A 57,671-nucleotide genomic window follows, 5' to 3' on the forward strand; every position below is an offset into this window, starting at 1 on the left:
GCCATTAGCAACAACCGCATCCAAAGCATTGACAATCAAAACGTAACTTTTACGTACAAAGATTACCGTCAAAACGGGTTCAAGAAACAAATGACGCTCACGCACGAGGAATTTATTCGAAGGTTTGCGTTGCATATTTTGCCCAAACGCTTTGTAAAAATACGTCATTATGGTTTTTTGAGTAGCACATGGAAACGAGAAAAATTAAAAGTTTTACAGGAAAAGCTACAAGTAAAAGTATTAGAAAAAATAGAGAAAAAACCTTTTCTCCCCAAATGCCCTTGTTGCAAAACAGGCAATTTACATAGAATAGCTGTTTTTGACCAGCGCGGTCCGCCTGCTTGGTATCTTGGCGATAGCCAGAGCTCAAGTTCCTGTGAAAGTTAACTTTATGGGTAAGGGATTTTATAAGTAAATGTGAAGGAAATCACGATAAAAACCACTTTCATTATACGACAAAAAAAAGAGGACTCTAAATCCTCTTGATAATCCTTCTAATAATTTTACGATAACTCCATAGTGTTAACGGCATGTAACCGGTTCCGTTCAACCGCGGGTTCATTGTTCGTTCTTCGAACGCAACGAAACCCTAGCTGTTAGCGGTTCGTTGTTTTTTATTTGTATGTTGATTTTTATATATTTTGTCCAAAAGTCAGCAAGTTACTGTCAGGGTCAAGCAATGCAAATTCCTTTTGTCCCCAAGGTTGTGTTTTCAGTGTGCCATTCGGATGAATTTCTGTTTTATTGTCAATCAATGATTTATATAAATTGTCAATATTATCGGTCCTTATATAAACTTGACCATAATTTTTTTTTGGTTCAAGTTCTTTAAATTCAAAAAAATGAATTTCTATATTGTCTTTTTGAACCATTAAGTAGCCTTCATAATTGCCTACTTCTTGAAAACCTAATTGGTTAATGTAATAATTCCTTGTGATGGATTTATTACGCATTGGTAATTTTGGATTTATATTTGTTAGCATTTTTTTTAATTTTAAATTATTTTGTTTTGATTAAATTACTGGTATGTAAAAGTCAACGATAGATTTATTTTCTGGATGTTCGCTGAAATTATTATGGAATATTTCAAATGGATTTTTGTCGGCTTTTTTATATCCATTTTCATTCATCCAAACGAAAAGCCCATTCCAAGATTTTTCAAAATCTATGGGTTCAATTTCAAAATGACCTACAATATATTTTCCCTTTTCAATAGTAGTAAGACCAATTTCTCCTTTTACTTCAATTGGTTCTTTCAATAGAACGCAAGCACTCATTCTAACTTTTTCGGGTTCAGTAATTTTAAAACTGTCGTGATAAATTCTCGCCATTTTAAAATCAGGGTAGTCAAGTAGTCCTTTGGGTTTTGCCCACAAAATGAGTTTTTCAAAAGCATTATGTAATCCACTCACTCCAATTTGGGTAAGAAAAGCAAAGTCTAATTTTGGGATTTCTTTAATTTCAATTTTTGCATTCATTTTTATCCAATTTTTATGATTATTAATGTTGCAAATGTAGTCTTCAAATATTGGTCGGATTTGTCCATTCTTGCTTTCAACTATACCAATCTTGCTATAATTATTTGGACTTAATTTTCTGAATTCGGAAGGACAAACTCCATAAACTTTTTTAAACGTCCGTGTAAATGAAGAATTACTATTAAAACCATAATTTAACGCAAGTTCGGTTACTGTTGTTTCTTTTTGGTGAATTAATAAAGAAGCCGTTTTTTCAATTCTCTTTCGAATAATATATGAATTAAGCGTTTCGTTTGTGTATGCTTTAAAAAGTCTGTGTAAGTGAAATGGTGAGTAATAAGCAAAGTCTGATAACTTTTCTAACGATAAGTCACTGTTTAAATTATTGTCAATATATGTCAAGATTTTATTTATTCGTTTGATATATTCTTCGTTCATTTCGTTTGTTGTGAAGTGTCGTTTTACAATGACCGCTAACGTCCCCGCCGCTTGGCGATGGGGCAAAGTTCAAATCCGAGATTTTTCGGCTAAAACAAAATGTCTTATGAAAAATAAATATGATGACACCTCATAATTTGCCCTATTGCCAAACGGCTGTTATGCCTTCGGTTTTTCTTTTTAGGTTACAATTTTCGGTTTCGCTTCCGCACCGTTTAAGTCGGAAACAATTTTAAATAAAATATTATGTTTTCAAAACACACAAAATTTCAAAATGATTGTGGAACTAACAATCTTTTAAAGTCAGTAACTATTTACCGATTTCTCTGGCTTCCAATTTTTAAGTCAACCAAAGAAATGGTAGATAAACTTTAACTATTTAGCCAATTGATAAATAATGCTAAAATTATATGCAATGTGGTTAGTTACAATGTCGTATTTTTCTATTACCCATCCGTCTGCTAAGTGTTGGTTAAGTTCTGTTAGTTCAAATTCAACATTACGTTTTCCACTACTACTTCCACCTTCTGAAACTTTAGAAGATACATTTGCTACTAATACTTTTTTCATTTTATTTATTATTAAGGTTTATATTAAATTTTACCGCCTCAGTTTCGGTTCTGCCAAACTGAGGCATAACTTGTATATAGGCGATACAAACCTTCGCCAATCTACCCAAAACTGGGTGTATATGCGAAGGTTTGTATCGCATTATTCATTTCTCAAATGTATTAAAATATTCTTACAAATCTGTATCTATTTTAAAACGAAGTTATAAAAAAAAAACACGCTACCGTAGCCCCGATAGCAGCAAAAATCCTTTGCTGTGGCGCCAGGCAAAAGCAAAGATTGCAGCGCATAGCGGGACAAAACGCCTTATGAAAACCAATCGTACTGCTCCATAAAAAAAGCCCGCCAGTTTTCACTAGCAGGCTTGATATGTTTGCGGGTAAACGGTTAAACAAGGAACCGATTAACCATATAAACTGAACTATTTAATCAACTCAAAACTTCTTTTGACAAAAGCAGTCAAGGCTTCGCCTTTTAATAGGTTTTGAGATAATTTAGCCAAGTCAAGCGCTTGTTTTACTAAACTTTCCTGAGCGTCTTTGTCTTTGTTGTTCAAGATGCTGGTTGCCAATTCAGAGTTGGTGTTTACCACTAAATTGTACATTTCCGGCATGTTGCCCATTCCAAACATTCCACCACCACCGGACTGACTCATTTCTTTCATTCTACGCATGAATTCTGGTTGCGTGATGATAAATGGAGACGCATTACTGTCTAAAGCTTCCAGTTGAACTGAATACGTTTGTTTAGGAACGATCGCTTCCAGAACGGTTTTTAAGTTGGTTTGTTCTTCTTCGGATAATTTAGAAATTGTCGTTTCCTCTTTCTTGATTAAATTATCAATATGATCTGAATCGACACGTACAAAAGTCATGTTGCTGTTGTCGCCTTCAATTTTTTGAATCAAATGTGAAATTATAGGAGAGTCTAGCAATAAAACTTCGTATCCTTTGTCTTTTGCAATTTCGATATAGGAATGTTGCGCTTCCTTGTTTCCTGCGTAAAGCACCACTAATTTTCCGTCTTTGTCCGTTTGTGTAGCGGCAAGTTTTTCTTTTAACTCCTCTAGTGTGTGGAATTTTCCATCAACCGTTGGATATAAAACAAAAGCGCCTGCTTTTTCGTAGAACTTATCTTCGGATAGCATTCCGTATTCTAAAACGATTTTGATATCGTTCCATTTTTGCTCAAAATCTTCACGGTTTTCAGTGAATAACGATTTTAATTTATCAGCTACTTTACGGGTGATGTAGTTCGAGATTTTCTTCACTGCAGCATCCGCTTGCAATCCAGAGCGCGATACGTTCAATGGAATGTCTGGAGAATCCACAACACCTTTTAACATCATCAAGAATTCAGGAACAATTCCTTCTACATTATCCGTTACGTACACTTGATTTTGGTACAATTGGATTTTGTCTTTCTGAATTTGTAAATCAGATCCTAATTTTGGGAAGTACAAAATACCAGTTAAGTTGAACGGGTAATCTACATTTAAATGTATGTGGAATAACGGTTCTTCAAACTGCATTGGGTACAATTCATGGTAGAATGTTTTGTAATCCTCCGCTGATAATTCTGTTGGTTGTTTCGTCCAAGCCGGATTTGGGTTGTTGATGATGTTGTCAACTTCAACTTCTGTAAACGTTTTGTCTACATCTTCGGCAGCTACTTCCTCGCCCTTTTTTTGTTCTATTTTCTCTGTTTTGGTTCCAAATTTAATTGGAATCGGCATAAACTTATTGTACTTGTTTAATAGCCTGGTGATTTTAGATTCTTCTAAAAATTCCAACGAATCTTCGGCAATATGCAAGATAATTTCAGTTCCACGTGTAGTTTTGTCAGCTGGTTCTAAGGTAAATTCTGGGCTTCCATCACAAGTCCAGTGTGCTGCTGGTTCATCTTTAAAAGATTTAGTGATGATTTCTACTTTTTCGGCAACCATAAAAGCAGAATAAAATCCAAGACCAAAATGTCCAATAATTCCGGAATCTTTAGCCGAATCTTTGTATTTGTCTAGAAATTCTTCGGCGCCAGAAAAGGCCACTTGGTTGATGTATTTTTCTACCTCGTCAGCCGTCATTCCAAGACCTTGGTCAATGATGTGCAATTTCTTTCCTTCTTTATCGATTTTAATTTCGATAATTGGGTTTCCGTACTCTACTTTGGCTTCGCCAATGCTGGTTAAATGCTTTAATTTAAGTGTTGCATCTGTTCCGTTCGAAATCAACTCACGTAAGAAAATTTCGTGATCGCTGTATAAGAATTTCTTGATTAAGGGAAAGATGTTCTCTACCGAAACATTAATTTTACCTGTTGTCATATTATGAATTTTTTAGTTTATTTTGATGGTTATAATTCTTTCAAATGTAATACCAATTATAATGGAAGTGACAAATTGTCGCAAGCGTTAATTATGATATAAAATAATTTAATTCTGAAACAAACGTGATTGATTGCTTTGTATATTTGTGTAAGTATTAATTCATTAAATTTAAGAAAATGAAAAAAGTTATTTTATTATGCACATTAGCCGTTTTGATGTTTGCATGTAAGTCAACATCAGCTACAAGTACAAACACCGATAGAAAATCTCAGGTAGCAATGAAAGGAAATTGGGTAATTAGTTCTGTAACTTATCCAGGTTCACAATATGTAAAAGTGAATACTTTTCAAATTGCGGATTCAGAATGTTTCGTAGGAAGTAATTGGAAATTTGTTTCGAATAATAATAAAGGAACTATGGCTTTGACAAAAGCGAATTGTATGGCATTCAGCTCACCAATTACATGGTTTGTCAACAATGATGGGCAGTTTGTCCTTAAAGTTCTTAATGCTGGAGAAAAAGCTAGAAAAGTAAAAGAAGGGTATATTTTATACGTAGCCAATCAAACAGAATCCTCTTTTCAATTGATTGATAAAATCGATGTAGCAGGAAAAATGACTGATGTAGTATATCAGTTTCAAAAAGTTAATTAATTAAAAGAAAATAGATATGAAAAAGATTTCGATAGTTGCAATAGCAACAATAATGGTTATGGGTTCAATGTTTACCAGTTGTGAAGCTATAAAAAACACTAACAAAACACAAAGAGGTGCCGGAATTGGTGCTGTTGCAGGAGCTGTATTAGGTGGTGTTCTAGGAAATAACCTTGGTAAAGGCGGTAATGGTGCAATGGGAGCTGTTTTAGGTGGAGTTGTAGGTGGCGTTGCCGGAGGTGTAATTGGTAACAAAATGGACAAACAAGCAAGAGAAATTGATGCTGTTCTTCCAGGTGCTGAAGTAGTGCGTATTGGAGAAGGAATTAAATTAGTTTTGAATGAAAATGCAGTGCGTTTTGATACAAACAAATCTTCTTTGACTGCTGGTGCAAAAGCAAATTTAGATAAATTAGTTCCCGTTTTCGCAGAATATCCAGATACTGATATTACAATTTATGGTTACACAGATAGTACTGGTCCAGCAGATTATAACTTAAAACTTTCAGGAGAAAGAGCAGCAGCGGTTAAAAATTATTTAGCAAGCAAAGGTGTTTCTTCTAGTAGATTTCAAGTTACTGGTTTAGGAATTGCTGATCCAATTGCTTCAAATGAAACAGTGGATGGTAGAAGCCAAAACCGTCGTGTTGAATTTGCTATTACTGCAAATGAAAAAATGATTAAAGATGCAGAAGCTGAAGTGAAAAACTAAGCCAAAAACACTTTAAAAACAAGGGCTGTTTCGTCAAGAAGCAGCCCTTTTTTGTGCCTAAATTTGAATTAAACATCGTAAATTTGCAACTTTAAATAAAGAGGATGCTAGAGATAAAAGACATATCGTTTACTTACAGCGACAAGCCAGTCATTGAAAATATTAGTTTCACCATTGCCAAAGGGGAAAATACCGCTATTATTGGTGAAAGCGGCTGCGGTAAAAGCACGTTGCTAAAACTGATTTATGGGTTGTATAATTTAGACAGCGGTGCAATAAGCTATAATGAAAAACCCATTTTAGGTCCCAAATACAATCTGGTTCCGGGAGAAGATTACATTAAATATTTAGCGCAGGATTTCGATTTGATGCCGTACATAACTGTCGAAGAAAATGTGGGGAAGTTCTTGTCGAATATGTATCCTGAGGAGAAAAAAGCCCGTGTTCAAGAATTATTGGATATGGTCGAAATGACCGCTTTCGCAAAAGTAAAAGCGAAATTCCTAAGTGGCGGACAGCAACAACGAGTGGCTTTGGCCAGAGTTTTGGCTTTGGAACCCGAAATTATTTTGCTCGATGAGCCTTTCAGTCAAATTGATTCTTTTAGAAAGAATTCCTTACGTCGCAATCTATTTAAATACTTAAAGGACAAAGGCGTTACTTGTATTATTGCCACGCATGATAGTACCGATGCGTTGTCTTTCTCTGATGAAACCATTGTGATTCAAAACGGGAAAATAGTGGCAAAAGGAGATTCTAGATCCTTGTATGAAAACCCAGCCAACAAATACATTGCATCTCTTTTTGGAGAAGTCAATGAGTTGCAATTGTCTCAAATAATAGATATTGAAGACGATGAGGATGTAGCACTTTTATTGTATCCGCATCAATTGAAAGTAGTAGATAATGCCATTATGAGCGCCGTTGTAAAGCAATGTTATTTCAAAGGAAGTCATTATTTAGTCAAAGCCGCTTTTGAAAGAAGAGCGATTTTCTTCGACCATGATTCGGAATTAGAACACAATCAAGAAGTATTTTTGATGTTATCCTGAGAATAAGTGTTCAGTAATCAGTGAAATATTATTCAGTATTCAGTGTTGAGTGATTTTTAGTTCAAATTGCGACATAAACCTGAAGTTGTTTTTAACTTTGATACGAGTTTTTTTAGTGCAAAATAAAACCCCAAAATTTTATAGATTTTGGGGTTTTGTTTTATGTTCATTTTTCATGTTTTACTTTCTGAACACTTAGAAACTGATCACTGAACACTCTTAAGCGTTAATTCTTCAAATATTTTTCTAAGAATTGATCTTGTTCCCAAAGCAAGTGCAAAATATTCTCTTTGGTTACATATCCGTGTGCTTCTTTTGGAAGGATTACCATTCTTGCTGGAGCGCCTAAACCTTTCAAAGCCTGAAAATAACGTTCGGTTTGCAACGTGAACGTTCCTGGATTGTTATCGGCTTCACCATGTACTAAAAGCATTGGCGTTTTCATCTTGTCCGCATTCATAAATGGCGACATTGTATTGTACACTTCAGGAGTTTCCCAGTAATTGCGCTGTTCACTTTGGAAACCAAACGGAGTCAACGTTCTATTATAAGCGCCACTTCTAGCAATTCCGCACGCAAAAAGATTAGAATGTGTCAATAAATTTGCTGTCATAAAAGCACCATACGAGTGACCACCAACGGCTACTTTTTTTCTGTTGATATATCCCAAAGCATCTACGGCATTAATTGCAGCTTCTGCATTGTCGACTAATTGTGTGATGAAATTATCATTTGGTTCTGTTGTTCCTTCGCCAATAATTGGGAAAGCAGCGTCATCAAGAACGACATAGCCTTTGGTTACCCAATATACGAACGAACCATAACTTGGAAACGTGAATTCATTTTGGTTTTGTGTGCTTTGTCCTGCTGAATTTTTATCCTTGTATTCTGCTGGATACGCCCAAATCAACAACGGCATTTTCTCTTTTTTGACTTTGTCGTAACCAACAGGTAGATATAATGTTCCTGATAATTCAACGCCATCTTTACGTTTGTATTTAATCACTTCCTTGCTCACGTTTTTGATACTTTCAAAAGGATTTTTGAAGGTTGTAATTGGTGTCAGTTTGTTTTTTTGAAAAATATTTCTCAAGTAATAATTCGGATATTCATTTTTAGATTGAATTTGGACTAAAACCGTTCCTTTTTTGAAGTCTTCAATTTCCAAAATATCTTCTTTTTTATCGGTGTAATTTGAAGTGTACAAACGTTTTGCTTGTGCTGTTTTCAAATTAAATTCACTAATAAATGGGAATTGCCCGTTTTTAGTAAATCCGTCCCCAATAAGATACGCATTATCATTTTCGATGGCCAAAACATATCTGTTGTATTCGTTTTTTCTAGTTTCGAAATTTCCCGGATCAGAATACACATCCTGAGAATTTCTGTCGAAAATCACTTTTGGAGCCTGACTTGGATTCGATGGATTGATAATATAGGTTTTGGTATTACGCGTGTCGTACCATTCGTCTGAAACTATGGCAACGTTATCATTACCCCAAATCATTCGGTCATAGCGCTGTGGAGTTTTTACCAATGAAGTTGCTGCGGCATTAAATGGTGCGTTCCAAAGAAAAACTTCATCTCTGAAATCTACTTTATTGGCAGGATCTCCGCCGTCTAAAGCTTCAGCATACACTAATTTTGCCGGTTTGTCCGCTCTCCAGCTCATGTTTCTTTTTCCTTTTCGAACGGCCATAAAACCTTTAGGGATAATTTCGGTTAGTGGCACTTCATTTACTACTTTGACTTCGTTTCCGGCTTTGTCGTAAACCACAGATTTTGATGGAAAACGACTTAATGGGACGATGTAGGAAAAGGGTTTCTGGATGGTAGTCAGCATTAAATAATTTCCATCTGGCGAAAAACTTTCTCCTGCATACATCGCTGCATTTTTGAATAAAGTTGCTGTTCCATTTAGGTTTACTTTATACAATTCAGAAGTCATGATGTTCTCAAAATTGATTTCATCATTCTTGTTTTTCAACATGTCTGGATAGGTTCTGTTTTGCGATTTTACTCCGTCAGCATTCGAAATTATCGGACCAGTTGGCAAATCTTTTTTAGCATCCAAAAGTGCCGCTCTGTTTTTCGGTAACATTTTTACCAAAATAGTTTCGTTGTCATTCATCCAGCTGAACGGACTTCCAATATTCGCATTCACGGTCGCCTCCGTTAATCTGGTGGCTTTCGCCGAAGCCACATCAATAAACCAAAGTTCCACTCCGGAAGCAGTAGTGTGTGAAAATGAGATTTTTTTATCATTTGGCGACCAAGCGATTGTACTGATGCGAGGATTTTCTGGTAATCCTATTACCTGTACTTCATTCTTGTCTTTTATTTTACGTAATTTCAGGTTGTTCACGTAAGTTACAGAACTGGAAATATTTGTAATTGGATTAATTCGCAATCCGCCCAAACGCAGTTCTTCCTGATTTAAATCGTCTAATGATTTATAAGTATTTCGATACGTCAAAAGCATGTATTCTTTTTTGGTATCCATGGATACCGAAGGGGCTCTTTCGTAATCCGCTAATTCTAAAATGGATTGGGAGGGTTTCTGGTAATTTAGGTTTTCTTGTGCATAGGTGGTTAAGCTTAGCCCAAGAAAGAAAAATAATGGAATTTTTAATTTCATAATTTGAATGATTTTAAATTAGAGTTCGTAGTACGTAATATGAGTCTAAAATAATCCAATGTTGTTACATTTGAAAACAAATATCACTTTTTAACTTTTGCATTGACTCTTGCTTGATGAGTACTAATTTTATTTCACATCTATTTAGTATAATGGAAGCTATACAATATGGATGAATGTATAAAACTTGTAAATTGCTAAAAAAGTGGTAATTTGGTCCTCTTATTTTGAGGAAGTTTTAAATTTGCAGTCTGATTTTAATAAAATAATAATACTATGTATCATTCAAAAATAGCAGGATTGGGTTATTATGTACCCGAAAACGTGGTCACTAATGACGATTTATCAAAAATTATTGATACCAATGACGAATGGATTCAGGAGCGAACAGGAATTCAAGAGCGAAGACACATTGTAAAAGGAGAAGATACCACGACTTCTATGGGCGTGAAAGCGGCCAAAATAGCAATTGAGCGTTCTGGTGTTGCAAAGGAAGATATTGATTTTGTGGTTTTTGCCACGTTAAGTCCAGATTTTTATTTCCCTGGCCCAGGAGTTTTAGTACAACGTGATTTGGGACTAAGAACCGTAGGCGCATTAGATGTAAGAAATCAATGTTCTGGTTTTATTTATGCTTTATCTGTTGCAGACCAGTATATTAAGACTGGAATGTACAAGAATATATTAGTGATTGGATCTGAGGTCCATTCCACCGGATTGGATATGACCTCACGCGGTCGTGGCGTTTCGGTAATTTTTGGCGATGGAGCAGGAGCTGCTGTTTTGAGTAGAGAAGAAGATTTGTCCAAAGGAATTCTATCTACACATTTGCATTCTGAAGGACAACATGCAGAGGAATTAATTGTGAAAGCTCCAGGAATGGGAGGCCGTTGGATTACGGATATTTTGGCTGACAACGATCCGGATGATGAAAGTTATTTTCCATATATGAACGGGCAGTTTGTATTTAAAAATGCAGTAGTTCGTTTCAGTGAAGTAATTAATGAAGGATTGCAAGCGAATAATTTACAGGTTTCCGATATTGATATGTTGATTCCGCATCAGGCAAATTTGAGAATTTCTCAGTTTATCCAAAAGAAATTCAATTTAACAGACGATCAGGTGTATAATAATATTCAAAAATACGGAAATACTACCGCAGCTTCTATTCCAATTGCTTTAACTGAAGCTTGGGAACAAGGCAGAATAAAATCTGGAGATACGGTTGTTTTGGCCGCATTTGGAAGTGGTTTTACTTGGGGAAGTGCTATTATTAAATGGTAAAAGTAGTTTAAGGAATCGGATGCCGATTCCAGTTGTTACTCGATAAAAGGCTAAGCCTGCGCAAATTATTGCGTAGGTTTTTTTATTTAAAGTGGAACCTATATATTTATAGTTCAAAAATGATGCGTCCAATACTAATCCAATCAACATGACAAACCGTAGAAATTTTATAAGAACAGCAGCAATCGCCTCTGCAGCTGTGGCGCTAAACGCATTCAAAGGGAAACCGGAAGAAGAAAATGATTTCAACTCTAAAAAAGGAACTAAGCCCATTGTACTTTCTACATGGAATTTTGGATTACAAGCGAATGCCGCTGCTTGGGAAATTTTAAAAAATAATGGAAGAGCCTTAGATGCCGTTGAAGCCGGAGTAAAAGTTCCTGAGGGAGATCCAAACGAACGTAGTGTAGGCTATGGCGGAAGACCGGATCGAGATGGGCGCGTTACACTTGATGCTTGTATTATGGATGAAAACGCAAATATTGGATCTGTAGCCTGTTTAGAATTTATAAAACATCCAATTACTGTGGCTCGTGCTGTGATGGAAAAAACGCCGCATGTCATGTTGGTTGGTGATGGCGCTTTACAGTTTGCCTTATCTCAAGGTTTTGTAAAAGAAAATTTGTTATTGGAAGAATCTGAAAAAGAATGGAAAGAATGGTTGAAAACGAGTCAATACAAGCCTATTGCTAATATAGAGAATCACGACACTATTGGAATGATTGCTTTGGATGCTGATGGAAATCTTTCCGGTGCGTGTACGACAAGCGGTATGGCTTTCAAAATGCACGGGCGTTTGGGCGATTCGCCTATAATTGGCGCCGGTTTGTATGTTGATAACGAAATTGGCGCCGCCACAGCCACAGGTCATGGGGAAGAAGTGATTCGGATTTCAGGTTGTCATTTGGTTGTCGAATTAATGCGCCAAGGCAAATCGCCGCAAAAAGCTTGTGAGGAAGCAGTAGCCCGAATCGTCAACTTGACTCGAAAAAGAAATAAAAATCTAAAAGATATCCAAGTTGGTTTCATTGCACTGAATAAAAAAGGGGAATTCGGATCCTATTGCATTCAAGGAGGTTTTAATTATGCGGTTCATGATGCAACGGGAAACCGATTAATTGATGCTGAATATTTTTTGCACTAGATGAAAAAATCGAAGTTAGAAATAGCGTGCTTTAATTTGGAGTCTGCTATCGTGGCACAAGCCAATGGTGCTGACCGAATTGAATTTTGTGCCAATATAAACGAAGGCGGAACAACGCCGGATTTTGAACTTGCTAAAACTGTTCGTGATACAGTCACCGTCGATTTGAATGTTATGATTCGGCCTCGTAGTGGGAATTTTGTTTACTCAGATGTAGAGTTCGAGCAAATGAAATCGGAAATAGTAGCATTCAAAAAACTAAAAGTAGATGGATTTGTTTTTGGAATTTTGAAAGAGGACTCTAACATCAATGAACTACAGAATGCTGCATTAGTAGCTTTGGCAAATCCATTGCCTTGTACTTTTCATCGAGCTTTTGATGGAATAAAAAATAAATTGGAAGCGCTTGAATCTCTAATTGAATGTGGTTTTAAAACTATTTTGACGTCTGGAACAGTAACAAATGTAGTTCACGGTATCAATGTATTGTCTGACTTGATTGAAAAAGCAAATGATCGAATTGTAATCATGCCGGGCGGCGGTTTGCGTTCAACGAATATTGGATGGTTAAAAGATAAAACAAAAGCTATTTTTTATCATTCTTCTGCCATTATTGATTCTGGTGAAATAGCTAATCCAGAGGAAATTAAAGCTCTAAAAGCCCATTTATAACATATATAAAAGTTTCTAAATCAAAAAACTCGGAGTTGGCATACTCCGAGTTTTTCTTTTGGTAACTAACTATTAAAACTAATTTTTATTAAAAACTTTTGAATTCAGAACTTTTTTCGCATTTACGATTGAAACCTAAATAAATAATACTCTTCATCTATTAAATTAACCTTTTACTTGCGCCGATTTTCTATGGCAAAATCAAATTTTCCCTAAAAGATCTGTAGCGATATTTCTTTCTCTATAAAGAGGAGATTGGATTACATTTAAATCACCCACTTGGATTGATGTAAAAGTAAATACCTAACGCAATCCAAACTATTTTAATTAACTATAAATGGTATTTATTTGAATGTACTTAGTAGACTGCTAAAGCCTTATTTTGTTACAGCTATTTTATTTTTAATTTTTTTATTTAACAAAAAAAGGCTTTCGATTAGGAAAGCCTTCTTGTTTTTTGTCTTCCGATTTATCGTTTCAGAGAAAAATGTGATTTGTATTCTTTAGCAATGTTGTCTTCAGTATAGGTAATGGTAAACCAATAATCATCTGCTGGAAGTGGATATCCGTTAAAGGTTCCATCCCATCCCGAGCCGTTAGGAAACAATTGCTTTAATAGTTTTCCATAGCGATCAAAGACATATAATTTTAAATTTTCACTATTTGGAATTCCTGTTATGTTCCAAGTATCGTTAAAACCATCTCCATTGGGAGTGAAGAATTTGGGACTGCTTATAAGTTTGATTGTAACAGGAATAGTAAACGTCCCACAATTAGCATCGCTTACTGTAATTTCGTGGAGTCCAGGGCTGACATTACTAAACACGTTACTTATTTGAAATGAACCTCCGTCTATTGAATAAAGGAAATTGCTTCCATCACCTATAAACGGCACGGCGTTTACAGTTATAGTTTGGTTATCCGTAAACCATCCGCTGGTGGTATACGTTACCGAAGCTGGTTTTGAAGACTCAATAATTGTAAAAGGTACAATGTCAGAGGTACATCCAAATATTGCTAAATTGGTGACCGTAAGCGTATAATTTCCGGGCTCGTTTGTTGAGAAATTCTCGGCTGTACTTACTAAAGTTCCGTCCTCACTTTTCCATTCAAAGGCATATTGTGGTGCTGTAAACCCACTTTCAATAAAAGCATTTGTTGTGATTCCGGTATCAATATCAATACAAATGGTAGGAACTGTAAGGTCTGGTTTTGGTTTCTGAGTAATAGTAATAACCATTGGTTTTTCTGAAGGACAAATAACCGTTGATGTAGTACCAGCCTCAGCATAAGCGTAGATAGTACTTGATACAGTGATTAGATCTCCTGGGAATTTTTCGATGTTGCTGCTTCCTGGGCCACCTGGGTTTGTAAAGTATCGGGTTACAGGAGCTGTAAAAGTGGGTAATTCGTATGACTCACATCGCGTTACGGGAGCAATTGGTGTAATCGTTGGAGTAGTATAAATGGTGATGACAAAAGGATCTTCATCGATACAAACAACTCTATTGTTGTTTTCCACATAAACATAAAGCGTAGTTGTCGTAGTTATAGGAGCATAGGGAGGCGGTAATTGTACACCCGTTCCATTTGGACCATTTGGAGCAGTATAGTAACTTCCCATTCCTATAATAGCAGGTAAGTTAAAACTGTCGCATGCATTTTGATCCTCGATGTCATTTACAAACGTAACTAGTACCTCTATACTATATTCAGAAACGCAGGTGTTAGGTGCAGGAGCTGCGGCATACACATATATTGTTTTTGAGGTTGTTAAAACGGTTCCCGGCCGTAAAACAGGATTTGTAGGTGAGGGTCCTCCCGCAAATTCGTAATATTCCCCGTTTCTTAAATCATCTAATATATAACTTTGACCACATCGAATAACTTCTACCGGTTTTGCATCAATCACAGGAGATCTATTAATGGTAATCACAAATTCTTTTTCTACATAACATGTTCCAGTTGGAGCTTTATCATAGAAGTACATTAGTTGTGTGGTAGTTACTGGATATCCCACAGGACGAAGATTTCCAGTTCCTAAGGGTCCTGTGAAATAATTTCCTGCATGTGCCACTGGAGGTAAATAATATACGTCGCATTGTGGCTCGGTATCTAGTATCTCTGGTAAAGGAGCAATGTTGACAGTAATAGTAAAGTCTAAATTGTCAGTACAACTTTCTCCTGTTACATAAAACCAAAGTGTTGTAGTTGCATTGATAAATGTTCCAGCTGCAACAACACTTCCTCCTCCTGCTGCAGCGGTTCTATATTCTCCAACCGTCAAGGTAGGCAGGCGGTAAGCGGAACAGGAATTAACATCTGTAGGAGGGGTAATGCTTGCAAGGCCAATAAAAACTTTAAATGTTTTTTCTGACGAACAGTTCTGTGGAGCCGTATTGGTTTCTTTAAAAACATAGATTGGAGTGGACGTAGTTAGCACTGTTCCAGGGAGTAAAAGAGAACCGCTTTTATTTGTGCCGGTGTAATAAACGCCACCGTTAAGCTCGACAGGAAGTGTGTAAGAAACACACCCAAATTGATTTGGATAGTTCGGTAATGCAGTAAACGGAATTATTGTAATGTCAAATGGCTTTTCTTTTGTGCATGAGGGTGTAACGGTGGTATCTTCAAACCAAACATAAATTCTGTTTATTCCGGGAGTGCTTATTACAGATCCAGCTGCTAGCTGAACGTTTCCAGTAGTGGTAGCACCTCCGCTTTGTGTAAAATATTTAGCATAAGGTAAGGCGGGAAGGATGTATCGCGTGCAGTAAGTCTCAGAAGCAGGCGAAATGCTGTCCAAATCGGCTATAGTTACATCAAAAGAATCTTGATTGGTGCAAATTCCAGATTGATTGAAAACATATAAACCGATTGTTGTGGTAGTGATAACGTCTCCTGCAAAAAGTTGTGTACCCGTTCCATTGTTTCCAGTCCAATACTGAGCGCCGGCTTTTGTTAAAACAGGTAGGGTATACGAGGTACAAACAAATACATCTTGTAAAATATCTACTGCGGGTAGTGGGTTAACAATTAATTGAAAGCTAGTGACCACATAACAGTTACTATTTGAGGTGTTTTGTAATCTGACCCATAAGGTTGTAGATGGCGATAGTATTTGGTTGCTCGAATTTAGGGAGACCGTATTGGTGTTGTTATTTGCTCCAGCGGAAGACGTATGAAAGGATAAAATATTGTAAGAAGCGTCTTGAGTCCCTAGTATAGAAGCGATTTGCGGACTTAAGTCGAAATTTGCTTTTAAAGGATTTTCTGATAGATTTCTAGAGCATAATGTGACGTCAGCAGGTGTATTTACTATTTGTGGTGGTGGAACAACGAATAATTGGAAAGATCTTATTTCATAGCATAATGTAGTAGGGTTTTGAATTCTAACAAATATTTGTTTTCCACTTTCAGCGGTTGAAATGGTTTGGAGAATTGATATTGCGCCCGTATTTCCCATAGCATCTGCATTCTTTACATGATAGGAGATGATAGTGTCCGCAGGTAGATCGTCTAAAATACCAGCTGCATTTGTAGATTGATTGACTCCAGCTCGAATGATGGTACTATTTTTACTTAAGTCAAAATCGTAGTTCGAAGCGCCAGTTTCACAGGCGTAAATATTTGGAATGGTCGCTAGTACTGCAATCTTAGGGTAAATTTCGATGGTGATTTCATCCGTGACAGCAATGCATCCTGGTTCTGTGTAGGTGACGCTATAGGTGTGAATCCCGGAGCCTACTAGTGGAATGATGTTGTTTAGGTTTAATGTTTCTCCCGTTTGTGCTGGCAAAAATGCTATTCCGTTTTTCTTCCATACAAATGCAGTCCCAGCACTTAAACCTGCGGCAGATAATATTGGCATTGTAGTCCCCGGGCAAATTGCGGCATTATTTGCTGAGGTATAATCTAGACCCAATACATCCTGTCCGATGTTAAAACTATTTGCTTCTAAAAAAATAGCAGAATCATAACCCACATTATTTCCTCCGTCAGCAATAACTAATTTGATGCGGTACACATGAGTGATATCTAAACCGGTTGCCGAAGCTAGCATTGAAACTGTTTGTCCGTTGAAATTTATGGCAGGACCAAATCCATTTCCGTTAAAAGCGCCAAAATAGCTCGGATTAGCAGACGGACAATCTGAATTATAAGCTCCATCTCTAATAGTTTCAACAGAAACCGGGATGGTAGTACTTGGAATGACCGCTAAATTCACATTTGGACCTCCAGCGGTTACATCTTTTAAAAGAAAAGCAAAAGCATCGGAAAAGTTACATTGGGAAGTTCCGTACTCTTCAGAAGCAAAAAGAAAAGAAAAGTCAAAATTGGGTGTTTTTGGTTGGAAGTCAAATTCTATGAAACTTGCATTGATGGAATTAATTGTTATCCCAGATTGCGAAAGTAAATTAGCTTCTAGATCTGAATCTCCTAGCCATGCAGGAGATCCATCACTAAGAATGTTAGTGTTGGGTCCAGGTGTTTTCAATACATCTCCCGTGCTTAAGACTACACCATTTAAATACGGAAAACTAGAATTTGTATTTTCGAAATAGCCAATTCCGTTTGAAGATCCAAATGCTGTTCCTGTCCTTGAAGTAACATTGGTGCCTTGAACACATGGCGAATTTACCAATACTTGATTTACCAATTCGTCAACCGTATATTTTGTTGTGCTTATTGTAACTGACTGGGAGTGACCAGTATACATAACTATCAACAATATAAAAATAAGTGTCTTTTTCATTTTTTAGGTTGTTAATTCACTTATCAAAAATAGTAAAAATTGAAATACGATTTTTAAAAAATGCTAAATTTATGTTAACTCAATCTTAAAGATAGTTGTAGAACGGTTATTTTCCTTTATTAGTGTTTTTAAGACGTAATAGAAAAACTTTTATAAGCATATTAAGGAATTAGAATTATCTTTGCATTTTTAAATTTACACCATGACATTACAACAGATTCTTACGCCCGCTATTGAACAAGCTGTAAAAGCTTTATTTGACGTTACAATTGATAAAGTTGAATTTCAAACTACACGGAAGGAATTTGAAGGAGATATTACCATGGTGATTTTTCCCTTATTGAAAGTAGTTAAAAGTAATCCAGTCGAATTGGGGAATAAGATAGGAAACTATTTAGTTGAAAATTTGGCTGAAGTGAGCCGTTTTAATGTGGTTTCCGGATTTTTAAATATTGTTATTTCTGATGCATATTATTTGGATTTCTTTGGAGCAATAAAAGATGATGTTAAATTTGGTTTCGTTACTCCAAATACAGAAGACAAAGCGGTAATGGTTGAGTATTCCTCACCAAATACCAACAAACCCTTGCACTTAGGTCACGTACGTAACAATCTTTTGGGATATTCAGTAGCTGAAATTATCAAGGCTTCCGGCAAAAAAGTATATAAAACTCAAATCATTAATGATAGAGGAATCCATATTTGCAAATCAATGTTGGCTTGGCAAAAATTTGGAAACGGACAAACACCAGAATCAACCGGTTTAAAAGGAGATAAATTAGTTGGTAATTACTATGTTGCTTTTGATAAAGCGTACAAAGAAGAAATAGCCCAATTAGTAAGCGCAGGCAAAACGGAAGAGGAAGCCAAAAAACAAGCGCCAATCATTCTGGAAGCGCAAGAAATGTTGCTGAAATGGGAAGCTGGAGATGATGCCGTAATCACACTTTGGAAAACCATGAATCAATGGGTGTATGATGGTTTTGCTACCACATATAAAAATTTAGGTGTCGATTTTGATGCGTTTTATTATGAAAGCAACACCTATTTGTTAGGAAAAGATGTGGTTCAAATTGGTTTAGACAGAGGAGTTTTCGAAAAAGATCCTGACGGTTCCGTTTGGATTGATTTGACAGATGAAGGTTTAGACCGTAAAATTGTATTGCGTTCCGACGGTACTGCAGTATACATGACACAAGATATTGGTACCGCCATACAACGTGTGAAAGATTATCCAGATGTTGGTGGAATGGTTTATACCGTTGGTAACGAGCAGGATTATCACTTTAAAGTACTGTTTCTGATCTTGAAAAAACTAGGTTTTGATTGGTCTAAAAATTTATATCACTTGTCCTATGGAATGGTAGATTTGCCTACGGGAAAAATGAAAAGCCGCGAAGGAACGGTTGTTGACGCCGATGATTTGATGCAAGAAATGACGGATACAGCGCAAAAAATTGGGGAAGACTTAGGGAAACTAGAGGCCTATTCTGCTGAAGAAAAAGAAAAGTTATACCGTACAATTGGTTTAGGTGCTTTGAAATATTACATTTTAAAAGTAGATCCAAAAAAACGAATCCTTTTTAATCCAGAGGAATCCGTTGATTTTGCTGGAAATACAGGGCCGTTTATTCAATACACTTACGCGAGAATTCAATCGATTATTCGTAAAGCTAATTTTGATTTTTCAAATAAATCAAAAATAGAAACACTTCATGAAAAAGAAAAAGAATTGGTAAAACAACTAGAATTGTTTCCAGAAGTGATTCAAAATGCAGCACAGCATCACAGTCCAGCCCTTTTGGCTAACTATACCTATGATTTAGTTCGTGAGTATAATTCATTCTATCAGGCTGTTCCTATTTTAGGAGAGCAGGATGTAGAGAATAAAATTTTCAGAGTGCAATTATCAAAGAAAGTAGCTGATGTGATTGCAACCTCTTTTAAATTATTAGGAATCAATGTTCCCGAAAGAATGTAAAATTTTGTTCATTTTTTTGTGAAATCAATACAATATTTAGTAATTTTAAAACTAATTACTGATATATTATGAAAAAAATATTGTTTTTCCCAGTCCTGTTTTTTATACTTTTATTGAATATTGCCGGAACTTGTTGTGCAGATGAGGTCGTTGTTACAAGTACAGTTGATAAAATTCCCGACGCAATACGCAGTACTTTGAATCAAGGAACTTGGAAAATCACTTATTTTTTCGATAGCAAAACCAATAAATTAAATTCTTTTTCTGGATATAATTTTACTTTTGGGCTAAATGATGTCTTAACCGCTCAATCTACAAGTTTAGATTACAGTGGAAAATGGTCTGTTATCAAATCTAATAAAATGGATGATAATCCGCATAACGATATTGAATTTACCATTGCTTTTTTGAATCCAAATGGAGCTGGGCTTTCAGAGGATTGGCATGTTTTTGAAATAACTCCCACGCAGCTCCGATTGAGAACCACAGAGAGTAGCGCTGGAGAAACTAAATATTTAACTTTTGAAAAAAGTTAGAATAATTTGTGCTTTATCGCCAAATACAACTACAAAACAGTCTGAAAAAAGACTGTTTTTTTATAATATTATGAATACAACTTCAAAATCAAATGCTTAAATTTGCATTTCAAAATAAATCATTACTATGTTCGATAATTTAAGCGATAAACTAGACAAAGCCTTTCACATACTTAAAGGTCACGGAAAAATCACCGAAGTAAATGTAGCCGAAACGCTGAAAGAAGTCCGTAGAGCCTTACTTGACGCCGATGTCAACTTCAAAATTGCGAAAGATTTTACTACCAAAGTAAAAGAAAAAGCAATTGGGCAGGATGTATTGACAACCCTACAACCGGGACAATTGTTAGTGAAGTTAGTCAAAGACGAGCTTACGGAATTAATGGGGGGTGATGTTGCTGGAATCAATCTTTCTGGAAATCCAACGGTTATTTTGATGGCAGGTTTGCAAGGATCAGGTAAAACTACTTTCTCTGGAAAATTGGCAAATTATCTTCTTACAAAAAAGAATAAAAAACCATTATTGGTGGCTTGTGATATCTACAGACCAGCAGCAATTCAACAATTGTATGTAGTTGGGGATTCGATAGGAGTTGAGGTATATTCTGAACCAGAAAATAAAAATCCTGTTGAAATTGCTCAAAATGCGATCAAACATGCGAAAGCAAATGGGTTTAATGTTGTAATTGTCGATACAGCCGGTCGTTTAGCAGTTGATGCGGAAATGATGGATGAAATTGAACGCGTTCACAAAGCCATACAGCCGCAAGAAACATTATTTGTTGTGGATGCAATGACAGGTCAAGATGCTGTAAATACAGCAAAAACCTTTAACGAAAGATTAAATTTTGACGGGGTTATCTTAACCAAATTAGATGGTGATACACGTGGTGGAGCTGCGATTTCGATTAAATCGGTTGTTAATAAACCAATTAAATTTGTAGGTACAGGAGAAAAGATGGACGCGATTGATGTGTTCTATCCCATTCGTATGGCCGAAAGAATTTTGGGAATGGGAGACGTTGTGTCTTTGGTAGAAAGAGCGCAAGAGCAATTTGACGAAGAAGAAGCCAGAAAAATCCAAAAGAAAATTGCCAAAAACGAATTCGGCTTTGATGATTTTCTTTCTCAAATCCAGCAAGTAAAAAAGATGGGAAATATGAAAGACTTGGTTGGAATGATACCAGGTGCTTCCAAAGCCATGAAAGATGTGGAGATCGAAGACGATGCATTCAAACATATTGAAGCAATCATTCATTCGATGACGCCAATTGAAAGAAGCAAGCCGGCTTTAATTGATGTCAAAAGAAAAGCCAGAATAGCTAAAGGTTCGGGGACCAAAATCGAGCAGGTCAACCAATTGATGAAGCAGTTTGACCAAATGAGCAAGATGATGAAAATGATGCAAGGACCAGGGGGAAAAAACCTAATGAAAATGATGGGCGGCATGAAAGGCGGAATGCCAGGAATGAGATAAAATGAGTCAAAAGTAGAAAGTCTTAAAGTCGTAATGATTTTGAGACTTTTTGCTTTAATATATTAAACCAAATAACAATGCAACTACTAGACGGAAAAAAAACAGCGGAAGAGATTAAAAGTGAAATTGCTGTAGAAGTACAAAAAATGAAAGACAATGGGGAGAAAGTACCTCATTTAGCAGCTCTGATTGTTGGAAATGATGGAGCAAGTTTAACCTATGTAGGAAGTAAAGTAAAAGCCTGTGAAAGAGTGGGTTTTGAATCTACTTTAGTAAAAATGCCAAGTACCACTACTGAAGTTGAATTACTAAAGAAGATTAAGGAACTAAATGAGAATGATGAAATTGATGGATTTATCGTTCAATTGCCGCTTCCAGAACAAATTGATGAGCAGAAAGTGTTGATGGCGGTTGATCCAAGTAAAGATGTCGATGGATTTCATCCTGAGAATTTTGGAAAAATGGCATTAGACATGACTACTTTTATTCCAGCGACACCTTTTGGAATTTTAGAATTGTTAGAAAGATACGGTGTAGAAACCAAAGGGAAACATACCGTTGTGATTGGTCGTAGCCATATCGTGGGAAGACCAATGAGTATTTTGATGGGTAGAAAGGGTTTTCCTGGAAATTCAACAGTTACTTTAACACACAGTTACACTAAAAATATTGAAGAAATTACCATTCAAGCGGATATCATTATTACGGCTTTGGGTGTTCCAAATTACCTGAAAGCAAATATGGTGAAGGAGGGTGTTGTCGTGATTGACGTAGGTATTACTCGTGTTCTTGATGAAACAAACGAAAAAGGATATGTTATTACTGGTGATGTTGATTTTGAGAATGTAAGTAAAAAATCATCGTTTATTACTCCGGTTCCGGGTGGAGTAGGACCTATGACTATTGCAATGTTATTGAAAAATACGCTTTTAGCTAGAGAAATGAAAAGAAATAAATAAAGAGAAACATAGTGTTAATTAAAAGCCTTAAATGTACGTTTAAGGCTTTTTTTATCTTAAAATACGCATAAAATTCTGATAATTGATGCTGAAACGGAATTTAAAGAATACTTTTGAACCACTTAAAAAAAAGACCTTTAAAATGGACGATTATTATTCGGAAATGTTGAACTAATGTAGCACTTGAACTATTTTCAAGAGGCTATAAATAAACCTATGGAATTTTGAAATGAGAGCTTTTTACAAAAACAATAACGGATTAACTGCCATTACGGAATGGACGCCAAACTGCTGGATCAATATAGAATGTCCTACCGCAGCAGAAAAGAAATATTTACTCGACGAATTACAAATTCCAGAAGCATTTTATAATGACATCGAAGATATTGATGAAAGACCACGGATAGAAATTGAAAATGGTTGGACTTTGATCATCATGCGAATTCCTGTAAAAAGTAATATTATTAAACTACCTTTTCATACTATACCCGTTGGAGTTGTATTTAAAGGAGCGATTTGCATCACTATCACTTTTCATCAAACGGAAATGCTTACTGACTTTGTAACCTATACGAAACGCAAAAATATCAACATTAAAGACAATTTTGATTTAGTGTTGAAACTGCTATTATCCTCCAGCGTTTGGTTTTTGAAATACTTAAAACAAGTCAACCAAAAAATAAAATTAGCCGAGGATAATCTCGAAAAGTCAATTAAAAATGAAGAGTTACAAGCGTTGCTTCAAATAGAAAAATGTTTGGTATTCTTCATGACTTCTTTGAAGGGGAATGATATTTTATTACACCGAATCAAGAATATAAAGTCACAAAAAGAGCATTTTGATCTGGATTTATTAGAAGATGTTGAAATTGAATTGCGTCAGGCACAAGAAACTACTAATATTTATAGTGACATCTTAACGGGAACTATGGATGCGTATGCTTCAGTGATTTCTAATAATATGAATACGATCATGAAACAGATGACTTCGATTTCGATTATTCTGATGATTCCAACCTTGATTGCCAGTTTGTACGGAATGAATGTGCCTAATGATTTACAAGATAATCGCTATGGAATATGGATTGTTATTTCTGTATCTGTTTTATTATCTGCTTTTGGTGTGTTTTTATTCAAAAGAAAGAGATGGTTTTGATTCTATAAAACGTGAAACGCAGTTCTTTAGACCATCATATTGATATAGAACGGTCAAAACCTCAACAAAATAAATAAAAGTATGCATTTCTATTTGAAATGAGTGTTTTGCGGTATTTTATAGTTAATAATCTCCTCGTCCTTTAAACCTTGGATCATCTCTTTTTATGAATTCGGTTCTTCTTTTTGGCGCTTCCGTTTTGGGTAAACTCGCTTCTTCGGTTTTGCTGGAAGGTTCTATCAATTCGTTTAATTCTTTGATTTCTGCATCAGTCAAATCTCGGAATCTTCCAACAGGAATATCAAGTGATATATTGATAATTCGGATGCGTTTCAAGGCAATAACATCATAACCCAAATACTCACACATTCTACGAATTTGACGGTTTAAACCTTGTGTCAAGATGATTTTAAATGTCGTAGAACTTATTTTTTCTACCTTACATTTTCGGGTAACCGTGTCTAAAATTGGAACACCATTACTCATTTTTTCGATAAAACGATCGGTGATTAATTTGTTGACCGTTACCGTATATTCTTTTTCGTGGTTGTTTCTCGCACGAAGAATTTTGTTGACAATATCGCCGTCATTAGTCATAAAAATCAACCCCTCAGATGCTTTGTCTAAACGGCCAATAGGGAAAATGCGTGTTGGATAATTAATATAATCTACAATATTGCCGCGAACTTCTAAATTGGTTGTACATTCAATTCCAACAGGTTTATTAAAAGCTAAATAAATAGATTTCTCTCTTTTCTCTCGAATTAATTTTCCATCAATACGCACTTCGTCATTCGGTGAAACTTTTGTGCCTAATTCCGGAATAACTCCATTGATGGTCACGCGACCTTCTTCAATGATTTTATCAGCTTCACGGCGGGAGCAATACCCAGTTTCTCCTATGAATTTATTGAGGCGTTTTAGATTTTCTTCCATACTGCAAAAGTAATGAATTTGATAATTAGATACTATTTAAAATTGATTTGAAAAGTATTGTTACACAAAGATGATCAAAGTTTTTTTTTTGAAAAAATTATAAAATTCTTCGTGAAGCTTCGTGTTTCCTTTGTGAATCTTTGCGAAATAGTTTTTTTAAAATTAGTCAAATAAGAAACGGGAGACTTTTTTGTATAATTCCGCCCCATGCATGCTGTGTCCTAAACCTTTGGTCTCTATAAAAACAGCATTTTTCCAAGTACTCGCTATTTTTTTTCCTTCCTCAAATAAAACGACCGTGTCATCAATATCGTGCGCAATTAATCCTCTGATGTTTAGTTTTGACGCAAATATTTTACCAGAAAATTGTTCTAAATTAAGTTGAAAAGTAGTCAGGTAATGCGCTTCTAAAGATTTTAAAATTTTAGAATTCAAACTTAACAAGCGGATGTAATTGTTTAAGATGATGTTGAAATCGCTTGGAGATCCCAAAATCACCATTTTTTGTAACGTGTCATTTTGATACACGGATTGGTAATACAGACAAGTCTTTCCACCAATAGAGTGACCGATGAGATATTTTGGTTTGAATTTTTCAACAGCGATATGGATAAAAGCGGCGTATTGGGGTATATTAAATTCTTTTCCACTAGATAATCCATGAGCTGGACCGTCTATGGCAATAATGGTACTGCCTGATTTTTTTAGATACGGGAGTAGTTTTTTCCATCGAGAAGCATTGCTTTCCCATCCATGAACCAAAAGAATAACAGTGTCATTTCCTTTCCAAGTATAGGTATGAAAAGAATCTTTTTCCACTTGGAACGTTTCAGATTGTGCTTCTAAAAGGATTTTAGGAAGTTTCTTTTTAGATAATTTACCTTCTCTAGGTTGGCTAAAAAAGGAATACGCCAGTTTTGATGCTTTCTTTGGAAGGATAAAGCTCAAGACGTTTATGTACAATCCAATGGACTTAGTGAATATAAAAAATACTATTTTTTTCATAAAAAAAAGTCCCGATGTGTGTCGGGACTTAAATGTAATTAGAATTTAGAAAACAATTGTTCCATTTTCTCTTTTTCTTCATCAGCTAAGGTGCTGTCAACTAATATTCTTCCGGAATGTTCATCAGTAATGATTTTCTTTCTAGAAGCTATTTCTACTTGTGTTTGTGGTGGAATAGTGAAAAATGATCCTGCCGACGCTCCTCTTTCAATAGAAACTACTGCTAAACCATTGCGAACACTTGTTCTAATTCTAGTGTAAGCTTTCAACAATCTTTCTTCAATTAAAGTTTGGAATTCAGCTGATTTCTCAGACAAGAATGCTTCTTCTTTAGCAGTTTCAGCCATGATAGCGTCTAACTCAGATTTTTTGTGCTTTAAGTGATTCGATTTTGCTTCTAATCTTTCTTTAGAGCTCGAAATTACTTCTTTCTTGTGTTCGATAGAAGCTTTCATTTCTTTAATTTGCTTTTCAGACAACTGAATTTCTAATTCTTGAAATTCAATCTCCTTTGTCAACGAATTAAATTCTCTGTTGTTACGAACAGTTTCTTGTTGCTTAGTATATTTTTTGATAGCTTCTTTATGCTCATCAATTGCATTCTTTTTAGATTTGATAAGATCCTCGATAACTTCAAGTTCTCCTTTCAATTTTTCTGAACGTGTGCTTAAACCAGCCACTTCATCTTCTAAATCCTCTACTTCTAAAGGAAGTTCACCTCTTACGTTTCTGATTTCGTCAATTCTAGAGTCAATTAGTTGTAAATCGTAAATTGCTCTTAACTTGTCCTCAACACTTAATTCTTTCGTATTCGCCATATTCTATAAGTACTTAACTGGATTTGAATTTTCTTCTGATAAAATAACTGCAAAATTAAGGATTTTTTTTCGAAGATACTCTACAATATAATTTTTTGTATAGCGTTCGCTCTCAAAATGTCCAATATCGGCCAATAAAAGTTTATTTTCGGCTTCATAAAACTGATGGTATTTCAAATCGGCAGTCAAATAAGCATCAGCTCCAGCCTGAATCGCATTTTTTATAGCAAAACTTCCAGCTCCACCAAGAACGGCTACTTTTTTAATTTCCTTTCCAATAAAGTTGGAATGTCGAATTCCGCCACATTGCATTTTTTCTTTAGCAAAAAGAAGGAACTCTTTTTCACTCATGGGATTTTTCAATTCGCCAATCATGCCCAAACCAATATTCTGATGCTGATTTTGCAACTCATAAATCTCATACGCTACTTCCTCATACGCGTGGCTTTTGAATAATGCTTTCAGGATTTTGTTTTCCAAATGTTTTTCGAAAGTGACTTCGATTTTTATTTCGTCTCCTTGCACAAACTCAAATCGCTCGCCAATTTGCGGATTGCTGTGTTCATTTCCCATGTAGGTTCCAATTCCTTTTGAATTAAAACTGCAGTTTTCATAGTTGCCAATATTTCCTGCACCAGCATCAAATAGTGCATTTCGCACTTCTTCGGCATTTTCAGGAATGGTAAAAGTCACCAATTTCCGAATAAAGTTTTGCTTCGGAATAAGGATTTTAGTATTTATCAATCCCAATGCATCGCTGAATATTTTATTGACGCCTTCTTGATGATTGTCTAAAGCGGTGTGAACGGCGTAAATGGCAACATCGTTTTTTATAGCTTTGATTATGGCACGTTCCACGTAGTTTTTCCCCGTAATTTTTTTCAAACCAGAAAATAATATCGGATGAAAACAAACCACCAGATTGCAGTTTTTTGTAATCGCTTCGTCAATTATATTTTCTAATGCATCATGACAAACCAATATTCCGGTAGCTTCCACATCTTGATCTCCAACCAGTAAACCCACATTGTCAAAATCTTCGGCATAGGCGAGTGGCGCCATTTCTTCTAAAACGGAAATTATTTCTTTGATTTTCATGAACATCAGATTTTTGTCGCTTAATTTTGGTTTTTTCAATAAACAAATTAACGAATAAACAAATCAACTTTGAAATAAAACATCATCCTTTCTTAAAATGAATTTACCTTCAAAAATACAGTTTCTAACGAGCTAGTTTTTAAGTAAATTAAAATAGAACGATTTTTGTATATTTGTAATTCAATATCAATAGCTATGACTACTATAACTTTAAAAATCAACGAGCGTACCAAAGCAGGAAAAGCATTTCTGGAAATGACAAATGTTTTGGTTAAGGATTCAAAAGGAATTGAAATAATAGCAACTAGACCAAACAAGACTTCTGAAAAAAAATCGGAAATTTACAATCCTGAGTTTGTTGCAATGATAAAAAAAGCACAAAAAAGTAAAAAAAGAACAGTGGTAGATCCAAATGATATATGGGGAAGTTTAGGGTTGAAATAACCGAGCTTGCAAAAACGCAAATCGCGAAATATTTTAAGTCTGGAAATCAGGCCAGTATTAAAAAAATTGGAATAATATTACAAGAACTTTCAGAAACGCCATATACGGGCGTTGGCAAACCAGAAGCATTAAAGGAAAATTTAACCGGTTTTTGGTCAAGACAAATTAACCCAAAGGATCGGTTAATTTATACAGTAAATGATGATTTGGTTGTTGTTGATGTCATCTCAGCAATGGGTCATTATTCTGATAAATAATTATGAATTTACTCCGAAAAATACTCTTTCCGTTTGCCATTTTATATGGTCTCATAACGAGTATTCGAAATTTTCTTTTCGATAAAGGTATTTTAAAATCATACTCTTTTAATTTGCCAATAATTGCTGTTGGCAATCTCAGCGTTGGTGGAACTGGAAAAACACCCCAAATCGAATATTTGATTCGGTTGCTTTCGGATACATATAAAATTGCCACTTTAAGCAGAGGTTATAAAAGACAATCTGAAGGTTTTATTTTGGCTCAAGCCGGTACAGACGCAAAAATTCTTGGTGACGAACCTTTTCAATTTTTTCAAAAATTCCCGTCGATTCAAGTTGCAGTTGATGCCCACAGAAAAAACGGAATTGAACAATTACTAACACTCCCTGAAAAACCAGAAATTATCTTGCTTGACGATGCTTTTCAACATCGAAAAGTAAAAGCAGGACTTTATATTTTGCTCACTTCGTACGGCGATTTGTATTCTGATGATTTTATGTTGCCAACAGGAAATTTACGCGAAAGTAGGGATGGAGCTAAAAGAGCAAATATTATTATTGTCACCAAATGTCCTTTCAATCTTTCGCTTGACGAACAGCATAAAATTAAAAAGAGGTTAAAAGTTGGTGTAAATCAGGAATTGTACTTTACTTTTATAGCTTACGATGATTATATTTATGGAGAAAACCGAAAAATAAATGTAAATGAAATTCATTCAGGGGCTAAGGTATTGGTAGCAGGAATTGCAAAACCAGAACCGTTTTTTTCCTATTTACAAAACTCAAATGATGTCTGTTTGTCTTTTCCAGATCATCATCATTTTACCGATAAAGACCTATTAGAAATTAAAAATTTAGCGCAAAACAACATTATTATCACTACCGAAAAAGATTATGTACGTTTAAAAGGAAGTTTGCCAAGCGAACAACTTTTTTATTTACCAATACAAAGTTCTTTCCTTTCGGGAAGTGAAAATTTTAATAAAACAATTTTAGATTATGTGGGAACAAGTACAAGAAACAGTTAGTTATATTAACGAAAAAATCAATTTTACGCCAGAATATGGCGTGATTTTAGGTTCAGGATTAGGAAGTTTTACGGATGAAATGAAAGTAGAATATACGTTACCGTATAATGAAATCCCAAATTTTCCAGTGTCAACAGTGCAAGGTCATAAAGGCGCATTGGTTTTTGGAACAATAGGAGACAAGAAAGTGGTTGCCATGCAAGGCCGTTTTCATTTCTACGAAGGCTATTCGATGACCGAAGTTACATTTCCAGTGCGAGTAATGAAGTTTTTAGGGGTTACTAAATTAGTAGTGTCAAATGCTTCAGGGGGAGTGAATCCAAGTTATAAAGTGGGTTCTATTGTCATGATTACGGATCATATCAATATGACGCCAGAACATCCTTTACGAGGGAAAAATGACGAACGTTTTGGACCTCGATTTGTAAATATGAGCGAACCATATTCGAGAAAAATGATCGCGAAAGCCACTGAATTGGCAAAGGAATTAGAAATAGAAGTTCATGAGGGAATTTATTTAGGCTTACAAGGACCCACTTTTGAAACTTTGGCGGAGTATAAAATGGTGAAAATTTTGGGTGCAGATTGCGTTGGAATGTCAACAGTTCCAGAAGTTATTGTGGCGCGTCACATGGATTTGGAAACTTTTGGTATTTCAGTAATTACTGATATGGGTAACGAAGAAAGTATTGGGACGATTTCCCATGAAGAGGTATTAGAAGCCGCAAAAGCAGCAGAGCCAAAAGTGAGAAGTCTTATTAAAGAATTAATCTTACAGTATTAATCTCTAAATGTATTCCGCAATTGTTGTGTAAAATTCTTCTGGTATGAACGGTTTAGTGATAACATCGTTCATACCAAATGATAATAGCATGTCGCGGTTTTCATGAAGCGAGATCGCGGTAAGCGCGATAATAGGTGTAGCAGCATCAAAAGCCCTGATTAATTCTGTAGCGATTGTTCCGTTAATCCCGGGTAAGTGAACGTCCATCAGTACCAAATCAAATTTATTTTTACGTACTAAGTCTATTGCATCTTCACCATTATCAATTACTTCACAAATGATTTGCTTATTATGAAGCATTTTTTTTGTGATCATTTGATTGATTTTATTATCCTCAACCAATAATATTTTTTTGTTTACTAATTTAGAATCGTAATCAATTTTTTTGGTTGTTGTAAATTCTACAGGAAGTTCACTTATTTTAAAGGCTAATTTAAAAGAAAAGGAGGAACCTTGTCCAACGATGCTTTTTAATTCAATTCGTCCACCTAGGATTTTAATTAATTTCTTTACAATGGTCAGTCCTAAGCCTGTTCCGCCGTATTTTCGATTGACTTCAATCGAACCTTGTGAGAAACTATCAAACACGCTGGTCAGTTTGTCTTCAGGAATCCCAATTCCAGTATCTGTTATTTCAAAATATAATGTTGCCGCTGTGTCCTCTAAAACATGGAGATTTGCGGTTACTGTAACGTCACCATTTTTAGTAAATTTCAGGGCGTTATTAATTAAATTTAATATAATTTGTGACAATTTTGTTGGATCACCTATCAAATAGTCAGGAATCGCAGCATCGACATTTAAAGTGAAATTGTTGTTATTTACTAAAGCTAATTCTTTTAAGGAGTTTTGAATTCCAACTAAAAGTTGTTTTAGGTTGAAGTTAGTGTGTTCAATTTCAATACTGTGGGATTCAATTTTATTGATTTCTAAAATCTCATTTATAAATTTGGTCAAGTAATCGCCTGAAAATTTTAGCGAAAACAAATAGTCCATTTGTGTTTTCTTGGGATTTTCTTCTAATAGTAAATGCGTAATTCCATTGATAGCATTCAAGGGGGTACGAAGTTCGTGACTTACGGTCGATAGAAATTCAGATCTTGCTTTTGACGCCTTTTCGGCTTTGTCTTTTGCAATTTCTAATTCCTTATTTTTCTCCTTTAACAGCAAATTGGACTGATTTCGGATGATGTTATTTTTGTACAATGACAAACTTAATAAGGATAAAATAGAGATCAACGCAATAGCAAGAATACTAATGAGTTTAGAGAACTTACTAGCTCTTTCCTGTTCTTTAGTTTCATTATTGGTTTGAACAATTTCTTTTAACCGTTCTGATTCCTTGAATTTTGTATAATCGTCTATTCCCAGTCTTTCATTATTGATGATGGCAAGGCGCTCTTTTAGATTGAGATGTTGTTTTAAATAAGAGTAGGCATTGTTTTTATCTAATATTTTTTCGTGAACATTACTCAAGGCAAGCAATATGTTAGATTTCTGTTCAAGATTCTCCGATTTAGCATTTAATTCAAGCGCTTTATCAAGATAGTTTAAAGCTAAATTATTTCTGTTTTTTAGTGCTTCAATACTACCGGTTTGGTACAAGGCTTCTGTTTTGGTATCTGATAAAGCAGGAGTAGTAGGGATTGCAATTATCGTCTTGAAAACCGTTAAAGCGAGATCTAATTTGTTTTTACCTTTGTAAATTAATCCTTTTTGAAGTTGAAACAATTCAGCAACATCGGGGATATTTAGTGCCGTATATATAGATTTAGATTTCTGAAAGTACATGGCAGCTCTGTCGAAATTTTCTTTTGCCATGTAGCAAAAGCCAAGATTGTAATAGAGGTCCGCTTGGATAACTGCAGGTTCTTGCATCGCGATAAGCGAACTACTTTTTAGAAAATATTCAATTGCATCGTTATATTTTCTTAAGTCGTAATACAATTTTCCTAGGTTGTAGTTCTCAACTGCCTGATCTTTAATGTTGTTGTTTTTTTTAGCATATTGTATTGCTTTTTGGGTATTTGACAATGCCTCTTTGTAGTTGTTGTTTTGAACATGAGAATGACTCAAACTATTATAATAAGAGGTACTATCTGCATCCTCACTAGGTTGAGAATACAGCAGTGTATTTAAAAAGAGTACATAAACGAAAAGCAATTTCATTTGTTACTGATTTTTTTATTGGTTATTTTTCATGCTTGTCAAAAGTATTAAATCAATTATTCGAGAGGAATACCCAATCTCATTATCATACCATCCAACTACTTTAACCATTTTGTCGATGACTGAAGTTAGCTGAGCATCAAATATACATGAATTTTTATTGCCAATTACATCTACAGACACAATAGGATCTTCAGTGTAATCTAAAATGCCTTTTAAAGTAGTTTTTGCGGCTATTTTAAAGGCCGCATTTATTTCTTCAATAGTCACAGCGAGTTTCACGTTAAACGTGATATCGGTTAAAGAACCATCTGGAACCGGTACTCTAATACCGCAGCCACCAATCTTACCTTCAAACTCAGGAAATATTTTTGTCAATGCTTTCGCTGCTCCAGTTGTGGTAGGAACAATAGATTGACTGGCACCTCTAGCGCGACGTAAATCTTTATGAGGCTGGTCGTGCAAGCTCTGGTCTGTTGTATAGGAGTGTATTGTGGTAATATATGCTTGTTCTATGCCACAAAGTTCATTGATAACCTTAATCATGGGTGCTGCATTATTGGTCGTGCAACTGGCATTGGAGATAATAGTTTCAGAACCGTCAAGAACGGAATCATTTACACCTATAACTACTGTTTTTATAGTATCCACTTCTGAAGGTGCGGAGAGTATTACTTTTTTAGCGCCAGCTATAATATGGGAATTCAGTTCTTCAAAAGTTTTGTATTTCCCGGTAGATTCAATTACATAATCAATGTTTAAGCTTTTCCAATCGAGGTTAGAAATCCTTTTTTCGTGAAAAAACAAATAATGTTGTCCGTCTAGCAAAATCCCTTTTTCATCAGCGCTAACAGCAAATGGTAAAACACCGTGTATGCTGTCGTATTTTACTAGATGTGCCATTGTTTTTTTATCAGCAATATCATTGATGGCAACTACTTCTATGGATGGATGGTTTAAAAGCAAGCGGAATAAATTTCTTCCAATTCTTCCAAAACCATTTATGGCAATTCTTATTTTCAAGTTCTTTATTTTGTAGGCAAAGCTTATTTGATTAACCGATTAAACAAATAAACCAAGAGGTTATTTATAAAATATGTTTTTGAGCTTTGTAAGAAGAACGAACTAAAGGTCCGCTTTCGACATGTCGGAAACCTAATTCCAAACCAAATTGTTCGTATTTTGCAAATTGCTCTGGAGTTATGAATTCTTTTACCGGCAAGTGTTTTTTACTGGGTTGCAAATATTGTCCTATTGTAACGATATCAACGTGTACTGCACGTAAATCTCTCATGGTTTGATACACTTCCTCTTCTTGTTCTCCAAGTCCCAGCATAATACCAGATTTGGTTCTTTTGATCCCTTTTTCTTTCAAGTAGCGCAGTACTTCCAGACTTCGGTCATATTTTGCTTGAATACGGACTTCGCGAGTCAGTCTGCGAACCGTTTCTACATTGTGTGAAACTACCTCTGGATTTGCTTCTACAATGCGGTCAATGTTTCTTTCGATACCTTGAAAATCCGGAATTAAGGTTTCTAAAGTTGTGTTTGGGTTCATTCTGCGGATGGCTTTCACGGTTTCAATCCAAATAATAGAACCACCATCTTTCAAATCATCTCTGTCAACGCTTGTAACCACAGCGTGTTTAATATTCATAATTTTTATAGAACGCGCCACTTTTTCTGGTTCATCCCAGTCTACGGTTTCGGGTCTTCCGGTTTTTACTCCGCAAAAGCCACAAGAGCGGGTACACACATTTCCTAAAATCATAAATGTAGCCGTTCCTTCACCCCAGCATTCACCCATATTTGGGCAACTTCCTGAAGTGCAAATCGTGTTCAAACTATATTTATCAACCAAACTGCGAAGCTCGGTGTATTTTTGGCCAATTGGGAGTTTTACCTTTAACCACTTTGGTTTGCCTATAGGTAAAGTATTTTCTAAAACAGTTTCCATATATCATATTTTGAAGCTGCAAAGATAAGGAATGTAGTTTATTTTAGTATTGGTTTAGCCGTTTATTTGAAGGAATCACAGCAGAAGTCTTAGGAGCAGAATATTTAGGAATCTTAAGAAATAAGTTGCCCTGCTTTCGCCTTTATCTCTGCGCGCTGCTTCGAGGATACCAGCTCAATCAGGGCTATGTGAGAACTTTTTGTAGGTGTAAGGGAATGTTTTTAAAGATAAAAAAATAGGTGAAAAAAGCTCCAATTTAAATTGGAGCTTTTTCTGTTTTTTAATTCATCTGCACTGTAATGGGAAGGTTGTAGGCGGTTCGCACGGCTTTACCGTCAATCATACCAGGTGACCACTTTGTTCGCAATGATTTCAATACGCGAACTGCTTCTTCCCCTAGTCCATAACCAGGATCTCTTTTGACTTGAATGTCACTCATGCTGCCATCTCTTTCGATTACAAAAGAAACATAAACCCGAATTGATCCACTGCCTTCTATTTCTTTTTTTTCAAAATTATTACCTACATACGTATAAAACTTATTAATTCCGCCAGGGAATTCAGGAAGTTTATCTAGAGAAACGCTGTTGATGATCGCATTCCCTGTATCTATCGTGGTTGTTGTTTCGACTCCTGAAGGAGAAGCGGGATTGATGCCAATAGTACCTGTTCCTTCTGAAGTTGTATTTGTTATGGTAGTATTGTCGGTGTTTTTTGCAATGTCTTGATTGGCTTGTGAAGCTTGAACGATTACCGGATTAACCAGTTGGGCGCTTTTGATTGGCACCGCAACATTTTTAGTTTTTATCTCTAGCAAGGCCTTTTTTGGTTCAAGCTGGTTTGGAATTATGTCAGTAAGTTGCACTATAGTGTTGGTAAAATCAGGAATGTCAATTGGGGGTGTTCGATTGGGATTAAAATAAGTAATAATTATGGGAATGCTTAAAGCACTAAATAAAAATAGAACACCCATAAAAAGGGAGGTCAATGCCGTTTTTGTACTTTCTTGACGCAACTGATACGCTCCGTATTCTTTGTTTCTGTCTTGGAAAACAAGATTAATCCAGCCGGTTTCGTAAATGCTTAATTTTGACATAATGTTTGGATTTAGTGGTTAGGTACAATTAAATCATAAGCAAAAAGTTTTTTTAATGATAACGTGCAAAATAGGAATTGTAGTATATAAACTTAGTGTTTATTTTTCATTAAATTGAATTTATGTTTATTTATTTAACATAAAGAGTAGATAATTAATATACATGTTGTTTTTAGATAGTATTATTCATAAAAAAAGCGCATCCATACTAATGAATGCGCTTTGCAATTGTGTAAGTGGTTTATAATTTCAGTTTAAAAAGCATATTTGAATCCAATTTGTATTTGAAATGGATTTCCAGAGAGCGAAGGAAGTCCGGCATTGTTTACTCTGTAATTAAATTGTTGTCTGGTGCTGTCAAATCCCGGAACCGCAGCTGTTGTTCCTGATGCTGGTGTTCCTAAAGCATATAGTGATTGACTTCCCAACGATTTATTTACACCCCATTCTTTATTTAGTAAATTGGCAACATTAAAGATATCTGCTGTAAATTCTAAAAATTGTTTTTTATATAAAGTGACTTTTTTGGTGATTCTTATATCAACAAGACCATAAAACTCATTTATTCCTCCGTTTCTCTCTGCTAGTTTGCCGGAGTATTTGTTGATATAGTTTTTTAAACTTTGGCTTGCAGCCGGATTATCAAGTATAGTTTGCAATCCTGTTTTTATATTTTGGGGAACTGCCGGATTATTAATATCAAATATATACGCTAAATCATTGGATGAAGTGACAAAATCAGCATTTGTATTTCCTCCTGATAATAAACTGTAGCGTGTTCCGCCAATGCCAGAATATCGTACACCAACGTTGAAACCATAAAAAGTAGGTAGTGTTCCGTAAAATACTACTTTGTGACGGAAATGATTATCGGAATAACTCATTTTGCTCAAGTCTCTTGGATCATCTTCTACTGGTAATACTAAAGTTGCTGTGTTGGCTACGTTTCCGTTAAATGAAGTATTGTCTTTGGTATCATTCAAGGTATAACTGGCAGATATTTCACCGTCTTTAAAATAGCGATAGGTAGCATCAACAACTAGTGCAAATTGATTAACTTTTCCTTCGCTGTTCAGTTCTAAAACACGTCCTAATTTATTGCTGATTCGCCCTTGCATCCAGTCTCCGGCTCCATTTGCAGGGATTGAGCTTGCTGGAACATAAACACCACGATCGCCTTCATTGGCTAAGGTAAAAAATGGATTCGCCACCATATTGCGGTCTACATAAACATAGTTGTTGCGTCCTAAAGTTGCATATCCTGCTATTCCTGCTTTCAATCTATCAGTAAAAAAATGGGAGTAAGATGCATTTGCTTTGTAAACAACCGGAACTTTAGCATCTGTTCCTGTAAAATTTATTGTCGGTAGCTGAAACGCATCCAAAGTTGGAATACTAGCATAATTATTTCGATAATCATTGAAATTTGGCAAAGGAACATTTGGAGCTCTCACATCTACAGTTGCAGTGTGATTTCCATCAAAATATAAGTTGTTGATTATCGCATAATTATTTAAATCAGAAGCAAAAATTCCCCCTCCAAAGCGAATATAATCTTTGTGATTTTCATTTACATCCCAAGACAATTGCACTCTTGGTTGAAGAATAGCTGACTGAAGTTTATTATCCGTACGAATACCTAATTCATCAAAAACCAACTGATTGAATGTTGCAGTCGGATACTTAGCATAATCAAAACGCAACCCTAAAGTCAAGTCTAATCCCACGCCAATTTTAGTCTGCAACTGACCATAAATTCCAGCATTTAATATGTTCGAAATCACGGTAGGATCAGCCACCAAAGGAACTTCTCTGAAATAACGATAGGGAGTTTGATTGTCAAAGTTAGCCACACTATTGAAATGGAAACGACCGTTTACTTCGCTGCCATATAAAGATTTTGAATGTGTTTGCATTAAATCAAAACCAAAAGTATATTTCACTTTATCCGTGTTATAATAAATGTTGTCTACAATTTGGAAAACATTATTGGTAAATTTTTCCTGCGCAAATCGATGACCTCCAATTTGAATATTCGTAGTTCTTATTGCGCCGTTGATTGTTGAAGCCACATTTTCCACAATAGCACGAGGAATGTTGTAATCAGGCAATTGATCACCTGGATTACTATCCTGAAAAGTATACAAATGCTGTATTTTTAATTCATTTGTGACTCTTGCATTTACTTTGGTTCGCAAAGAAGCCAAAATACTATTGTCAATATTTAAGTCATCTCCAAAAGATTCATATAAATTTATGGCAGTGTTATCTTGCAGCCCTAATTTATTATTGTCATAGGTGAAGTTATTGCGTACTGTCAATAAATTATTGCTGTTAATTTGCCAGTCAAGTCGAGCGAAAGCAGCATCAGAATTCCTTTTTTTATCAAAAGTTCCGTATTGTGGAGAACTGGAAACACCATATTCATTGCGGGCAATAGTAACAAAATTGTCTAAGGTAGCTCTCGTAACATTAAAACGCAGTTCGTCGTCTGCAGATTGAACATCAGCGATGATTAAAGGCCGTAAATCTTGTTGATGATCCCAAGCTACAAAAAAATGTAATTTATCTTTAATAATTGGTCCTCCTAAAGTAAAACCGTATTGCGTAGTCGAAAAATCATTTTGACGTCTGTTTCCTCTAATGTCATACGGGCTTGACAGCCAGTCAGCGCGGTTGTAGGCAAACATACTTCCTGTTAAATCATTTGTTCCTGATTTAGTTACGGCACTTACTGTTCCACCACCACTTCGACCATAACTTACGTCATATTGATTGGTAACCACCTTAAATTCTCTCACGGCTTCTATGGAAATCGAATACGGAGCGCCACTTCGACTGGTTGTAGATCCTGCTGAAGTTGGGTTTTTAGCATTCATTCCATCTAATGTGTAATTTGTCGAGGAAGCTAGTTGGCCTGAAATATTTCCGCCTCTGGTCAAAGGCGATAAATCCATTAAGCTGGTGAAATTTCTTCCATTAACCGGCAACGCATTGATTAGTTTTGCCGTTACAGCTGTTGCTGCTCCTAAATTTCCTGTTTTGTTTTTTAAACCACGACCTACCACTTCAACCACTTCAAGATTTTGAATGTTGTCTTGCATCAGAATTTTGATGTTTATTAAATCCCCTTGATTTAAGGTGTAACCGGAACGTTGCTGTTCTCCAAAACCTAAAGCTGTAACGCTAATGGTGTAAGGTCCGCCTAAAGGAAGTTCTTTGAACGTAAAAACACCTTTAAAATTAGACAATGTATTGGTTTTAAATCCGGTTGATTCATTTCGGATTTGAACTGTCGCATCTTTCAGCGGTTCTGCATTATTTCCTAAAACGATACCTGAAATAGAGGCTTGAGTTGTTTGGGCAAAATTTGTTGCGCCAACAAAAACTGTTAGCACCATCGTAAATAAAAATAAGTGAAGTTGTTTCATGAATACTATTTTTTTGTTTTTTAGTGCTGACAAAGGAATTGACTAATTGAAAAAAGGCTGTTACTTTAACAATAACTGTAGAATACTTTTGTGTTAATGAAACCTTAAAAAAGGACTGCTAAACCTTCTTTTTTTAAGATAGTGTTACCCAAATTAGACTACTAAAGATCGAATCACTTGAGGTAAAATAGTCTTAATTTAATCCCTACTTAATGTTTGGGTCTGCCAGATAATCTATTTTTACGACAAAACTTAAATGAAAATTATGAAATTCACTACACTATTAATGGCTTCATCAATGGCCTTGTTATTATCAAATTGTACTTCAAACAAATTTGTGGTTTGTGGGCACAGAGGCGCTATGGGACACGAAACCGAAAACACATTGGCATCCATAAAAAAAGGAATGGAATTAAAAGCCGATATGTTAGAAATTGATGTTTTCAAAATTAAAACGGGAGAAATGGTTGTGTTTCATGATGATGATTTAGACCGAATCACAAATGCAAAAGGAAAAATTGAAGCATATACTTTTGAAGATTTGCGAAAAGTTTTGGTTGCTGGAAAACATCAAATCCCAACTTTGCAGGAAGTGATTGAGACCATCGATAAAAAAGTGGTGCTTAATATTGAGTTGAAAGGAACGAACACCGCAGCGGATACCTATAGAATTATAGAAGAGTATAAGAAAAAAGGGTGGAGAAATAAAGATTTTTTTATATCCAGTTTCCGAATAGGGGAGTTGCAAAAAATGAGATCTTTGAGTCCCGAAATTGCGATTGGTTTACTAACCTACAAAGATCCTATTGAGGATATTATTAAAACAGGAAAAGAACTGAAAGCTCAGGCAATAAATCCCTATTTTAAAACTTTAACGGCTGAAAATGTTGCGATAATGAAAGCGAATAATTTTAAAATATATCCTTGGACTGTCAATGAACCTGCGGATATCAATAATTTACAACAACTTAAAGTAAATGGTATTATAACGGATTATCCAGAAAGAATTGTAAGGTAATTTTATCAAAAAAATACTTTGATGTAACTAAGTGGTCTAAAATTTATTTAAATCACTTTTTCTTTATAGATACTAAAGAATTGGTTTGGATTTTAAACAAAAAAGCTACCTTTTATTCTGAATGATTTCTGCCAGAAGTTTCTTGGCGCGAAGCAATTTAATCTTCACATTGCTCAAAGGTTCGTTGATTTTATTAGCAATTTCCTGATAACTCATTTCTTGGAAATAACGCAACTGAATGACTTCTTGATAATGGGGTTTCAATTCTTTGATGAATTGCAGTAATTGAGAAAGATTTTGTTCTGTTATTAATTCATCTTCTGCGGAGGGAGTGGTATCTGCAATATTGTAGGCTTGATGGTCTTCTTCTTCGGTAATTTCGACAAAAAGGCTTGATTTCTTTTTTCTTAATAGGTCGATGTGGACATTTTTTGCAATAGCAATCAGCCAGGTGTTAAACTGGAATTCAGCGTTGTACGAAGCTATTTTGTCAAATGCTTTTGAGAACGTTTCGATAGTGATATCTTCTGCATTGGTTTCATTTTCGGTGCGTTTAAGCATGAAACCATATACTTCATTCCAATAATAATTCAATAGAAAAGTGAAGGCAACTTGATCGCCTTGTTTTGCTTTTTCTATTTGTTTGTTTATTTCCAATGTACTGGTTTTGAGAATGTATTAGTGATGAAGATATTAATTTGGGCGAATATTAATACTAATTCAATAATTGGATACCAATATACGACATCTTTTTCTTTTAATTTGCCTGCCGAAAATCCAATGATAATCCAAGACACAAGGTAGCGTAGCCCAATTAAACACAACACTACAATCCATTGAAATTGAAAAGCCAGCAAGACGATAGGGAGGATAAGAAACAATAATTGGGAACTGTAGAAAAGGCCCAATTGAAATTTGTCAAAAGACTTGTAATAATTGGCCGTTGCAACATGTCTTCTTTTTTGAATTAGCCAGTCCTTGTAAGTTGTTTTAGGCTTAGAAAGCGTTACGCTTTCTGGTGTGTAAGCGATTGTCGTGTTTTTGGCTTTTGCAGCTTGGTTTATAAATAAATCATCGTCTCCAGAACGAATTTGCATGTGTTCTATGAATCCATTCACGTTGAAGAACTCTTCCTTTTTATAGGCTAAATTTCTTCCAACGCCCATGTAAGGATGTCCAACTTTTGCCCAAGAAAAATATTGAATAGCGGTCAATAAAGTTTCAAAACGTATTATTTTATTCAAGAAAGAGTTTGCGATTTTTTCATATTTACCATAACCCAAAACAATAGTTTTTCGCATCGTAAATTGAGAGCTCATGGCTGTAATCCATTCTTTTGAAGTGGGGTAACAATCGGCATCCGTGAACAATAGATACTCCTTTTTGGCGGCTTTTATTCCTAACGTTAAGGCGTATTTTTTATTTCCCCAAAAGGCCTCGTTGTTCTCCACTTTTACCAAGCGAACGTTTTCATATTGCTTTTCAAAACCTTCAAATATAGCCAAAGTATTGTCGCTTGAAGCATCGTCAATCAAGACAATTTCAAAATCTGGATAGTTTTGTTCAGCCAGCAAGGGAATGAAATTAGTCACATTTTCTTCTTCGTTTTTAGCACACACTATAACTGAAATTGGGATTCTTTTGGGCGTTATCTTTTGCGCTTTGGCGAAAGCAAATTTCCCAAAAACACCTAGATAATACAAAATTTGAACCGCAACAATAAAAATAAAAAAGTAAAGAATTAGTATAAGCATTTTGAGTTTAATGAGTTTTTAATACCCGACTTTTCGGTAGAATACAAAGGTATGAATAGAATTGTGAAATGTTAAATACAATCTGTGAATTTCGAAAGAATTTATATTGGGCATTTCTTCATCTCTTTTGCGGTAGCGATGGACTGATCTGTATTTATTTCTTCTAACTCGGTAATAATATTTTGATAATTCGTCTCATCCCGATTTTGAGACATTTTCCTCGTAGCTTGAATTTCAGTTATTTCAATTTCAAATGCGACAATACCCCGACTTTGCAACATGGTTTTCTGAGATAAATCTTCTATTCGAATCGGTTTTTTAGAGTTTTGTTCGTATTTATCAACTAGTTTCTTCAAGGATTCAATCACGCCTTCTCCTTCAATAATTTTTATTTTTCCATACACATGAACGGCAATATAATTCCATGTTGGCACATTTTCATGATCGTACCAAGAGGAAGAAATATAACTATGAGGTCCTGAAAATATGGCTAAGACTTGGTCGTTATCAGTAAATCCTTTCCATTGTGGATTTTCTTTAGAAATGTGTCCATACAAAATATCTTCACCTTCTTTATTAATCTCCAATTCTAAAGGAATGTGCGTGGCGCACAATTTTCCGTTGCTTTGATTGATTAAAATACCAAAGCTATTTTCTTGAAGAAATTTTTTGATTTCTTCTGAATTCTCATTTTTGTAGATTTCTGGAGTGTACATTGTGATTTTAGATTAACGAATTTAAATTTTTCATTTGTTGTACTCGAATTTGCCACTTCTAAGTTTAAACTCTAAATCACATTTACTTCGGCCTCGATGTGGATACCAAATATGTTAAAAACGGTTTCCTGAATATCCTTTGAAACATTCAAAATTTCCTGTCCTGTCGCATTGCCATAATTTACTAAAACCAAAGCCTGATTTTTGTGGATTCCGGCGTCGCCAAAACGTTTTCCTTTAAAACCCGCTTGCTCAATCAGCCATCCCGCAGGAACTTTTACTTCGGTTTCAGAAATATCAAAATATTTCATTTCAGGGAATTGCTGATGAATTTTTTCGAAATCAGATTTCAACAGAATCGGATTTTTAAAGAAACTACCGCTGTTTCCCAATTCTTTTGGGTCTGGTAATTTACTTTGTCGGATAGCAATTACAGCATTGCTGACCTCCTTTAAAGTAGGGTTAGTAATGTTGTTTTTAGCTAACTCAGCCGTAATATCTCCATAAGAGGTATTGATTTTATGATTTGTTTTTGTCAGTTTAAAAATAACTGAGGTGATGATGTATTGGTTTTTTACTTCGTTTTTGAAAACACTTTCTCGGTATCCAAAATGACATTCGTCCTTTGTGAACGTTTTCATTTTCTGATTTTCTATTGTCATTGCTTCACAAGAAATAAAAGTATCTTTGATTTCAGTTCCATAAGCACCAATGTTTTGTATCGGTGTAGTTCCCACATTTCCGGGGATAAGTGACATGTTTTCTAAACCACCAAAATTTTGATCGATGGTCCAAAGCACAAATTCATGCCAGCTTTCGCCAGCCTGACTTTCGACCCAGACAAAATCTTCACTTTCTTCTATAATTTTTTTACCTTTTAAATCGATATGAATCACTAATGCTTCAATATCTTGGGTCAAAAGCATGTTGCTGCCTCCACCCAAAATAAATTTTTTCTGTGATTTATTTTCAATTAAAATAGTTTCTAAATCTTGCACAGAATGCACGGCAACGAACTGTTTGGCCTTGGCTTCAATGCCAAAAGTATTGAGTTTTCTTAGAGAGAAATTAGCTTGTATTTCCATAAACGAAAGGGCGTATTTGAATTATATATTCTTTATCAAAAGTAAGAATTAAAATTTAGCTGCATAGGATTTCATCCAGATATGCATCATAAATAACGGCATAATGTACGGTGTCATTAGGTTATCTCCTTTTTGTAAATTCAGTATAAGTTTTTGGATGTTGATGTGTTCAAAATACGGCATTTGAAAAAGTTCACTTTTCGAAAATGATTCTAATTCTTCTTTAAAAGCGTTACTTTTTGTAATATAATCTCCCCAAGGCGCACTTAAGCCTACTTTTTTAAATTTCAGAATTTCATTAGGCAGACGCTCTTGCATTGCCTTTTTGAGGATGAATTTCCATTTTTTTCCAGCAAATAACCATTTGTCATCTAAAGAGCCCAAGCCAACAACTAGTCTTGGGTCTAAAAAGGGTTCTCTGCATTCAATAGAAGCGCCCATTGTGCAGCGGTCATTTCGATCTAATAGTGAGCACAAGTAAGTGTGTTGATCAAAATAAAGCGCCTGTCTTCGTAAATTGTCTGGGTACAATGATTTTGCTTCTTTATAAATTTGTTTCCTATATTCATTTTTTGGAATTGCATTAATTCCATAAACTTCCGCGATATCTTTTGGATAGATATTGGAACCATTAAAAATGACCAATTCCGATTTTTTACTAATTTGCGCATAACGCGTTAGCTTATCATAACGAGGTTGTTTGTTAAAAAGATCCAAAGCACCAATTGTTGCAATTGAATTTAATAAGGAGGGATATTTCAAAGCTTTGTAGCGCACGTATCCACCCATTAATTCATCAGCACCTTCGCCAGAAAGCAAAACTTTTACTGATGGTTTTGCCATTTTCGACAGCGCTAAAAGATGTGGTTCACTTAAATGCATAATAGGTTCATCCTGAAAATAAGTGGCACTTAACAATTGATCATAAAGATTTTGATCTTCTAATTGCATGGTGTGAAAGCCATAATCAAATTTCTCAGCCATCATTTTGGCTAAGTGCGATTCGTTATGTTCCTTTTCTTTAAAACCGATATTAAAGGTTTGAATGTCTTTGTAATTTTGGTGGTGTAGGGAAGCTAAAACAGAGGAGGAGTCCAGTCCGCCACTTAGCAAAACACCGACAGGGACGTCACTTACCATTCTCATTTTTATAGAATCATCAAATGTTTCTCGAAACCATTCTACAGGATTTTTAATTTTAGGCTGGTTCTGTATTTCCTTTTTCAAATCCCACCATTTTTCGGTTGTAACTTTTCCGCCTTCGTGTAGGGTCATTATATGTCCGGGCAATACTTTTTTTACGTTTTGGTAAAGTGTGTTTTCACCGGCTACAAATCGATTAAATATATATTCTTCTAGCCCTTCCTGTGCCATTTTTAGCGGAACTCCTGCGGTAAAAAGTGCTTTTTGCTCCGATGCAAAATAAAAAGTTTCGTTATAAAAAGAATAGTACAAGGGTTTTACACCCATTCGATCTCGGGCAACAAGTAGCTTTTTTTCTAATTTATCCCAAATCGCAAAGGCAAACATTCCATTGAGGCGGTGCAGCATTTTTAAGCCGTGCAACTCAAACAATTTCATTAGAACTTCCGTATCTGAAGTGGTTTCAATGTCAAATCCATTGCTCTTCAACTCTGGATAAAATTCTTTATAGTTATAGATTTCGCCATTATAGGTCATCACATATCTTCCATCATTCGAAAGATAGGGCTGATGGCCGGCGCTGGAAACATCTAATATTGACAATCGTCTGTGTCCAAAACCAATGTTGTTGTCAATAAATAAACCTTTGTCATCAGGGCCGCGATGTTCTAGCGAATCGCGCATCTTGATGAGTAGGCGTTCGTCTACTTTTTTTTGGGATTGTAAATGCAAGATTCCGTTAATTCCACACATATTTAGTTGGGAAGATTAGAGTTGATTAATTCGTGGTATTTATGAGCAATAATCTTCATGTTGATCTCGTAATTGGCATTTTCTTCCACAAATATTCTGTTTTTAGTAACGGCTTGCTCGCGATGCGCTTTGTTTTCAAAGGACCAAATTAATTCATTGGCTAGTATTGTATGATCGTCAATGGCAACGAGTCCTCCGTTTTCTCGATGGGTAATCCAACTTTTATTTCCAGGGATTTCTGTTACAATAGGATAGCAATAGCATGCCATAGCTTCAAATAAAGAGGCGGATACGCCTTCCGTTATTGGCATGCTGATGTAAATATTTGATTTTTGTAATAACGTGGGCAACTCCGTGTTTGGAATTCTTCCCATAAAATTCACTTTCTTATCGATCTTTAGTTTTTTAGCTAAACTTTTTAAAGTAGGAAGTTCAGTTCCATCACCTATAACGGTCAGTTCGAAATCTATTCCTTTTTGGTTTAAAATCTCAAAAGCTTTTAGAATAGTGGTATGGCGGTATTCTGGCAGCAAAGACCGCGTTACAATAGCACAAATTTTTTCGGGTGTTGCCTTGTTCGTGTTTCCAAACTTTGTCAAATCAATTCCTTTTGGCAACACTAAAACTTTAGTCATGTTTACCTTTGCCTTGATCATAGAAAGGGTCATAATAGGTCCCCAAGCATGGATTAAATCCGCTTTTTGAAAAGCATAATGTTGAATAATTTTTTTTAATGGTAACGAGAGAGATGTTTCTGGCCATAAATCAGTTCTACCTTGCTGTGCTATTGCAACCGGTTTTACTCCTGATAATGCTGCAAGGAAGCCATAGCTGGTTGTGCGTTCTGCAATGACCATGTCAGGCTTCTGTAATTTGATTAGTTCTCTAATTTTAAAAATAGCGAATTGAAATTCGAAAATCCTTAAAATGCGATTATGGAGGCAATTGCTGGGTGTTTTTAATTCCCAAGTAATAATTTCGAAATTGCCAAATTCCTTGAGTCCGTTCATCCAAGTGATCGCATCGGCTCTATAGGATTCGCCAAGAAAAAGTATTTTCTTTTTTTTCATTGTAATTATTCCGACGTTAAAGCGCGATTTATAAAGTCATTCAATGGTTTTAGTGCAATTAATTTATGACTCATGACCGCAACAAAATCTTTTTTAGAAACGCTGGAGAACTCAATTTTTTGCGAAGACTCAAAGCTTTTTAATTTTAACAATTCAATTGCTGGATGTTCTTTTTCATAACCTCTAGGTGGATTTTTTAGCATGTTCTTTTCATTTCTATCAAAATCCTTAAACTCTTTTTTAAAATTTCTCTCGTCAAGAATGGCTTCTAAATCATCATAGAAAAAGGCAATTTCTTTCCGCATTTTTTTTAGGTCATCTGCTTCAGGACAGTACAATCCACCAGCAATAAAACTAGCTCCTTTTTCTAAGTGGATATAATAACCGGAACGATTCAGCCCTTTGGCACCGGAGGAAAGCCAGACTCCTAAATGAGTTTTATAGGGCGTCTTGTCTTTGGAAAACCGAATGTCACGATTGATTCGAAAAGTACAATTTTTGACCTCCAACATTTCTAGTGAAGGATCAAGCGGTTTCATGGCGTCTAGGAAATCAGCAACTAATTGTTGGTAATCGTTTTTGAAAGATTCGTATCGTTTTTTGTTTTCCAAAAACCAATCTCGATGGTTGTTGGCTTTTAAATCATCTAGAAATTGTAGGGTTTCTTTTGAAAGCATTTTGAGCTATTGTATTTGTTTTCTTAATTCTTCTTCACTTACAAAACCAGATTGTCTCCATTTTACTGTCGCATTATCGTACAATAGTAGCGTGGGAAGCTCACTTATTTTCATTTCGGTCATCAAGGTTTTGTTCTTATCGGCATCCAAGCGAATGATGGTTACTTTATCTGCCAATTCTTTTTCCATTTTTAAAAGGAAGGGTTTCATTTTTTTGCAAGGCGCACACCACTCGGCGTAAAAATCAATCAATACTTTTTTATCAGAGCGTACTAAGTTATTGTATTCCTGCACCGTCATTCCGCTAATTTTGTCAGTTGGCTTAGAAAATCCCGCAGCATCCCATTTTAGGATTCCTCCTTGTAATTGGTATAGGTTTGTAAAGCCTAGTTCTTCTAATTTTTGAATCGCGCTTTGACTTCTTGCTCCGCTTTTGCAATACACAAAAAGAGGCTTTGTTTTGTCTAGTTTTTTACTGTCCACAACAAAACTGTCTCCTAGCCAATTTATATTTATAGCCTTGTCGATATGATCTGAGGCAAATTCCTTTGGAGTTCTTACGTCGAGAATTTGTGGATTTGGTGTTGCTGCTATTTTTTCAGAAAAAGCTTTCGCGTCGATCGATTTACTGTACTTTGAGGATTGACCGTTACACGATAGCATTACAAAAGAGAGGAGTAGCACTAGTATTGGATTGTATTTCATTGCTGTTTTTTTTAAATGTAATAAGCTAAATTAGGTAATTTTTAAATTTTCGAACTCAATAAAGTGCTAAATAAAAGTTATAAGTTAAAAATTCGATACGTCTGATGTGTCGATTTTAGAATCGCTTCGGTTCGTTCTGGATGCGTGTCGGAAATAAAGAGTTGTCCAAAAGTAGCGCTGTGGACCATTTCGATAATTTTAGCAACCCGACTTTCATCTAGCTTATCAAAGATGTCATCAAAAAGAAGGATCGGTTTTACGCCACTTTGCTTCTTTAAAAATTCAAATTGGGCTAATTTTAAAGCGATTAGATATGATTTTTGTTGTCCTTGTGATCCAAATTTCTTTATCGGATGGTGATCAATTTCAAAGGCTAAATCATCTTTATGTATTCCTACACTAGTGTATTGTAAAGCCCTGTCTTTATTGCTGTTTTCTTGCAAAAGTGTCAACAAATCCTTTTCAAATAAGTGACTTTCGTAAACCAATTGTACGGTTTCTTGAGAACCCGTTATGGCTTGATGATGCCTGTTAAAAATAGGTATGAAATCTTCGATAAATTCTTTTCTTTTTTCGAAAATAGATTGGGCAAAACCATGGAGTTGCTCATTATATATAGATAGCGTATCGGTGTCAAAAACATGATTCAACGCAAAGTATTTTAGCAAGGCATTGCGCTGGCTCATGACCTTCTGGTATTGAATGAGTTGTTGCAAATAAGCCGAATCCAATTGCGAAATGACGCTGTCCATGAATTTCCGCCTAGTTTCGCTGCCTTCTACAATTAAATCCCTGTCCGCTGGAGAGATAATAACCAAAGGAATAAAGCCAATATGATCTGAAAATTTATCGTACGCTTTTCCATTGCGCTTTAATATTTTTTTTTGGCCTTTTTTTAAGCTGCAAACGATTTGTTCCGTTCTGTCTTTTTTTTCAAATTCAGCATCAATTACAAAAAATTCCTCGCCATGTTTAATATTTTGGACCGCTAATGGATTAAAATAGCTTTTTCCGTACGCCAAATGGTAGATTGCATCCAGTACATTTGTTTTTCCAATACCGTTTTTACCCACAAAACAGTTTATTTTGCTGTCAAAATCGAAATTTGCTTCTGAAAAGTTCTTATAATTGAATAATGAAATCTTTTTTAAATACATGTTAAGGCTTGCTGGTATTGAGAACTTTGCTGTTTTTGAACAGCTGTTATAAAGAGGGTGCAAATTATCGAAAAATATCGATATAAAGGACTTTTCTCTTTTTTCTATGGTATTTATTTCGCCTTTGGAACGAAAGAATTGGGTAGGATATTTTTTTTAAATATAAAAGCATATTTTTTGTGTGGGATTGAATAAAAATTTTATTTTTGCGATTCACTAAATTAAAAATAAATGGCTACTTACAATAAAAGAGGATATAAAGCACCAAAAGAAAAAGAAGTAAAAGGAGAAGGAGTTGAAGCTGTGGTTATTGATGAAAAAGACAGCACAACTGCTGAAGTTTTTTCAAAATTAGATGAAACTGCTACAATAACGGAGGATTGGGTTGCTAAAAATCAAAAAATTATTATTGGATTAGTTGCCGCTGCTGCCCTTTTTACTATTGGTTATTTAGGGTATCAAAGGTTTATTGCTGCACCACAACAAGAGGAAGCGGCTAATGAAATGTTTGTTGCACAACAAAATTTTCAAAAAGCAACCGATGGAGTAGCTAGTGATTCTTTGTATAAATTGTCGTTGAATGGATCCGAAGGTAAATTTGGATTTTTGAAAATTGCAGATGAATATTCTGGAACCGATGCGGGAAATTTAGCCAATTATTATGCGGGTATTGCGTATTTGAATACGGGAAAATATACTGAAGCGATTGATTATCTTACTAAATTTAAATCAGACGATATTGTTTTAGGAGCTTTGGCAAAAGGAGCAATAGGAGATGCTTATTCTCAAAAAAATCAACCGAAAGAAGCTTTAGAAAATTACGTAAAAGCTGCTGAATCAAATAAAAATGATTTTACAACACCTCGTTTCTTATTGAAAGCTGGTAAAACAGCTTTGGCATTAGGGAATAAAGCAGATGCATTAAAATATTTTACAGATATTAAAGACAACTATGAAGCTGCTCCAGAAGCGGCATCAGTTGATGTTTTAATGGGATTAGCACAATAGTAAAAGTGAATTAAGATTGATGATTCAAGATGGTCGATTTTTGATTTCAAAATTCTATCTTTATAATCTGAAATTAAAAATCTAGAATCATAAAACTACAATCAAATGGCTACCGTAAATAAAAATTTATCGGATTACGATAAAAATTCAGTTCCAAATGCGAAAGATTTTCGTTTTGGAATTGTTGTTGCAGAATGGAATGATACTATAACTGAAGGACTTTTTAAAGGCGCAATCGACGCCCTTTTAGAAAACCAAGTGCCCGCCCAGCATATTATTCGCTGGAATGTTCCTGGTAGTTTCGAACTCATATATGGATCAAAGAAAATGTTGCAAACGCAAAATGTTGATGCTGTAATTGCAATTGGATGTGTCATTCAAGGGCAGACCAAGCATTTTGATTTTGTATGCGAAGGGGTAACGCAAGGAATTAAAGATTTGAATGTTCAAACGGATATTCCAGTTATCTTTTGTGTTTTAACGGATAATACCATGCAACAATCCATTGATAGGAGTGGAGGAATTCACGGGAATAAAGGTACTGAAGCGGCTATTGCGGCTATAAAAATGGCCTATATTCGCCAACAAGCTTCATTATCACATCAAATAGACAATCAACATTTATTGTCTTCAGGAGCCATTCAAATTGAAGAAGGGAAACCTTTGGAACTGAAGGAATAATCTACAAAAAACTTAATTATTTAACCTATACTGTCTCCTAAATAGTATAGGTTTTTTGTTTTTTTTATGATTAAATATGCCCGTATTCCCAGTAGAAATTCATTAAATTTGTGCTTCTTGGTTTTGTAATAAACTATAGTCACCCTGAGCGCAGTCGAAGGGTTAAACTTTTAACCTAATTTTTTTAATGTCGAGTATAATTCAATTACTTCCTGATCATGTTGCCAATCAAATTGCTGCTGGAGAAGTGGTTCAAAGACCCGCTTCGGTGGTTAAAGAACTGCTTGAAAATGCAGTGGATGCTAAGGCAACGGATATCAAATTAATTATTAAAGATGCAGGAAAAGCACTGGTGCAAGTAATCGATAATGGTTTAGGAATGAGCGTTACTGATGCACGGTTGTGTTTTGAACGGCATGCCACGTCCAAGATTCGTCATGCCGAAGATCTATTTTCGTTGCACACTAAAGGGTTTCGCGGAGAAGCATTGGCTTCTATCGCAGCGATTGCTCATGTTGAAATGAAAACCAAGCAAGAGCAAGAAGAATTAGGAGTGCATATCATTATTGAAGGTAGTAAGTTTGTGTCGCAAGGGGCGGCAGTTTTGCCAAAAGGAACATCGTTCGCTGTTAAAAATTTGTTTTTTAATATTCCAGCAAGGCGCAATTTCCTAAAATCGGATACGGTGGAATACCGTCATGTTGTTGATGAATTTCAGCGTGTTGCTTTGGCACACCCAAAAATACATTTTACGTTGTATCACAACGGGAGTGAAATGTTCAATTTGCCACCCTCGACTTTGCGTCAACGAATCGTTACTATTTTTTCGGGTAAAACCAATGAGAAATTAATACCAGTTCAGGAAGAAACAGAAATCGTAGCGATTCAAGGATTTGTCAGTAAACCTGAATTTGCCAAAAAAAATAGAGGAGAACAGTTTTTCTTTGTCAATGATCGTTTTATAAAAAGTGGTTATTTGCATCATGCGGTGATGGCGGCTTATGACGGAATTTTGAAAGACGGTGCACAGCCTAGTTATTTTTTAAATTTATCAGTGCCTCCAAACACGATTGATATCAACATTCATCCTACTAAAACGGAAATTAAGTTTGATGATGAGCAGGCTTTGTATGCTATTTTGAGAGCTTCTATAAAACATGGTTTAGGGCAGTTTAATGTTGCTCCAGTTTTAGATTTTGATCGCGATTCTAATTTGGATACGCCTTATCATTATAAAGATTTAGAAGGTGCTACACCAACGATTCAGGTGGATGGTAATTTTAATCCGTTTTCGGAGGCTAAACCCAGCAAGCAATTTTCAAGTTATAGAAAACCAGAACCAACAGCGAACTGGGAAAGTTTATACGTAGGATTAAAACAAGATACAGACGATATAGCCCACATTACCTTTGAAAATGAAGAAATGACTTCGTCTTTATTCAATGATGAAGACATAGAACATTCAATTCATAAAACGTATCAAATTCATAAAAAATACATCGTTTCATCGATAAAGTCAGGAATGGTAATTGTAGATCAGCAACGGGCACATCAACGTGTTCTGTATGAGCAATTTCTGGTAAATATGACAGTGCATCAGGCATCAAGTCAGCAGTTGTTGTTTCCCCTTAATTTGTTCTTCTCGAGTAGTGAAATGGAACTTATTCAGGATTTGCAAGTGTCATTAAAAAATACTGGATTCGTATTTGAAGGGAATACTACCGATCATATTGTCATTTCAGGAATACCTGTAAATGTTACAGAAAGCGAAGTATCCCTTGTTTTAGAGCAATTATTAGGAGATTTACAGGATGGAATTCCAGAAAGTAGTTTCAGTCAAAGTGATACAATTGCTAAATCCATGGCCAAAAGTTTAGCCGTAAAAACAGGAACACACCTTACAGAAAAAGAACAGGAAAACTTGGTTAATGGACTTTTTGCCTGTAAAGACCCCAATGTTTCCCCATTTCATAAACCCACTTTCATCACGATGCGTGTGGAAGATCTAGATAAAAAATTTGCATTATGAGAAACGTAACGGAGACCGTAAAACAATTAATTATTATTAACGTATTGTTTTTTGTAGGTACACTAATTATAAAAGAGCCAGCATATAAGATATTGGCATTGTACTTTCCTGAAAACCCTAGTTTTCAATTATGGCAACCGATATCACACATGTTTATGCACGGTGGATTTATGCATATTTTCTTCAATATGTTTGCGCTGTATTCCTTTGGATCGGCTTTAGAGCAGGTATGGGGAAGTAAAAAATTCTTGTTTTTCTACATTTCCTGTGGTTTAGGTGCGGCCTTAATGCATACGGGAGTGAATTATTACTTTTTTCAGGATAATTTGAATACACTGATTGCCAATGGTTTTCAAAAACAGGAGATCTTGCAGATTTTGAATGAAGGTAAAATTAACACAAGATGGCAGGAGATTTTGTCGGTATCTGATTTTCAAAATTTTACTAGTGCCTATTTGGGAACAGCTGTTGGTGCATCCGGAGCTATTTATGGAACGATCGTAGCATTTGCTTTTATGTTTCCGAATGCTGAATTGGCACTGATGTTCATTCCTGTTCCAATAAAAGCGAAGTATTTTGTTCCAGGTATCGTCTTAGTCGATTTGTACTTAGGAATTTCTGGAAAATCTATATTTGGAGGTGGAGGAATTGCCCATTTTGCTCACGTCGGTGGTGCTTTGTTCGGTTTTCTAATTATGTGGTATTGGAAGAAAAATCAATTTAATAAAAATCGTTGGAATTAGAAGTTCAAAATTTTTTAAATTAGACGACGCAACTATCAGATCTTAATTCCCACTTAGCTTATGAATATTATTGACGACCTGAAATTACAATACAATATAGGAGGAATAGTAACCAAGTTAATCCTTTGGAACGTAGCTTTATTTGTTTTTCCATGGTTGTTCTTCGCTCTTCTATCGCTGTTGGGTTTTCCTATTGATTATCTTCAATTTGTGAGTTTGTCTTCTAATCCGGCTCATTTGCTTTGGAAACCTTGGTCGTTGCTTTCGTATGCCTTTTTTCATAGTGGAATCATGCATATTGTTTTTAATATGATTGTTTTGAATTTTTCTGGGCGATTATTTATGACCTATTTTACGGCTAAACAATTACTTGGATTGTATGTGTTGAGTGCTATTTTTGCTGGAATATGCTACATGCTTGTGTTCTATGTTTTGAATATCAATGCGCCAATTGTAGGAGCTTCTGCCGCTATAATGGCTATTTTGGTGGCAACTACGACGTATCATCCTTTGATGGATCTTCGCTTGTTAATAATTGGAAATGTCAAGCTATGGCATGTTACGGCGGTCATTATCTTCATCGATTTAGTGCAACTGCGTTCTGAAAATATGGGCGGACATATTTCTCATCTTTCAGGAGCCTTATTTGGGTTTATTTTTATTAAATTGCTTCAAAATGGAACCGATTTAAGTAGGGGTGTTTCTCGTTTTTTTGGTTTTTTTGCAAATTTGTTCCAAAAAAACAAAACAACTCCATTTAAAAAGGTGCATAAAAATTATACCAAGCCAGTAGAGAAAAGTATTCCCAAAATAATCACTAAAGATAAATCGCAACAGCAAATTGATGAAATTTTGGATAAAATCAGTCAGTCCGGTTATGATAGTTTAACGAAAGAGGAAAAAGAATTTTTATTCAAGGTAGGAAAGTAATTTATAATTGCAGGGTAATAAAATCCGACTTTCATCTCGTCCGATAGTGTTATATTAAAAGAAAAAGAATGACAAAAATGAAATTCTTTTACGCGCTGCCGAAGTAGATTGTTTAAATTTTTTTACTTGCTTGAAATCCACTTTTGCTGTTTGTAAAAATAAAAAAGATAGAAAATGAAAAATCTTTCATGGTTTAATAAAGGAATGTTTCTTCTAAATAGTTTGCTAGTATTGGTGACCTTTGTAGCGTATGTTTTGCCTTTTTTAGCGCCAAAATCTTTTCCCCTGTTGTCTGTTTTGACACTTTTCATGCCTCTTTTCTTTATTTTTAATGCGTTGTTTTTTATCTATTGGGCGATTCAATTTAAAAAACAATTGATTGTCTCAGGCTTAGTTTTACTGTTAGGAATCACATTTATAAATAAATTTTATAAATTTTCGGAGCCAAAATTTTCCAAAGAAGAAAAAGATTTTACTGTAATGAGTTACAATGTTCGCCTGTTGAATGTATTTAAATGGATTGAACGAGATGATGTACCTGAGGATATAGTAGCGTTTATTAATGATAAGAACCCGGATATCTTGTGTATACAAGAATATTCACCGTCAGCAAATATTGATTTGAAAGTGTATCCGCATCGCTATATTTTTACAGATGGAGATCAAATTAAAACTGGTCAAGCTATCTTTTCTAAATTTCCTATTCTGAATCAGGGAAATATTATTTTTCCTAATTCCAGTAATAATGTTGTTTTTGCCGACATTAAAAAAGGGAAAGATATTATTAGAGTGTATAACATGCATTTGCAATCGATAAAAATATCTCCTGACGTGAATGAAATTGATGAAAATATCGATGTTATCAATCAGCAAAAATCGCAAAAGCTTTTTATTAGAATAAGTAAAGCTTTCAAGCAGCAGCAGCAGCAAGCAGAGCTGTTCAAGGAACATAAAATGAAATGTATTTATCCAGTTATCATTTGTGGTGATATGAATAACAGTGCCTTTTCATACGTGTACAGAAGCATCAAGGGCAAGATGAAGGACGGCTTCGAAGAGGCAGGAACGGGTTTTGGGGAGACTTATAAATTCAGGTATTACCCTGCTCGAATTGATTATATTTTTGCTGACGAAAAGATGACCGTTAAAAAATTTGAAAGTTTTTCTAATTTTATTAACTCAGATCATTTTCCTATTATGGCTAGATTATCGTATGAGTAATTTTAATAGTATATGCTATTGAACAATCAGTTTTTGTTCTCTTAGATAATCCATCGCGTATTTTCCTTCATTAAAAAGCAAGTCTAAAACACTTAGGTTATTGATAAAGCCATGTTTGTCATCAAAAACTTGAGTATACTTGTCAAAAACCGAGAGGTCTTTTTTTCCATTAACCAAAGGTCTAAAATCAGAAATTATAAGAGTATCGGCGCCATGAAAATATTCTGCCGTCGTGTGGTACTCTATTTTCATACGCAAGCATTTAAAAACAATAGTTAATGCTTCAAAATTTAAATCTAACAAGAATTCTTGTTTTTTTTCAAAAATTGGTCGGATGTCATCTTCGAAAAATTCAAAAAAAGGAGAACTTCGGTACGCCGCTTCAAGAGATTTGAAATGTTGTTTTTGCCAGTCAAAATCATTTTCAATTCTAACATCTTTAGTTTTTTGATGGCTTTCTTTCGAATGTTTTATTGGGATATTTAGCAATTGAATTCCGTTTGGACTGTAAATATACGTGCGATTTCGGTTTGTTTGTTTCTGGAAATTATCCTCTATTTCAAAGGTAACCGTGTCTGCTTGTACCATTGCTGCAAAATGGCTTACGGATGGGAAATAGGTGGGATGTAGTAAAATGTTCATTTGTTTATGTGTTTAGGGTTTAAAGTGTAAGGTTGTTGTATCACTTTAAACCCTAAACTTTAACTATTTTTATTTACCCTTTGTTCGCTTTTCTTTTGCTCCAAAAATATTCTCCTACAAAGAAGAGTACTAAACCAAGTAGAAACAATTTAAAGTACGATTGTGGTTGACCTTCACCACTAACAGTTGTGAAAACTCTGTCCCAACGTATTTTATTTAGTCCTTTTCCATTTGGGTCAATGCTTAGCCAGATAAAAACAGGTTTCCCTACAATGTGATTTTCAGGAACAAATCCCCAATACCTGCTGTCTTCAGAGTTATGACGGTTGTCTCCCATCATCCAGTAATAATTTTGTCCAAAAGTATAACTAGTGGCAATTTGACCATTTATTCGAATCTCTGAACCGTTAACTTTCAAATCATTGTTCTCATAATCACTTATAATTGCCTTGTAAAACGGTAATGTTTCTGTTGTTAACGGAACTGTCTTTCCTTTTTCTGGAATATAGATTGGACCATAATTATCCCTATTCCACTTGTTGATGTGGGGAAAAATACCATTGTCTACGTCGTTAGAAATTTGTCTAACAACAGCAGTTATACCAGGTGTGTTTTTTAGTCGCTGAGCTCCAGCTTCGGTTAAAGCACTCAAAAACAAGGTGTCTCTTTTTGTGTCGTCAGTGAAAAAAGCAGGATCTGTGATGTCTAAATCTTTAAATAAATATTCAAGATTGACTGCTGTTTTTCCATCAAAAGCTACTTTATAAGAAAACTGCGGTTTGGCTCTTTCTGGTAACTGCAATAGTTTCCCATCGATATAAATGACACCGTCTTTTATGGATAAGTTGTCACCTGGAATTCCAACGCATCTTTTTACATAATTCGATTTTTTATCAACAGGTTTATAAGCGCGTCTTTTTGAAGTATCAAAAAATTTAAATACGGTATCTACAGGCCAATTGAAAACAACGATGTCGGTGCGATCAATATTCTGAATACCCGGCAATCTCATATAAGGCAACTGTGGATAGGTCAGGTAGGATTTATTTTTTGTCAAAGGAATAGAGTCATGCACCATGGGTAAAGCAATCGTGGTCATAGGGACTCTGGCGCCATAATTCATCTTGCTTACAAATAGAAAGTCTCCTACTAATAATGATTTTTCTAATGACGAGGTTGGAATGGTGAAGGGTTGAATTAAATAGGTATGTACTATTGTGGCAACCACCACCGCAAAAAGTAGCGAGCTAATCGTGTCTGCAGTTTTGTTTCGAGGGGTTAAACTTCTATCTGCTACGTACTCTAATTTTTGAGTATAATTTACATAATAGATGTAAAATCCAAGTGTAACAATTCCTAAAAAAGTGTCTACTCCAGATCGTTTTCCAAAACTACGCAACGTTTCCACCCAGATTACTGGGAAAATAATTAGGTTGATAATGGGTAGGAATAATAAAACGGTCCACCAAGTAGGGCGCCCAATT

General features: G+C 35.2%; 49 protein-coding genes (1 of these 49 running past the window's edge). 23 read left to right on the plus strand and 26 right to left on the minus strand.

The window, feature by feature from the left end:
- The coding region (locus BUC11_RS00005; RefSeq protein ID WP_175547715.1) for a transposase at window positions 1-387 on the plus strand (387 nt) is incomplete at its 5' end.
- 245 nt (window positions 388-632) lie between these two features.
- Here BUC11_RS00005 and BUC11_RS00010 read toward each other — a convergent pair.
- The 4 genes from BUC11_RS00010 to htpG all read right to left on the minus strand — a co-directional run bounded on the left by BUC11_RS00010 (window position 633) and on the right by htpG (window position 4,809).
- Window positions 633-983 carry a bleomycin resistance protein gene (locus tag BUC11_RS00010; RefSeq protein WP_073350627.1) on the minus strand — a complete coding sequence of 117 codons (351 nt, stop codon included), beginning with the start codon at window positions 981-983 and terminating at the stop codon, window positions 633-635.
- Window positions 984-1,013: 30 nt separating this feature from the next.
- Window positions 1,014-1,916 (minus strand): AraC family transcriptional regulator, encoded by a 903-nt coding sequence (locus BUC11_RS00015; RefSeq protein WP_073351030.1) that lies wholly within the window; start codon window positions 1,914-1,916, stop codon window positions 1,014-1,016.
- A gap of 375 nt (window positions 1,917-2,291) precedes the next feature.
- Window positions 2,292-2,486, minus strand: coding sequence for a hypothetical protein (locus BUC11_RS00020; RefSeq protein WP_073350628.1), 195 nt, complete (start codon window positions 2,484-2,486; stop codon window positions 2,292-2,294).
- A 421-nt stretch (window positions 2,487-2,907) separates the two neighbouring features.
- On the minus strand, window positions 2,908-4,809 hold the full coding sequence (gene htpG / locus BUC11_RS00025) for a molecular chaperone HtpG (protein ID WP_073350630.1): 1,902 nt from the start codon (window positions 4,807-4,809) through the stop codon (window positions 2,908-2,910).
- Window positions 4,810-4,988: 179 nt separating this feature from the next.
- Between htpG and BUC11_RS00030 the strand changes: the two genes are divergently transcribed.
- The 3 genes from BUC11_RS00030 to BUC11_RS00040 all read left to right on the plus strand — a co-directional run bounded on the left by BUC11_RS00030 (window position 4,989) and on the right by BUC11_RS00040 (window position 7,229).
- Window positions 4,989-5,465, plus strand: coding sequence for a lipocalin family protein (locus tag BUC11_RS00030; protein ID WP_073350631.1), 477 nt, complete (start codon window positions 4,989-4,991; stop codon window positions 5,463-5,465).
- A 16-nt stretch (window positions 5,466-5,481) separates the two neighbouring features.
- Window positions 5,482-6,177, plus strand: a complete 696-nt coding sequence (locus tag BUC11_RS00035; RefSeq protein WP_073350633.1) for a YiaD family glycine zipper/OmpA-like lipoprotein — start codon at window positions 5,482-5,484, stop codon at window positions 6,175-6,177.
- 104 nt (window positions 6,178-6,281) lie between these two features.
- Window positions 6,282-7,229 (plus strand): ABC transporter ATP-binding protein, encoded by a 948-nt coding sequence (locus BUC11_RS00040; protein ID WP_073350635.1) that lies wholly within the window; start codon window positions 6,282-6,284, stop codon window positions 7,227-7,229.
- Window positions 7,230-7,455: 226 nt separating this feature from the next.
- Here the strand turns inward: BUC11_RS00040 and BUC11_RS00045 are convergent, their stop codons facing one another.
- Entirely contained in the window at window positions 7,456-9,867 is a 2,412-nt protein-coding gene (locus tag BUC11_RS00045) for an alpha/beta hydrolase family protein (RefSeq protein ID WP_073350637.1), read from the minus strand.
- Window positions 9,868-10,143: 276 nt separating this feature from the next.
- On the opposite strand from BUC11_RS00045, the gene BUC11_RS00050 reads away from it, so the two are divergent.
- From BUC11_RS00050 to BUC11_RS00060, 3 genes are all read left to right on the plus strand, one after another.
- Window positions 10,144-11,151, plus strand: coding sequence for a 3-oxoacyl-ACP synthase III family protein (locus tag BUC11_RS00050; RefSeq protein WP_073350638.1), 1,008 nt, complete (start codon window positions 10,144-10,146; stop codon window positions 11,149-11,151).
- A gap of 148 nt (window positions 11,152-11,299) precedes the next feature.
- Window positions 11,300-12,295 carry an isoaspartyl peptidase/L-asparaginase family protein gene (locus tag BUC11_RS00055; RefSeq protein ID WP_073350639.1) on the plus strand — a complete coding sequence of 332 codons (996 nt, stop codon included), beginning with the start codon at window positions 11,300-11,302 and terminating at the stop codon, window positions 12,293-12,295.
- Window positions 12,296-12,967, plus strand: a complete 672-nt coding sequence (locus BUC11_RS00060; protein ID WP_073350640.1) for a copper homeostasis protein CutC — start codon at window positions 12,296-12,298, stop codon at window positions 12,965-12,967.
- Between the two features lie 469 nt (window positions 12,968-13,436).
- Here the strand turns inward: BUC11_RS00060 and BUC11_RS00065 are convergent, their stop codons facing one another.
- Entirely contained in the window at window positions 13,437-17,723 is a 4,287-nt protein-coding gene (locus BUC11_RS00065; protein ID WP_084129450.1) for a T9SS type B sorting domain-containing protein, read from the minus strand.
- 202 nt (window positions 17,724-17,925) lie between these two features.
- Between BUC11_RS00065 and argS the strand changes: the two genes are divergently transcribed.
- The 5 genes from argS to BUC11_RS00090 all read left to right on the plus strand — a co-directional run bounded on the left by argS (window position 17,926) and on the right by BUC11_RS00090 (window position 23,832).
- Entirely contained in the window at window positions 17,926-19,704 is a 1,779-nt protein-coding gene (gene argS / locus BUC11_RS00070) for an arginine--tRNA ligase (RefSeq protein WP_073350642.1), read from the plus strand.
- A gap of 68 nt (window positions 19,705-19,772) precedes the next feature.
- Window positions 19,773-20,240 (plus strand): hypothetical protein, encoded by a 468-nt coding sequence (locus tag BUC11_RS00075; RefSeq protein WP_084129452.1) that lies wholly within the window; start codon window positions 19,773-19,775, stop codon window positions 20,238-20,240.
- A gap of 127 nt (window positions 20,241-20,367) precedes the next feature.
- Window positions 20,368-21,717 (plus strand): signal recognition particle protein, encoded by a 1,350-nt coding sequence (gene ffh, locus BUC11_RS00080; protein WP_066082116.1) that lies wholly within the window; start codon window positions 20,368-20,370, stop codon window positions 21,715-21,717.
- A 77-nt stretch (window positions 21,718-21,794) separates the two neighbouring features.
- Window positions 21,795-22,676 carry a bifunctional 5,10-methylenetetrahydrofolate dehydrogenase/5,10-methenyltetrahydrofolate cyclohydrolase gene (locus tag BUC11_RS00085; protein WP_073350644.1) on the plus strand — a complete coding sequence of 294 codons (882 nt, stop codon included), beginning with the start codon at window positions 21,795-21,797 and terminating at the stop codon, window positions 22,674-22,676.
- Window positions 22,677-22,905: 229 nt separating this feature from the next.
- Window positions 22,906-23,832: a magnesium transporter CorA family protein gene (locus BUC11_RS00090; RefSeq protein WP_073350646.1), complete on the plus strand. Its 927-nt coding sequence runs from the start codon at window positions 22,906-22,908 to the stop codon at window positions 23,830-23,832.
- A gap of 123 nt (window positions 23,833-23,955) precedes the next feature.
- On the opposite strand, the gene rluF is transcribed toward BUC11_RS00090, so the two are convergent.
- The 4 genes from rluF to BUC11_RS00110 all read right to left on the minus strand — a co-directional run bounded on the left by rluF (window position 23,956) and on the right by BUC11_RS00110 (window position 27,689).
- Window positions 23,956-24,768: a 23S rRNA pseudouridine(2604) synthase RluF gene (rluF, locus tag BUC11_RS00095; protein WP_073350647.1), complete on the minus strand. Its 813-nt coding sequence runs from the start codon at window positions 24,766-24,768 to the stop codon at window positions 23,956-23,958.
- A 162-nt stretch (window positions 24,769-24,930) separates the two neighbouring features.
- Window positions 24,931-25,773, minus strand: coding sequence for an alpha/beta fold hydrolase (locus BUC11_RS00100; protein ID WP_073350649.1), 843 nt, complete (start codon window positions 25,771-25,773; stop codon window positions 24,931-24,933).
- Between the two features lie 38 nt (window positions 25,774-25,811).
- Window positions 25,812-26,591: a zinc ribbon domain-containing protein gene (locus BUC11_RS00105; RefSeq protein ID WP_073350651.1), complete on the minus strand. Its 780-nt coding sequence runs from the start codon at window positions 26,589-26,591 to the stop codon at window positions 25,812-25,814.
- A gap of 3 nt (window positions 26,592-26,594) precedes the next feature.
- Window positions 26,595-27,689, minus strand: a complete 1,095-nt coding sequence (locus BUC11_RS00110) for a Nif3-like dinuclear metal center hexameric protein (RefSeq protein WP_073351035.1) — start codon at window positions 27,687-27,689, stop codon at window positions 26,595-26,597.
- Between the two features lie 195 nt (window positions 27,690-27,884).
- Here BUC11_RS00110 and BUC11_RS00115 point away from each other — a divergent pair, with 195 nt between their 5' ends.
- The 4 genes from BUC11_RS00115 to BUC11_RS00130 are packed head-to-tail and all read left to right on the plus strand — an operon-like array spanning window position 27,885 to window position 30,202.
- A complete protein-coding gene (locus tag BUC11_RS00115) occupies window positions 27,885-28,133 on the plus strand; it encodes a DUF2683 family protein (RefSeq protein ID WP_073350655.1) in 249 nt (82 codons plus the stop codon).
- On the plus strand, window positions 28,109-28,390 hold the full coding sequence (locus BUC11_RS00120; protein ID WP_073350656.1) for a Txe/YoeB family addiction module toxin: 282 nt from the start codon (window positions 28,109-28,111) through the stop codon (window positions 28,388-28,390). Before BUC11_RS00115 ends, BUC11_RS00120 begins: the two co-directional genes overlap by 25 nt.
- A gap of 2 nt (window positions 28,391-28,392) precedes the next feature.
- A complete protein-coding gene (gene lpxK, locus BUC11_RS00125; RefSeq protein ID WP_073350658.1) occupies window positions 28,393-29,418 on the plus strand; it encodes a tetraacyldisaccharide 4'-kinase in 1,026 nt (341 codons plus the stop codon).
- Window positions 29,390-30,202, plus strand: a complete 813-nt coding sequence (locus tag BUC11_RS00130; RefSeq protein ID WP_073350660.1) for a purine-nucleoside phosphorylase — start codon at window positions 29,390-29,392, stop codon at window positions 30,200-30,202. Before lpxK ends, BUC11_RS00130 begins: the two co-directional genes overlap by 29 nt.
- A gap of 3 nt (window positions 30,203-30,205) precedes the next feature.
- On the opposite strand, the gene BUC11_RS00135 is transcribed toward BUC11_RS00130, so the two are convergent.
- The 5 genes from BUC11_RS00135 to BUC11_RS00155 all read right to left on the minus strand — a co-directional run bounded on the left by BUC11_RS00135 (window position 30,206) and on the right by BUC11_RS00155 (window position 38,855).
- Window positions 30,206-32,371: a tetratricopeptide repeat-containing hybrid sensor histidine kinase/response regulator gene (locus BUC11_RS00135; protein ID WP_073350662.1), complete on the minus strand. Its 2,166-nt coding sequence runs from the start codon at window positions 32,369-32,371 to the stop codon at window positions 30,206-30,208.
- 15 nt (window positions 32,372-32,386) lie between these two features.
- Window positions 32,387-33,394, minus strand: a complete 1,008-nt coding sequence (gap, locus tag BUC11_RS00140) for a type I glyceraldehyde-3-phosphate dehydrogenase (protein ID WP_073350664.1) — start codon at window positions 33,392-33,394, stop codon at window positions 32,387-32,389.
- A 64-nt stretch (window positions 33,395-33,458) separates the two neighbouring features.
- Window positions 33,459-34,328, minus strand: coding sequence for a lipoyl synthase (gene lipA, locus BUC11_RS00145; protein ID WP_073350668.1), 870 nt, complete (start codon window positions 34,326-34,328; stop codon window positions 33,459-33,461).
- Between the two features lie 280 nt (window positions 34,329-34,608).
- A complete protein-coding gene (locus tag BUC11_RS00150) occupies window positions 34,609-35,424 on the minus strand; it encodes an energy transducer TonB (RefSeq protein WP_073350670.1) in 816 nt (271 codons plus the stop codon).
- A 254-nt stretch (window positions 35,425-35,678) separates the two neighbouring features.
- On the minus strand, window positions 35,679-38,855 hold the full coding sequence (locus tag BUC11_RS00155; protein ID WP_073350672.1) for a TonB-dependent receptor: 3,177 nt from the start codon (window positions 38,853-38,855) through the stop codon (window positions 35,679-35,681).
- Window positions 38,856-39,120: 265 nt separating this feature from the next.
- Between BUC11_RS00155 and BUC11_RS00160 the strand changes: the two genes are divergently transcribed.
- Window positions 39,121-39,873 carry a glycerophosphodiester phosphodiesterase gene (locus BUC11_RS00160; RefSeq protein ID WP_073351037.1) on the plus strand — a complete coding sequence of 251 codons (753 nt, stop codon included), beginning with the start codon at window positions 39,121-39,123 and terminating at the stop codon, window positions 39,871-39,873.
- A gap of 105 nt (window positions 39,874-39,978) precedes the next feature.
- Here the strand turns inward: BUC11_RS00160 and BUC11_RS00165 are convergent, their stop codons facing one another.
- The 9 genes from BUC11_RS00165 to recF form a co-directional block, all read right to left on the minus strand.
- Window positions 39,979-40,530 (minus strand): RNA polymerase sigma factor, encoded by a 552-nt coding sequence (locus BUC11_RS00165; protein WP_073350674.1) that lies wholly within the window; start codon window positions 40,528-40,530, stop codon window positions 39,979-39,981.
- On the minus strand, window positions 40,521-41,627 hold the full coding sequence (locus tag BUC11_RS00170; RefSeq protein WP_073350676.1) for a glycosyltransferase: 1,107 nt from the start codon (window positions 41,625-41,627) through the stop codon (window positions 40,521-40,523). The genes BUC11_RS00165 and BUC11_RS00170 overlap by 10 nt, the downstream gene beginning before the upstream one ends.
- Window positions 41,628-41,728: 101 nt before the next feature.
- A complete protein-coding gene (locus BUC11_RS00175; RefSeq protein WP_073350677.1) occupies window positions 41,729-42,343 on the minus strand; it encodes an FMN-binding negative transcriptional regulator in 615 nt (204 codons plus the stop codon).
- A gap of 71 nt (window positions 42,344-42,414) precedes the next feature.
- Window positions 42,415-43,428, minus strand: coding sequence for a UDP-N-acetylmuramate dehydrogenase (gene murB, locus BUC11_RS00180; protein ID WP_073350680.1), 1,014 nt, complete (start codon window positions 43,426-43,428; stop codon window positions 42,415-42,417).
- 48 nt (window positions 43,429-43,476) lie between these two features.
- Window positions 43,477-45,324: an asparagine synthase (glutamine-hydrolyzing) gene (gene asnB / locus BUC11_RS00185; RefSeq protein WP_073350682.1), complete on the minus strand. Its 1,848-nt coding sequence runs from the start codon at window positions 45,322-45,324 to the stop codon at window positions 43,477-43,479.
- A 2-nt stretch (window positions 45,325-45,326) separates the two neighbouring features.
- A complete protein-coding gene (locus BUC11_RS00190; protein ID WP_073350684.1) occupies window positions 45,327-46,394 on the minus strand; it encodes a glycosyltransferase in 1,068 nt (355 codons plus the stop codon).
- A gap of 5 nt (window positions 46,395-46,399) precedes the next feature.
- Window positions 46,400-47,071, minus strand: a complete 672-nt coding sequence (locus BUC11_RS00195; protein ID WP_073350686.1) for a DUF2461 domain-containing protein — start codon at window positions 47,069-47,071, stop codon at window positions 46,400-46,402.
- Between the two features lie 6 nt (window positions 47,072-47,077).
- Window positions 47,078-47,776 carry a thioredoxin domain-containing protein gene (locus BUC11_RS00200; protein WP_073350687.1) on the minus strand — a complete coding sequence of 233 codons (699 nt, stop codon included), beginning with the start codon at window positions 47,774-47,776 and terminating at the stop codon, window positions 47,078-47,080.
- Window positions 47,777-47,853: 77 nt separating this feature from the next.
- Entirely contained in the window at window positions 47,854-48,933 is a 1,080-nt protein-coding gene (gene recF, locus BUC11_RS00205) for a DNA replication/repair protein RecF (protein WP_073350689.1), read from the minus strand.
- A gap of 231 nt (window positions 48,934-49,164) precedes the next feature.
- Between recF and BUC11_RS00210 the strand changes: the two genes are divergently transcribed.
- The 6 genes from BUC11_RS00210 (at window position 49,165) to BUC11_RS00235 (ending at window position 55,545) form a co-directional block, all read left to right on the plus strand.
- Window positions 49,165-49,941, plus strand: coding sequence for a tetratricopeptide repeat protein (locus tag BUC11_RS00210; RefSeq protein ID WP_073350692.1), 777 nt, complete (start codon window positions 49,165-49,167; stop codon window positions 49,939-49,941).
- Between the two features lie 105 nt (window positions 49,942-50,046).
- Window positions 50,047-50,622 carry a 6,7-dimethyl-8-ribityllumazine synthase gene (ribH, locus tag BUC11_RS00215; protein ID WP_073350694.1) on the plus strand — a complete coding sequence of 192 codons (576 nt, stop codon included), beginning with the start codon at window positions 50,047-50,049 and terminating at the stop codon, window positions 50,620-50,622.
- 187 nt (window positions 50,623-50,809) lie between these two features.
- Complete coding sequence (gene mutL / locus BUC11_RS00220) at window positions 50,810-52,651, plus strand: DNA mismatch repair endonuclease MutL (RefSeq protein ID WP_073350696.1); 1,842 nt, start codon at window positions 50,810-50,812, stop codon at window positions 52,649-52,651.
- Window positions 52,648-53,394: a rhomboid family intramembrane serine protease gene (locus BUC11_RS00225; RefSeq protein WP_073350697.1), complete on the plus strand. Its 747-nt coding sequence runs from the start codon at window positions 52,648-52,650 to the stop codon at window positions 53,392-53,394. The genes mutL and BUC11_RS00225 overlap by 4 nt, the downstream gene beginning before the upstream one ends.
- A 60-nt stretch (window positions 53,395-53,454) precedes the next feature.
- A complete protein-coding gene (locus BUC11_RS00230) occupies window positions 53,455-54,324 on the plus strand; it encodes a rhomboid family intramembrane serine protease (RefSeq protein WP_073350699.1) in 870 nt (289 codons plus the stop codon).
- 174 nt (window positions 54,325-54,498) lie between these two features.
- Complete coding sequence (locus BUC11_RS00235; protein ID WP_073350702.1) at window positions 54,499-55,545, plus strand: endonuclease/exonuclease/phosphatase family protein; 1,047 nt, start codon at window positions 54,499-54,501, stop codon at window positions 55,543-55,545.
- Between the two features lie 15 nt (window positions 55,546-55,560).
- Here BUC11_RS00235 and BUC11_RS00240 read toward each other — a convergent pair whose 3' ends face one another.
- Window positions 55,561-56,187, minus strand: coding sequence for a WbqC family protein (locus BUC11_RS00240; RefSeq protein WP_073350704.1), 627 nt, complete (start codon window positions 56,185-56,187; stop codon window positions 55,561-55,563).
- Between the two features lie 73 nt (window positions 56,188-56,260).
- Window positions 56,261-57,671, minus strand: partial view of a signal peptidase I gene (lepB, locus tag BUC11_RS00245; RefSeq protein ID WP_073350706.1) — the 3' portion only. It continues 143 nt past the right edge of the window; 1,411 of the gene's 1,554 nt are visible here — the last part of the coding sequence; its start codon lies off the right edge, out of view; its stop codon occupies window positions 56,261-56,263.

This window comes from Flavobacterium xanthum (genome assembly GCF_900142695.1).
In the GTDB taxonomy this organism is placed as follows: domain Bacteria; phylum Bacteroidota; class Bacteroidia; order Flavobacteriales; family Flavobacteriaceae; genus Flavobacterium; species Flavobacterium xanthum.

Bases quoted from the DNA above. Each gene is read 5' to 3' on its own strand.
- BUC11_RS00010 (WP_073350627.1), bottom strand. From the start codon at position 983: ATGCTAACAAATATAAATCCAAAATTACCAATGCGTAATAAATCCATC.
- BUC11_RS00015 (WP_073351030.1), bottom strand. From the start codon at position 1,916: ATGAACGAAGAATATATCAAACGAATAAATAAAATCTTGACATATATT.
- BUC11_RS00020 (WP_073350628.1), bottom strand. From the start codon at position 2,486: ATGAAAAAAGTATTAGTAGCAAATGTATCTTCTAAAGTTTCAGAAGGT.
- htpG (WP_073350630.1), bottom strand. From the start codon at position 4,809: ATGACAACAGGTAAAATTAATGTTTCGGTAGAGAACATCTTTCCCTTA.
- BUC11_RS00030 (WP_073350631.1), top strand. From the start codon at position 4,989: ATGAAAAAAGTTATTTTATTATGCACATTAGCCGTTTTGATGTTTGCA.
- BUC11_RS00035 (WP_073350633.1), top strand. From the start codon at position 5,482: ATGAAAAAGATTTCGATAGTTGCAATAGCAACAATAATGGTTATGGGT.
- BUC11_RS00040 (WP_073350635.1), top strand. From the start codon at position 6,282: ATGCTAGAGATAAAAGACATATCGTTTACTTACAGCGACAAGCCAGTC.
- BUC11_RS00045 (WP_073350637.1), bottom strand. From the start codon at position 9,867: ATGAAATTAAAAATTCCATTATTTTTCTTTCTTGGGCTAAGCTTAACC.
- BUC11_RS00050 (WP_073350638.1), top strand. From the start codon at position 10,144: ATGTATCATTCAAAAATAGCAGGATTGGGTTATTATGTACCCGAAAAC.
- BUC11_RS00055 (WP_073350639.1), top strand. From the start codon at position 11,300: ATGACAAACCGTAGAAATTTTATAAGAACAGCAGCAATCGCCTCTGCA.
- BUC11_RS00060 (WP_073350640.1), top strand. From the start codon at position 12,296: ATGAAAAAATCGAAGTTAGAAATAGCGTGCTTTAATTTGGAGTCTGCT.
- BUC11_RS00065 (WP_084129450.1), bottom strand. From the start codon at position 17,723: ATGAAAAAGACACTTATTTTTATATTGTTGATAGTTATGTATACTGGT.
- argS (WP_073350642.1), top strand. From the start codon at position 17,926: ATGACATTACAACAGATTCTTACGCCCGCTATTGAACAAGCTGTAAAA.
- BUC11_RS00075 (WP_084129452.1), top strand. From the start codon at position 19,773: ATGAAAAAAATATTGTTTTTCCCAGTCCTGTTTTTTATACTTTTATTG.
- ffh (WP_066082116.1), top strand. From the start codon at position 20,368: ATGTTCGATAATTTAAGCGATAAACTAGACAAAGCCTTTCACATACTT.
- BUC11_RS00085 (WP_073350644.1), top strand. From the start codon at position 21,795: ATGCAACTACTAGACGGAAAAAAAACAGCGGAAGAGATTAAAAGTGAA.
- BUC11_RS00090 (WP_073350646.1), top strand. From the start codon at position 22,906: ATGAGAGCTTTTTACAAAAACAATAACGGATTAACTGCCATTACGGAA.
- rluF (WP_073350647.1), bottom strand. From the start codon at position 24,768: ATGGAAGAAAATCTAAAACGCCTCAATAAATTCATAGGAGAAACTGGG.
- BUC11_RS00100 (WP_073350649.1), bottom strand. From the start codon at position 25,773: ATGAAAAAAATAGTATTTTTTATATTCACTAAGTCCATTGGATTGTAC.
- BUC11_RS00105 (WP_073350651.1), bottom strand. From the start codon at position 26,591: ATGGCGAATACGAAAGAATTAAGTGTTGAGGACAAGTTAAGAGCAATT.
- BUC11_RS00110 (WP_073351035.1), bottom strand. From the start codon at position 27,689: ATGAAAATCAAAGAAATAATTTCCGTTTTAGAAGAAATGGCGCCACTC.
- BUC11_RS00115 (WP_073350655.1), top strand. From the start codon at position 27,885: ATGACTACTATAACTTTAAAAATCAACGAGCGTACCAAAGCAGGAAAA.
- BUC11_RS00120 (WP_073350656.1), top strand. From the start codon at position 28,109: ATGGGGAAGTTTAGGGTTGAAATAACCGAGCTTGCAAAAACGCAAATC.
- lpxK (WP_073350658.1), top strand. From the start codon at position 28,393: ATGAATTTACTCCGAAAAATACTCTTTCCGTTTGCCATTTTATATGGT.
- BUC11_RS00130 (WP_073350660.1), top strand. From the start codon at position 29,390: ATGTGGGAACAAGTACAAGAAACAGTTAGTTATATTAACGAAAAAATC.
- BUC11_RS00135 (WP_073350662.1), bottom strand. From the start codon at position 32,371: ATGAAATTGCTTTTCGTTTATGTACTCTTTTTAAATACACTGCTGTAT.
- lipA (WP_073350668.1), bottom strand. From the start codon at position 34,328: ATGGAAACTGTTTTAGAAAATACTTTACCTATAGGCAAACCAAAGTGG.
- BUC11_RS00150 (WP_073350670.1), bottom strand. From the start codon at position 35,424: ATGTCAAAATTAAGCATTTACGAAACCGGCTGGATTAATCTTGTTTTC.
- BUC11_RS00155 (WP_073350672.1), bottom strand. From the start codon at position 38,855: ATGAAACAACTTCACTTATTTTTATTTACGATGGTGCTAACAGTTTTT.
- BUC11_RS00160 (WP_073351037.1), top strand. From the start codon at position 39,121: ATGAAATTCACTACACTATTAATGGCTTCATCAATGGCCTTGTTATTA.
- BUC11_RS00170 (WP_073350676.1), bottom strand. From the start codon at position 41,627: ATGCTTATACTAATTCTTTACTTTTTTATTTTTATTGTTGCGGTTCAA.
- BUC11_RS00175 (WP_073350677.1), bottom strand. From the start codon at position 42,343: ATGTACACTCCAGAAATCTACAAAAATGAGAATTCAGAAGAAATCAAA.
- murB (WP_073350680.1), bottom strand. From the start codon at position 43,428: ATGGAAATACAAGCTAATTTCTCTCTAAGAAAACTCAATACTTTTGGC.
- asnB (WP_073350682.1), bottom strand. From the start codon at position 45,324: ATGTGTGGAATTAACGGAATCTTGCATTTACAATCCCAAAAAAAAGTA.
- BUC11_RS00190 (WP_073350684.1), bottom strand. From the start codon at position 46,394: ATGAAAAAAAAGAAAATACTTTTTCTTGGCGAATCCTATAGAGCCGAT.
- BUC11_RS00195 (WP_073350686.1), bottom strand. From the start codon at position 47,071: ATGCTTTCAAAAGAAACCCTACAATTTCTAGATGATTTAAAAGCCAAC.
- BUC11_RS00200 (WP_073350687.1), bottom strand. From the start codon at position 47,776: ATGAAATACAATCCAATACTAGTGCTACTCCTCTCTTTTGTAATGCTA.
- recF (WP_073350689.1), bottom strand. From the start codon at position 48,933: ATGTATTTAAAAAAGATTTCATTATTCAATTATAAGAACTTTTCAGAA.
- BUC11_RS00210 (WP_073350692.1), top strand. From the start codon at position 49,165: ATGGCTACTTACAATAAAAGAGGATATAAAGCACCAAAAGAAAAAGAA.
- ribH (WP_073350694.1), top strand. From the start codon at position 50,047: ATGGCTACCGTAAATAAAAATTTATCGGATTACGATAAAAATTCAGTT.
- mutL (WP_073350696.1), top strand. From the start codon at position 50,810: ATGTCGAGTATAATTCAATTACTTCCTGATCATGTTGCCAATCAAATT.
- BUC11_RS00225 (WP_073350697.1), top strand. From the start codon at position 52,648: ATGAGAAACGTAACGGAGACCGTAAAACAATTAATTATTATTAACGTA.
- BUC11_RS00230 (WP_073350699.1), top strand. From the start codon at position 53,455: ATGAATATTATTGACGACCTGAAATTACAATACAATATAGGAGGAATA.
- BUC11_RS00235 (WP_073350702.1), top strand. From the start codon at position 54,499: ATGAAAAATCTTTCATGGTTTAATAAAGGAATGTTTCTTCTAAATAGT.
- BUC11_RS00240 (WP_073350704.1), bottom strand. From the start codon at position 56,187: ATGAACATTTTACTACATCCCACCTATTTCCCATCCGTAAGCCATTTT.